Source organism: Mesorhizobium sp. M0088 (assembly GCF_040322895.1).
Classification (GTDB): Bacteria; Pseudomonadota; Alphaproteobacteria; order Rhizobiales; family Rhizobiaceae; genus Mesorhizobium.
The window spans coordinates 169,613-224,363 of record NZ_JAMYUI010000006.1; the positions used below are offsets into that span (position 1 = coordinate 169,613).

Sequence of the window (54,751 nt, forward strand, 5' to 3'; positions counted from 1 at the left end):
GGCCGTCGACCGCATCCATCTCGACGGCGAACCCGTCGCATAGCTTTCAATCTTCATTTCAAGGCAGGGTTTAACATGACCAAACTCAGAGATATCGACGCAGTTCGCAATCTGTCGGGGGACATCTGGAATGTCGCCGTCGACGAATATCAGGGCGGCTTTCTCAAGCGCCGCGATCTCCTGAAATACGCCGCACTGCTCGGCCTGACCGGCTTTGCCGCTTCCCAAGGGCTTGGAGGCGCGCGCGCCGCGACTGCTGCCGGCGGCACGGTTCGCGTCGGGCTCGGCCAGCCGACCAAGGCGATCGATCCGGTTTCGGTCACCGATCCGGCCAGCATCGGGGTGATCAGCCAGGTCGGCGAGTATCTGATCCTCGACGATCCGAAGGATGGTCTGCAGCCGAAGCTGGCTCTGTCCTGGGAAGCAAACGAGACGGCCAGTCGTTGGACCTTCAAATTGCGGCCAGGGGTGAAATTCCACGATGGCCGCGCGGTCACCGCTAGGGATATTGTGGCGAGCTTCGAGCGGCTGGTCGATCCGGCCAGCGGCTCGTCGGCGCTGTCCGCCTACAAGGGCATCCTGTCCAAGGGCGGCGCCAAGCTGGTCGACGACGAAACCGTCGCCTTCGATCTCGACGGCCCAAACAGCAACTTCCCCTTCTATGTCTCCTCAGACGTCTACAATGCCGTCATCCTGCCGGCCGACTATGCCGGCGATTTCGAGAAGAGTTTCAACGGCACCGGTCCGTTCAAGCTCGAATCCTTCCGTCCCAAGCAAGGCGCCAGCTTCGTTCGCAATGAAGACTACTGGGGCGACAAGGCGCTGCCCGACCGGGTCGAGATCAAGTTTTTCGACGACGAGCAGGCGCAGGTGCTGGCGCTGCAGGCCGGCCAGCTCGACGTCATCCCGAGCACGACGCGCCTGGAGCTGGCGATCGAGGGCAATCCCAATTTCAAGCTGCTGAGCGTGCAGGCAAGCTCGCATGACCAGGTGCATCTCAGAACCGACCAGGCGCCGTTCACCGACAAGCGCATCCGCCGCGCGCTGGCGCTCACCATCGACCGCGAGGCGGTGGTCAAGGGCCTGCTCAAGGGCCGCGCCATCGTCGGCAACGACACCCCGTTCGCGCCGATCTTCCCTTCCGCCGATCCGTCGGTGCCACAGCGCAAGCAGGACATTGCGGAAGCCAAGCGCCTGCTTGGTGAGGCGGGCGTGCCGAACGGCTTCGAGGTGACGCTGACCACCGAACGCGCCTATGACATTCCCGACTATGCGGTGATCATCCAGAACTTCGCCAGGAAGGCCGGCATCGACGTCAAGCTCAACGTCCTGCCGCAGGACGCCTATTACGGCTCGGCGACCTTCGGTAGCTCGCCCTGGCTGGATTCGGTGCTCGGCATCACCGACTACGGCCATCGCGGCACGCCCGACATCTTCCTCAACGCCACGCTGAAGAGTTCGGGAGCCTGGAACGCGGCGCATTTCAACAACCCGGCCTATGATGCGCTGCTGCTCGACTACTCGAAGGCGCGTGATCTGCAGGCACAGCGCCTCGTTGCCGGCAAGATCCAGACCTTGCTGCTCGACGAGACGCCGGCGATCATCAGCTACTTCTCGCAATACAGCCGGATCGTCAGCTCGAAGGTCGAGGGCGTCCGCTTCACCGCGATCTCGCATCTGCTGCTCGATCGCGTTTCCTTCGTCCAGGCATGATCGCGACATGCTGACCGGTCGCATTCTGTCAGCGCGTCTGGGCACACTTGTCCTCACGCTGTGGCTGGTCAGCATCCTGGTGTTCTTCGCCGGGCAGGTCCTGCCCGGCGATGTCGGCCGTGTGATGCTCGGGCCTTTTGCCGATGCGCAGGCGGTGGCGGAACTGAACAAGCGGCTGGGCGCCGATCAGCCGGTTCTCGTCCAGTACTGGCTCTGGTTCAGCAAGGCCGTCACCGGTGACTTCGGCACCTCGCTGTCGATGCGCGGGCCGGTGGCGCCCTTCGTGCTGGAAAGCCTCAAGCGCTCCGCCGCCCTTGCCGGCATTATTCTGATTTTTCTCATTCCGCTGGGCGTTGGTGCCGGCGTCGTTGCCGGTCTCAATGCGGGCCGCTTGATCGACCGGCTGATCGTGATGGCAGGCGTCTCCTTCGGCATTGTGCCTGATTTCGTTTCTGGCCTGATGCTGCTCATCGTTTTCGGCCTGTGGCTGAACTGGTTCCCGATCTCCGGTGTTGCGCCCGATGGCGCGGGCTTCTGGACGCATGGCTATTATCTGATCCTGCCGGCGCTGCCGCTGGTGCTGAACCTTGCCGGCTACATCGCCCGGATGACGCGGGCAGGGGTGATCGAGGCAATGGCCGCCGATTATACGCGCACCGCCGTCCTGAAAGGGCTCGAGCGGCGCGAGATCATCTTTCGGCACGTGCTGCGCAACGCGCTGACGCCGACCATCGCGGTGCTGGCGACGCAGACCGGCTACATGCTTGGCGGGCTGGTGGTGATCGAGGCGCTGTTCGGCATCCAGGGGCTTGGCAATCTGGTTCTGAATGCGGCCAAGGCACGCGATTTCCCGATGCTCGAGGCCGGCGTGCTGGTGATGGCGGCAATCTTCGTGCTGTCGGCGGCGGCCGGCGACCTCGTACTGGCGCTGCTCGATCCGCGGCAACGCCGCCGGACCTCGCCATGACAGATCTGGCGGAGTTTCCCGCACCACCGCGCTCCGTGGCCGGCTTTCCGGCAGTGCGCCGGATCCGCAGTGCTTTCGCCGGATTGCCGCCGTCGGTCGTGGTCGGATCGCTGCTGCTTCTGTTCTGGGTCGTGTGCGCCATAGCAGGCAACCTCTTCGTTCCCTACGATCCCTATGCCGAGGATTTCCTGGCGATGCTGACGCCGCCCGACGCGCTGCACTGGTTCGGGACCGATCAGCTCGGCCGCGACGTGCTGTCCCGCATAGTCGTCGGATCGCGCGACATCCTGCTGGTTGCGCCGCTGGCGACGCTGGCCGGTGTCGCCGCCGGCAGCATCATCGGGTTGGTGCTCGGCTATTTCGACGGCCTGGTCGATGCCATCGGCGCGCGGCTGCTCGATACGCTGATGGCGTTTCCGTTCATCGTTCTCGTCACCATGACGCTGGTGGCCATCGGCCCGTCCAATGTAACGGTCATCCTGGTGATCGGCATCGCCTACGCGCCGCTGGTGGCGCGCACCGTCCGCGCCGCCGTGCGCGAGCAGAAGGAGCGCGACTATGTCAGCGCTGCGCGGCTTGGCGGCGAGGGCCCGCTCGCCATCATGTTTCTGGAGATACTGCCCAACATCAGGGAAACGATCTTGATCGAGCTGGTCACAAGGCTGGGCTACGCGTTCTTTTCGATCGCGACGCTGAGCTTTCTCGGCCTCGGCATCCAGCCGCCATCGGCCGACTGGGGACTGGCTGTCGCCGACGGCTATGGCTTCCTGACCGGCGGCAAATGGTGGGTCGTCGTCTTCAATTCCGCGGCAATCGTCTCACTGGTCATGGCGACCAACCTGATCGCGCAAGGCATCGGCGCGTTTGAAAATAGCGATGCATGAGCCTGGATTGGGCGCGTCGAAAAATCTCTTTTGCATTGAAGCCTGACGCGCATCCTTATATCGCATGGCTATGAAGAAAATCGGTTTCCTGTCGTTCGGGCACTGGACGCCCTCGTCGCAATCGCAAGTGCGCTCGGCATCGGACGCGCTTTTGCAATCCATCGAGCTGGCGATCGCCGCCGAGCAACTGGGGGCGGATGGGGCCTATTTCCGCGTGCATCATTTCGCCCGCCAGCTCGCTTCGCCGTTCCCGCTGCTGGCAGCCGTCGGAGCCAAGACCAGCCGCATCGAGATCGGCACCGCCGTCATCGACATGCGCTACGAGAACCCGCTCTACATGGCCGAGGACGCCGGTGCTGCCGACATCATCGCCGGCGGCCGCCTGCAGCTCGGCATCAGCCGCGGCTCGCCCGAGCAGGTGATCGATGGCTGGCGCCATTTCGGCTATGCGCCGCCGGAAGGCCAGAGCGACGCCGACATGGCGCGGCATCATGCCGAGGTCTTCCTCGAGACGCTGCGGGGCGAGGGGTTCGCCCAGCCCAATCCACGTCCAATGTTCCCCAACCCGCCCGGCCTCTTGCGCCTCGAGCCGCATTCGGAGGGTTTACGCGAGCGGATCTGGTGGGGTGCTGCCACCAACGCCACGTCGGAATGGGCGGCCAAGCTCGGCATGAACCTGCAGAGCTCGACGCTCAAATTCGACGAGAGCGGCAAGCCGTTCCACATCCAGCAGGCCGAGCAGATCCGCATCTACCGCGAAGCCTGGAAAGCGGCCGGTCACAGTCGCGAGCCGCGCGTCTCGGTCAGCCGCAGCATCTTCGCGCTGGTCGACGATCGCGACCGTGCCTATTTCGGCCGCGGCAATGAGGGCCGCGACCAGATCGGCTTCATCGAGGAGAACACCAAGGCGATCTTCGGGCGCAGCTATGCGGCCGAGCCGGATGTGCTGATCAAGGAATTGGCGCAGGACGAGGCAATCGCCGAGGCCGACACGCTGCTGCTCACCGTTCCGAACCAGCTCGGCGTCGACTACAATGCGCATGTCATCGAGGCGATCCTGACCCATGTCGCGCCGGCGCTGGGCTGGCGCTGACGCCAGATAGATCGAAGCGGAGTGCTCCAAGGGAGGGACACCATGCCAAAGAAGGCCTTGATCGCTTGGGGCGGCTGGGAGGGCCATACGCCGGAGCAGAGCGCGAAGATCGTTCGCACCTTGCTTGAGCGAAACGGCTTCGACGTCACGCTGGGTGAGGGCACGGCGATGTTCGCCGATCCGGAGCTTGCTTCCTTCGATCTCATCGTGCCTGTCATCACCATGTCAAAGATCGAAAAGGCCGAGTTGCAGAACCTGACGCTTGCCGTTCGCGGGGGAAGCGGGCTCGGCGGTTTCCACGGCAGTATGGGCGACAGTTCTCGCAACGAGCCCGACTATCAGTTCATGACCGGCGGCCAATGGGTGGCGCATCCCGGCAACATCATCGACTATACTGTCGCGATCACCCGGCCGGACGATCCGATCACAAAAGGCATCAGCGATTTCGCCTACCGGTCGGAGCAATATTACATGCATGTCGACCCAAGCAATGAGGTGCTGGCGACCACCACCTTCACCGACGCGCATTTTCCGGGGATAGGCGGCGTCGTCATGCCGGTCGTCTGGAAACGGCGCTATGGGGCGGGGAAGGTTTTCTACAGTTCCCTTGGTCACACTGCGGATGAGTTCGCGGTGCCGGAAATGGCGCTGATGGTGGAGCGGGGTTTGCTTTGGGCGGCGCGGGGGTAGCCTCTGTCAGTCACCAATTGCGAAAGGCGAGCGGCGAACCGCGGAGGCAGCGAGGTCTGAATTCCTGCAATGGCTAGAAAGTCGGCCGCTGTCGAACTACCATCCGGTGAACAGCAAAGGGGGGTGGAATGGATCATCAGCGGACAGTATTCTTGGTCGGAGGGGGCACGGGCGGAGACGAGGAAGCCGTGTTTACGCTGCATGTAGAGGGCGCCGTCTGCAGCCTGACATGCGGCTACCGGGACAAGGTGATCAGGGCCGAAGAGGAAGATTTTTTCGAAGCTCTGTTCCAGATCCGTCAGGGGCTCGAAGCCGATGGTTTGCTGCCCTTCTGCTACGGGGCGAGTGCCAATGTTTATCCCGAAAATACCGTGATGGAGAAGAGTCGCGGATTGATGGCCTGCAAGGTGACGATGGGGCGATTTCCCCAAGAGACGGATCTGGTCGACATATTTGACGATGGCGTCGACGTGGTTCCGGTTTCGTCCACATTCAGCAGGAATTTTGGGAAGAATGGCTGGCCTCTCTGCCCTCCTAGTGCCCAGCACTCATTTTATCCCGCCGGTGACCGCAAAGGCGCCAGCGGTGCGCCCATCCTCCAGCCGCACCACCGCCGTCACGATCGAACCGTAGGAGCCACGCCAGACGCTGTGGAAGCGCTGATGCTCGGCGGCCGGAATGAGGGCATGCCCGCTGAGGCGCGCACCGCTTCGCTGCAGCACGACGACCTCTCCGTTGACATGCACCTGGATGTTGGCCGTTTCGGCGGCCTCGCCGGGCAGTTCGAGCGTGATGACGATCTCGTCCTGGTCGCCGGAAGGCCGCGTCTCGGCGGCAAGCGTGATCGCGAACGCTGGCACCTTGCTGTCGCCGGCTCGGGCAGGACGGCCTGAAAACACATCGTCGTCAAGTTCCGGCGTGCGCGGCGGGCGGGTGCGGCGCTGCGTGGAGCGTTCGAAGTCGCCGGCCATGCGCAGCAGTCTCTCATCATCATAGGCCTTGCCGGCGAAAGTCAGGCCGACCGGCATGCCGATATCGGCCATGGTTCCCATCGGCACGGTGACGGTGGGGATGCCGAAATGGCGCCAGACCAGATTGCCGTTGGCGACCCAGGTGCCATTGCGCCAGGCAAGGGCGGCGGACGCCTCGTCGATGTCTGCATCGGCCGGTCCGACATCGGCGGCGGCGGGCAGAACCACGGCGTCGATGCCTTGCGCGTCCAGCCAGTCCTCGAAATCGATCCGCCTTGTCGCTTCGAGGCCCTTCAGGCCATCTTCAATCGTCGGGATTTCCATGACGGGCGTGACGCCGGACCGCGCCCGCTCGACATATTCCCTCAGGTCGAAGCCGCCTTCATATCGGTCGGGCAGCGTGCCCGGCGGCTGCGGGAAGATCTTTGGGCCGTCGACCGAGATGAGATCGGGCAAAGCCGGGTCGGCATTGGCGCGCAAAAAGTCGTCCCAGCCCCAGATGCAGAGATCCCAGAGTTCGCGCTCGGCGAACTCTTGGGGCATCAGCCCGCGCTCGACCATGGTGCGCGTGCCGGGGCGGTCGCGCTCATAGTTGGAAACGACGGGAAAATCGACCTCGACCACCTCGGCGCCAAGCCGCGTGAGATCGGCCGCGGCCCGCTCCCACAGGGCAAGCACCGAGGCGCGGGTTTCGATCGGCGCATCGGCCTCGCTGTCGCGGCCGATATACATTCTGGGCACGCCCAGGCGCTTGCCTTTCAACGATCCCGCCAGTGCGAGATCGGTATAGCGGGGCGGCCGCATATCGGAGCTTTTCGGCAGCTTGACCCAGGGCTGCGCGCGCCAGAAATCGCCTCGCGTCTCGGGATCGTCGGCGACGATGATGTCAAGCAATTCGAGCATGTCGGGCATTGTCCGCGCGTGCGGCACCACGACATCCATGGTCGGCACCAGGGGCCAGTTGCCGCGTACCGAAATGACGCCGCGCGACGGGGTGTAGGCGACCAGCGCATTGTTGGTGGCCGGCGCGCGGCCGGACGACCAGGTTTCTTCGCCAAGCCCGAAGGCGCAGAAGCTGGCCGCCGTCGCCGTGCCGGAGCCATTGGACGAGCCCGACGCGAAGGCGGCGGTCAGATAGTCGCCATTGTAGGGGCTCTCGGCGCGACCGTAGACGCCGCGCTGCATGCCGCCATTGGCCATTGGCGGCATGTTGGTCAGCCCGATCAGCACGGCGCCGCCGGCGCGCAGCCGGGCGATGGTGAAGGCGTCCTCATTGGCGATGAGATGCTCGAAGGCGGGCGAACCGGCGGCCACTGTCAGGCCTGACACCTTGTAGCTGTCCTTGGCGGTGTAGGGGATGCCGTCGAGCGGTCCGAGCACGGCGCCGTTGCGGCGGCGCCGGTCGGAGGCTGCCGCCTCCTCGAACATATCAGGATTGAGCACTGGGACGGCATTGAGGCTGATGCCGTGGCGGTCGAAATGCCCGATGCGCCTGAGATAAGCCCCGACCAGTTCGACGCTGGTGACGGTGCCGTCATCGAGCGCGCGGCGCAGTTGGTCGATTGTCGCTTCGACGAGATGAAGGCTGGCATCGGTCATCACAGGTTCCACATTTCCACGCACCATGGATGAGCGAGGCAGCTGGCTTCGGCAAGAGCCTATCGCGGTCTTCTCCGGAACTTTTGTCCGGCTGGCGGTTTTGGATGTATGGTGTGATTCCGGAATGGCCAGGAGGGTATTGGCATGACCACCAAATGCGTTGCGATCCTAGCTCTCGCTGTCGCCATGGGCTCAAGCGCTTGCGCCCCGGCTTTCGCTGGCGACCGGCACCACGACCGTCGGGTCCAATCCGAACGCTACGTTCCCGCCGAAGGCGATCTCATCGACATCCTGTTCGGCGGCCCGCGCTACTACGATCAGCAGTTGGTGACGACGGCCGCCGGCGCGTGCTCCTATCATCGCGTCGGACCCGACGCGAATGCGGTGAACAAGATCAACGACCATCACTGTGGGAAGTAGGCGGCAGGCGGCGCCTCAGCGCCCGCCACTTTCTTTCATCCGCTCGATGATCTCGGCCATCAGCGCGAGGTCGCGGCGTGAATCGGCGAGGTCGGTCAGAGGCTTTGTGCCTTCGGTGATGTGGCGGTGGAAAATTTCCAGTTCATTCGAGAAGGCGTCGCCATAGAGCGGGCCGAAGGTCTTCGTCACCGGGCCGAGCGGGCCGGCATCGGTGACCTCCAGCCGCGTCGGCAGGCTTCGGATGTAGGGCGTGTCGTAGAGAATGCGCACACGCCTGGTGTTCGAGCGCACCTCGATCATGGCGTCGAACAGGCCGAGATCGTCGACCACCGCGTCGTAGAGACAAGCGAAATGGCCGTAGTCGAAGGTGACTGATGTGTTGGCGCCGCCATTGGTGCGGTGCGCGGCCAGCACGCGCGCCGGCTCGCCGATCAGCCCGCGCATCGCCGAAATGTGGTGCGAGGAAAGCGCCGTCAGCCCGCGATAGGCGCGCACCAGGTCGGCCGGCGCATCGGCGCCGACGACTTCGCGGATCAGTGCGTCGCGTTCGCTTGCGCCACGCGCCAGCAGGGTAGGGTCTATATCGTTGGGATAGAGGACGTTCTGGCTCTTCTTGAGAAAGTGCCGGCCTTCCGAGATCATGTCGAAGATTCGGACATGGGTGATGTCGGCGTATGCCGGCAGTTCGTCCCTGGCCGCCAGATAGGCCGGCGCGTAGCGGCGCATATAGCCGACGAACAGGGTCTTGTCGTAGCCCGGCATCAGCGCCAGCAGATCGTCGATTTCGCGCACCGTCAGGCAGGCGGGCTTTTCCAGCAGGATATGTTTGTTGGCAGCAATCGCCGCCCGCACGAAGCGGCTGTGGGTGTCGTCGGACGACAGCACGAACACCGCGTCGATGTCGGGCGAACTAATCAGCGCCTCGGCCGTGTCGAAGGCCTTTGCCGTCGTAAATTCAGAGGTGACGAGTGACACCAGGCTGGGCGACACGTCGTACACGCCCGCGATCACCCAGCGGTCGCGCTGATCGCCCAGCACAGGCAGATGGATCGACTGCGCGACCTCTCCAAGACCTATCAGTCCGACACGAATTGGTGCCACAGGCGAACTCCCTTTGATTTCAAGTCTGATGCTGCAGGACTATGCCGCGCCGGTTACCAGCGCGACGAGCTCGTTTCCGGACGTTTCGGAAGCGCGCACGGTCGCCGCCATCTTTCCCGCCCGCATCACCCAGATCTGGTCGGACAGGCGGCGGACCTGATCGAAATTGTGGCTGACCAGGATGACTGAGACCGACTGCTCGCGCAGACGCCGGATCAGAGCCTCGACATTGGCGGTCTCCTGCACGCCGAGTGCTGCCGTCGGTTCGTCCATCACCACCAGCTTGGCGCCGGAGCCGACAGCGCGGCAGATCGAGATCGCCTGCCGCTGGCCGCCCGACAAGCGCCGCACACGCTGGTTGATCGACGGCACGTTGATCGACAGCCGCGACAGCATGGAACGGGCCTCGCGCTTCATCGCCTTGCGATCGAGGAAAGCGAACGGCCCGATGCGGCGCACGATCTCGCGGTTGAGGAACAGGTTCTGCGCGACCGTCAATTCGTCGATCAGCGCCAGGTTCTGGTGCACGGTCTCGATGCCGGCCTTGCGTGCCTCGTCGGGGTTGGCGAAGGGCCGCGCCCGTCCGTCGAAGAACAAATTGCCGGTGTCCGGCTGATGCACGCCGACCAGGCTGCGGATCAGCGTCGACTTGCCGGCGCCATTGTCGCCGATGACGGCGGTGACCTCGCCGCGACGGGCCTGGAAGGCGACGTCGGTGAAGGCGCGGATGCCGCCGAAATGCTTGCTCAGCCCTTCGCAGGCGATAATCGCCTCAGCGGCGGGGATGTGATGGGGCGCGCTCATTTCTGATACCGCATGATCAGGGCCGCCAGCACCACGATGGCGCCCACGGCAAGCGGTTGGTAGAAAGCCGAGACGTTGAGCAAGGTCAGGCCGTTGACGAGTGCGGTGAGCATCAGCGCGCCGATCGCCGGTCCCAGAATGCTGGCGCGGCCGCCGAACAGGCTGACGCCGCCCAGCACCACCGCCGCCACCGAGTTCAAGAGCAGGCTGGTGTTGATCTGCGGTTCGGCCGAGCCGATGCGGGCGACCAGAAGAATGGCCGCGATGCCGGCGCAGAAGCCCGAGATTGTATAGGCGGCGATCTTGACCCGGTTGGTGCGGATGCCCAGCGCGCCGGCACTTTCGGTCTGGCCGCCGGTCGCCAGCAGATGCACGCCGAAGCGTGTGTGGTAGAGTGCGATATGCGCGACGATGACGGCTGCGATTGCTACCCAGACCGGATAACCGAACGGTCCGAGCGAGCCGGAAGCGAGCCTGAGCAGGAAGGTCGAGCCGACCATGGTCGGCTCGCCGCCCGACAGGATGAGGCCAAGGCCGGTGATGCCTGACAGCGTGCCGAGCGTCACCACGAAGTCGGGGATCTTGCCTGCGGTGATGATCAGCCCGTTGAGGAAGCCCACCGCGCTGGTGGCGAGAACCGCGAGCACGCAGGCGACGAAGATGCCGTAGCCGGCGGCGTTGACGAGGCCGAGGATGATGGCGCCGAGCATGACGGCTGCCGCTAGCGACAGGTCGATGCCCGAGGTGGCGATGACGAAGGTCTGGCCGATCGACAGCACGACCAGGATCGCAGCCGCCAGCAGCAGCGCCTGCAGATTGGCGACGCTGAGAAAGACCGGCTGGGCGATGCCGAAGACGATGACGAGGCCGACCAGGCCGACGACGGATGCCCAGTCGGCCCAGAAGGACGGATCGAGGAGGAGAGCCGCCAGGGAGGGGCGGCTCTCCTCCGCACCCGCCGAATGGGCGGCGGGTGCGTTGTCTGCAGGTGTGCTCACTTCAGCATCTCGCGGAAGGGATCGGGATAGTCGCCGCCGGGACGCGGGAAGTTCTTCAGCGAGGCTTCGGCATTGTCCTTGTTGATCAACAGCACCGGCGCCGGCACGTTGGCCGGCAGTTCCTTGCCCTTGGCCGCCACTGCACAGGCCTCGAGGCCCATGGCGCCGACGACATAGGGATATTGGGCGACGGTGGCGGTGAGTTCGCCTGCCGCAATCGACTTGAGCGCGTCGACGATGCCGTCGAGGCCGATCACCTTGACGTCCTTGCCCGAGGTTCGCACGGCGCGCTCGACGCCGAGCGCCATGATGTCGTTGGCGGCGAAGAAGCCGGCGAGGTCCGGATGGGCAGCGAGAATATCGGTGGCGGCGGTCAGCGCCTTTTCGCGATCCCAGTCGGCGCTGACCATCACCACGATGTCGAGTTTACCTTCCACCGCCTGCTTGAAGCCCTTGATGCGGGCGTTGGAGCCGACATCGCCGACTATGCCGGCGACCAGCGCGACCTTGGAGCCCTTCGGCACCAGCTTCAGCATCTCTTCGCCGGCCAGCGCGCCGGCGGCGACATTGTCGGTGCCGATATAGGTCGAGACGGCGAAGCCGGCGGCCTTGGCCTGTTCCGGGTCTATGGTCGAGTCGATGTTGACGATCGGCTTCTTCTTCTGGGCGACCGGCACCAGCGCCTGGACGAGATTGGAGACGCTGATCGGGTTGACCAGGTAGCAATCGAAATCCTGCATGGCCATGGCGGTCAGGCGGTCGGCCTGGCCGGTGGCGTCACCCATATTGGCGGCGGCCTGGACGCTGACATTCACGCCGTTTGCCTTGGCCTGTTCCTCGATGCCCTTCTGCATGGTCTGGAAGAACGGATTGTCGAGGCCTTTGACGATGGCCGCGACTTTCGCCGTATCCTCGGCATGGGCGGGCGCTGCGACGATGGCTGCAAGCATGCCTGCGCCAAGCAGGTTCGTGCCAAGCTTCAGGCAATTGAACATACGCATGGTTTTTCCTCCTCCTGATTGTTTTATGGGCTGCATCAATGTCGCTGTCCGGTGACTGCAATGTTAGACGGCGCGCAAGCGACCCCGGCGCCTGGCGCGATGGTTCGCCAACAGATTGCTGCCCGCTTTGGAATGTGCGGACTGCAGCCCAGGTCGGGCACTTTTCGATGTCAGGCATTGCTCCTCCCAGAGCGCCGGCCGATGCCAATCCGGCATTTGCGCATGTTTTATAAAAAATTGACACGCGTCAAGATTTAAAAGTGGTGCGTAGCGATTTTGGCTATGCACCCTGGGGCATGACTGCCCTGCCGGCATGCGCTACAACCAAGGCGCGAAAAAATGTGCCGGCCTGGGGAACCACTTGGGGATAGCGGCGTTAGTCGCTACTTTTGCGCAAGAGGGAGGTTTCGGGTGAGGCGTTTCGAGATCCTGGAAGAACCAACGGGTACATTTCCGATTTTCGACGCGATAACGGAATTGCTGGCAATGGTTGAAGGGGGCGTATGCACCCAGCTTTATCGGCACGAAGTGCCGCAGGAACTGCTTGCAGCGGTTGAAACGGTCCAACCCGCCCATTTTTCGCCGCTGCCTTCATTGGCGGCTTTGAACGACTGGCAGGTCGATAAAGACGATCTGCTGGCGTGAGCAAAGCCGCCGGGATCGCATCAAAAAACATACCGTATGGGAAATCACACCCTGTTGTCGAAAGCGGTGGTGAGGCATGGAAAGCAAGGGGAGGTTGCAGTGCGTCGGGAGGTGAAGCATGTCTGATCAGGACGAGCTGATCCGGGCTGCCATCGGACGGCTGCTCGCCGAGAAGACAGGCGCCGCCGTCATATCGATGAGAGAGAGCATCACCGAGCTTCTGGCGCTGACCGGTGCCGCGCTGGACGACAGACTGCAGGACCTGCTGCTGGAAATGGCCGAAGTCCGTGGCATGATGGTTGCTCTCGACTTCTGAGCAATATCGGCTGAGGTCGATGCGCATCAGTCCGCTACGCCCGCAACGCCTTCACCGGCAGTTCAACACTTACTGCGCCGGCTTCAATGCTGAACCAAGCACCCGGGGTTAAAGATCGAGCGAAACCGCGCCCTGAGGGTGGCTGCAGCATGCCAGGACATAGCCGGCCGACTTCTCTTCAGGGGCCAGCCCGCCGAGATCCTCCATGGCGACTTCGCCGGACAGCTTGGCGATGCGGCATGTGCCGCAAACTCCCTGCTGGCAGGCGGTTGGGACGTAGACGCCACATTGGCGCGCCGCCTCCAGCAGCGTCTCTCCGGGCAAGCAGTTATGCACGATCCCGGAGCGGACGAAACGGACCGAAGATGGTATTGTCGGGGCCGGTTCCAACTGGGGGCTGCTGCCGCCGCCGAAGCTCTCCTGGTGGTACCGTGACGGAGCCACGCCAATCGCATCCAGGCAGGCACGTGCGGCTTTCATGTACGCTTCAGGGCCACAGGCAAAGATAGTGCGGTTGTGGAGATCGGGAACGAGGGTCAGCAGCATCTGACTGTCTATTCTGCCAGTCGGCCCACTCCAGGTGGGATCTTCCTGGCTACAAACGCACGTTACTTTTACGTTGGGAAAGCGAGAGGCAAGTGCGTCCAATTCCCGTCGAAAGACTATATCACCAGGCGTTCTGGCACTATGAACGAATGAGATATCCTGGTCGGCCGCGCGGTCGGTAAGCGCACGCAGCATGGACATCACCGGCGTTATCCCGCTGCCGCCCGAAAGGAAGAGCGGCTTTTCATAGGGTAGGTCATCGAGATTGAATGAGCCGAGCGGCCCTTCGATCTCGATCTCGTCGCCCGCCCCCAAATTGTCGTGGAGCCAATTCGAAACCAGGCCGCCCGGTGTTCGCTTCACCGTGATCTGCAGGTCGAGCGGTCGCGTCGGTGGTGACGAAACAGAGTAGGAGCGCGTCACCGCGGCACCCTCGATCTTGAGGTGCACGAGTACATACTGGCCCGCGCTGAAGCAGAACATCCGATCCGTCGGGGATGTGAAAACGAAAGTTTTCACATCGGGCGTTTCCTCGATTACACGACGGCAGAGTACAAGCTGCGATGTGGTTTGTGCCCATTGCCGATGATGCCTCATCGGCAGGAGGTCGGGGGCCCCCAAGGAAACGTGTGCGTTCATCATTCATCTCGGTTCGAAGTCGAACCCAAGATGCCAGTTCCAGGCCCCCCGCAACAGAAGCATCCCTCCCGAGTTATGATCGATTATTTCGATTACATATCCAGTGACATCACGGCAACGTGAAGGGCGCGGATTCCCTTGCGGATGATCGGTTCGTGTTTGCGGCGCGCCAGGATGGCCGTGTGGACCGGCTGATGCAGCGTCGGAGCGCCTTCGACGATGAACGATGGGCGTTCGAGGGCGAACCTGCGCGCATCGTCACTTCTCATATAGCAGGTGCCGCCCGTGCGCCGTAGCATCATCTCCGCCAAGGTTTCCGATCCCATGGAAAGGCGACAGATCGCCAACTCGCCGAGCAATTCGGCATGGGCCTTCTCCAGCAGGACCGTATAGCCCGGACGAATGTAGGTTTCGGGATCGACCTCGGAGAGGGTTCTGGCCACCGTGGAAACCATCACATATTCCTCAACCATCAAATGCTCATAGGAGATTTCGGGTAGGTATCGCGGGGCATAAAGCACTGCAATATCGAGATTTCCCATGCTCAGGTCGCTGACCATCTGGTTTGAATAATCCGACTCGACATGGATCGACGATTTGGGAAGAGCCTGACACAGCGTCTCCACCCAACCCGGCAAAACCGAGCGGGTCATCCCGACCTGCGCGGCGACGCGCAAGGTGCCTTCGAAACGATTGAACGCCCGGACATCGTGGCGAGCCTGCGACCATGTGGACAGCAAGGATCTTGCATAAGCTTCGAACCGGCGCCCTGCGGCGGTCGGCTCCGCCCCGGCGCGTCCGCGCTGGAACAGTTCGGACCCGATTGCGCTCTCGAGGTTCTTGATGCGGGTGCTGATCGTCGACTGGGTCAATCCTAGCCGATCCGCGGTGCGATTGAAGTTTCTCGATTCGATGATGTCGAGAAAGGTCTCGATGTGATCAAGTTGCATGAAATCTCCAATCGAAAAACTCGATCATATTCCACGTATCATAAGCTTGATCAAACAATACTCAAGGCGGAAGCTGCAGCAGATCAACGGCCGGCAGCGCCGCCGGGACGAGATACGGATACGGAGCGGAAGAAGTGTTCATAGTCGACTGCGACTGTCATAATTACTGGTCAAGCGCCACCGTGTTGGAGCCCTATCTCTCCGGCTTGTGGAAAGACATGTTCATCGAGGGCGAGAAAACAGGTCCCGTTGGCGCCTTTCCGCATGGCCATCGGCCCTGGTTCCACCCGCAGGACTTCTCTCGCAAGGACATCCGTCCGAAAACGGAAGCCGACAACTATCTCATCATGAAAGAGAAGCACCTCGACAAATACAAAGTCGACGTGGCGATCCTGACCGGCGATGAGCCTATCGAGGCGTCGACCCTGGCTAACCCTTACTATGCCAGCGCTCTGGTAAGCGCTTACAACGATTATCAGATCGATCAGTGGTTGCCGAAAGACGATCGTTTCATGGGCTCGATCATCATCGCGCCACAGGATCCGAAGCTCGCTGCCGCCGAGATACGCCGTCTTGGCAGTCATCCGCGCATGGTCCAGGTTCTCGCCTCCCAGGGGTCCGTCAAGCCGTATGGCGACCCGTTTTACCATCCGATCTACGAAGCCTGCGCGGAAGTGGGGTTGCCATTCGCCATTCATCTGGGCGGGCATGGCGGCGTGAATTCAACTGCCATTGCTCCCGCCCCGACAACATTCTTCTGGGAAACGCATGCCATTCTGCACATGTCGGCGATGTCGCACGTGGCAAGCATGATCGCCCATGGCGTCTTCGAGAAATGGCCGGACCTCTACTTCGTGATCATCGAATGCGGCGTCGCCTGGGTTCCGTCGGTCCTTTGGCGCCTGGACGCTGATTACAAAGCGCTGCGCAAGGAGACGCCATGGCTGAAGATGCTGCCGTCTGAATATTGCCGGCGCAACATCCGCTTTTCCACGCAGCCGCTGGAGCAGCCTGCAAACATCCAACATCTCTGGTCCACGCTCGAAGCGATGGACGGAGAAAACACGCTGATGTTTGCATCGGATTATCCGCACTGGGATTACGACGATGCCAACACGCTGCAAATCCCTCCTGCCTGGAGGAGCAAGATCATGGGACTGAACGCGCTGGAAGTCTACAAACGCATCCCCCGCGCGCAAGCCGCGAATGCCGCCTGAGGAAGCATACGATGCCCGAGAAGACATATATCTGCCGCGTCGACGAGATCGAAACAGGGTCTCCGTTCATCGCCAAGATCCGCAGCCTTTCGGTCGGGATTTTCCGCATCGGAGATTCATTCCACGCGCTGCTGAATGTCTGTCCGCACCGCGGCGCTCCGCTTTGCGAGGGGCCGCAATGCGGCACAACCGCGCCCGTTGAACAGGCGCAATTCATCTATCATCGCGAAAACGAGATCGTTCGATGCGCCTGGCACGGCTGGGAGTTCGACATCAAGTCAGGCGCGGCCTTGGTCGATCCGTCCGTTCGCGCGCGCACATTTCCAGTCACCGTCGAAGCCGGCGGCATCTACGTGACGGCCTGATTGGCGCAAGCCGATTGGGATTGGAAAAATTCGAAGGAAAGGTGGCGGGAGCCGATAAGCAGATTTGTTCGCCGGTGCTTGACGAGAAATAACGCGGAGAACTCCGCAATGGGAGAGTCAAATGTCAGAATCTGAATACAAGCTTGGTATCGCGCAAAGCCTGATCGGAGGCGGCAAGGTTTCCCGCCGCGACTTCATTCATCTTGGGCTGGCCGCGGGCCTGACCGTTGCCGCCGCCGACCGGCTGTTCGTGAGCACGGCGCGGGCCGAACCAATGCAGGGCGGCTTCGCCAAGCTCGGCATGGCTCATGGCGCGACGACGGATTCGATCGATCCGGCCGGCTACCCCGACACGTTCACACAAACCGCATTTTCGGGCTCGCTGTCCAACAGCCTCACTGAGGTCGACGCCAAAGGCAATGTCCAACCGGACCTCGCCGAGAGCTTTGAAACTTCGGATGGAGCCAAAACCTGGGCCTTCAAGCTGCGCAAAGGCGCAACCTTTCACAACGGCAAGACCGTGACGGCGGATGACGTCGTGACCTCCTTGCAATATCACATGGGCAAGGACACCAAATCGGCGGCGAAATCGCTGTTGGACTCCGTCGCCGACATCAAGGCGGATGGCCCGCAAACGGTGGTTTTCACCCTCAAGAGCGGCAACGCCGATTTCCCTTACATTATGAGTGACTACCATCTGGTCATCATGCCGGCCAAGGATGGCAAGGCGGATTGGGCTTCAGGCGTTCGCACCGGTGCTTTCGTCGTCGAGAATTTCCAGCCCGGCGTTTCGGCCAAGCTCAAGCGCAATCCAAACTACTTCAAGAACGGCAAGCCCTATCTCGATGAGGTGGAGTTCATCGCCATCACGGATCTTGCCGCTCGCATGGCGGCGCTGTCCACGGGGGAGGTGGACTATATCGGCCGCGCCGACCTGAAGACCCTCGGCATGTTGAAACGCAATCCCAAGGTGGAAATCGTCGAGGTCACTGGCTACGGGCACTATACCTTGCCGATGAATGTCACGATGGCGCCATTTGATAATCCGGACGTGCGAATGGCATTGAAATGGGCGATCAATCGCCAAGAAATCGTCGACAAGATCTTTCTTGGCCACGCCACTGTGGCCAACGACAACCCGATCGCGCCGGCCATCAAATTCGCCAAGGATCCGCAACCGCAACACAGCTTCGATCCGGAAAAAGCCAAGCACTACCTGAAAAAGGCCGGAATGGAGAACCTGAAGGTGGACCTCTCGGTCGCCGATGCCGCTTTTGCCGGCGCCGTGGACGCGGCTTCGCTCATTCGCGAAACGGCAGCCCAATGCGGCATCGACGTCAATGTCGTGCGTGAGGCCGAGGACGCTTATTGGGACAATGTCTGGCTGAAGAAACCCTGGTGCGCTTCCTATTGGAGCGGTCGGGCCACGGCCGACTGGATGTTCACGCAAGCCTTCGCCGCCGACTCCAGTTGGAATGAGTCCTTCTGGAAAAATCCCCATTTCAACGAATTGCTTGTCCAGGCGCGCGCCGAGACGGACGAGGCCAAGCGAGCGGCGATGTATGCCGAGATGCAGCAGTTAACCCACGATGACGGCGGCAGCATCGTGCTGGTCTTCAACAATTTCGTCAGCGCCCAATCCAAAAAGCTCGCACACGGTGATGTGGCGCCCAACTGGGAGAACGATGGACTGAAAATGGCCGAACGCTGGTGGATCGCCACGGCATGAGATGGCGGGCCGGAGCCGCGATGGTTTTGAGGCTCCGGTCAGCTGGCTCCGAGTGCAGGGCTGCCGCCCAATGGGAAACGCCACGCACATGAACCCCGTCGCAAGAACGGTCCTGCAGCGCCTTGGCCTCGGCCTGGTCACTTTGTTCATCGTGTCCATCATTATCTTCTCTGCGATCGCAATGCTTCCAGGCGACTTCGCCAAGGCCACGCTAGGGCAATCGGCGACGCCCGAAACGGTCGCCGCGTTCCAGCGGGAAATCGGCATCGATCGTCCGCCTGTCGAGCGCTACTTCGTTTGGGTCGCCCAGATGCTCCACGGCGATTTCGGCTCTTCGTTTGCGAGCCGCACCGGATATCGGCGTACCGTGGCCGAGATCATCGCACCACGCCTCTACAACACGATGTTCCTTGCAGCGGTGACTGCGCTGATAGCTGTTCCTCTGGCCTTGGGGCTTGGCATTCTGGCTGCGCTGTACCGCAACGGCTGGTTCGACCGGCTGGTGAATGTCGCGACACTGACAACCATTTCATTCCCGGAATTTTTCGTCGCCTATATGCTCGCCTACCTGGTGATCTCGCGCGACACGTTCATCGGATCCGATTTCGCTCAAACGCTGCCTCATTGGCTCACTGTCTTGCTGAATTGGGCGCTCAATGCGGTTCCCAAATTTCCGACATTGTCGAATGTGAACGATCAGACGCCATTTTGGGAGCATCTCTGGAAAGTGGCCCTGCCGGCAATCACCCTTACGCTCGTAATCGTGGCCCACATGATGCGCATGACTCGAGCGGCCATCATCAACATGCTGGCAAGCCCCTACATCGATATGGCGCGCCTCAAGGGAATGTCCCCGATGGTGATCGTGCTGAGGCATGCCCTGCCCAATGCCTGGGCTCCGATCGTCACTGTGGTGGCGTTCAACCTGGCGTATCTCATCGTCGGAGTGGTCGTGGTCGAGGTCGTGTTCGTCTACCCCGGCATCGGCCAGCTGATGGTTGACGCGGTGAAATCCAGGGATGTTCCGGTTGTCCAGGCCTGCGCCCTGATTTTCGCCGCGACTTACATCCTTCTCAACCTGCTAGCCGACATTATTTCCGTCGCCACCAATCCCAGGCTCTTGCACCCGCGATGACCAGATCCGAATCTGTCGCGGCGGTTCAAAGGCTGAGGCGCTCGCGTGCCACCCGGGCGAAAACTGCGCTGAAGAAGGCACCGTTCAGCGCATGGTTCGGCATCGTCGTGATCCTCGGCTACGTCTTTGTTGCGGTCTTCGCGCACTGGATAGCCCCATATGGCGAGACGCAGGTTTTCAGCGAAGCCTTCGCGCCGTGGAGCCAGGAGTTCAAATTGGGAACCGATCAGCTCGGCCGCGACATGCTCACCCGCTTGATCTACGGTGCGCGCAACACCATCGCTATCGCGGTCGCGACCACGTTGCTGTCCTTCGCGGTCGGCGTCTCGCTCGGCCTTCTTGCCGCATTGTACAGGGGGTGGCTCGACCAGATATTGTCGCGTGCGGTGGACGTGCTGATGTCAATCCCGAGTCTGATCTTCGCGCTGGTGCTGCTGACGATCTTCGGCTCGTCGATCACGAGCCTGATTGTCATCATTGCGCTTCTGGATTCCACCCGGGTCTTTCGGCTTTCTCGCGCCGTCGGGCTTAACGTGGCGGTGATGGAATATGTCGAGGTGGCACGATTACGCGGCGAGGGACCGAAATGGATCATCGCCAAGGAAATCCTTCCCAATGTCATGCCGCCACTGGTCGCCGAGTTCGGCTTGCGATTCTGCTTCGTGTTCCTGACAGTCGCGGCGCTGTCGTTTCTCGGCGTCGGTATTCAGCCGCCGACGGCCGATTGGGGATCAATGGTGCGCGAGAACGCGACCCTGATCACCTATGGCGATGTCACCCCGCTACTTCCGGCCGGCGCGATTGCTCTCCTTACCGTGTCCGTGAATTTCGTGGTGGACTGGTTCCTGCAAGCAACAAGCGGGTTGCGGGATGAAAAGTAGCGGCCCAGGCCCACGCGAAAAAGGAAAGGATCTGCTTCAAATCCGCAATCTGCATGTGGAGGGGTTCTCGGATGAGCGGTGGCATCCCATTGTCCACGGGGTCGATCTGACGCTGAAGCGGGGCCAGGTTCTTGGGCTGATCGGAGAGTCAGGCGCCGGCAAGTCCACCATTGGCCTTGCCGCAATGGGTTATGCCAAGCCGGGCTGCCGGATCATGCAAGGCTCGGTCCTGTTCGACGGGATTGATCTTCTGGCAGTCAATGAAAAAGGGCGCCGTCGCCTCAGGGGCTCCCGCATTGCCTATGTCGCGCAAAGCGCGGCTGCCTCTTTCAATCCGGCACATCGGCTCTTGGAACAAACCGTCGAAACCGCGGTGGCGCATGGAATTGCCGGCCGGGAAGAGGCGAACCGGAGCGCCGTCGATCTTTATCGACGCCTTCAACTCCCAGAACCGGAGACCATAGGCTTTCGTTATCCTCATCAGGTCTCCGGCGGGCAGTTGCAACGGGCAATGACAGCGATGGCAATGGCTTGTCGTCCGGACCTCATAATATTCGACGAGCCAACAACGGCGCTCGACGTGACCACGCAGGTTGAAGTTCTAGCTTCCATTCGCAACATCGTGGAGGAACTCAGCACCGCTGCAATCTATGTGACGCATGACCTGGCGGTGGTGGCGCAAATGGCGGATCGTATCATGGTTCTGCGCCACGGACGTACCGTGGAGGAGGCAGACACACGCCAGATGCTGGCCTCGCCCAGCCAGGAATATACAAAAACGCTCTGGGCCGTACGCAAGCTCGCCAAGCCCGAAGTTCCAGCCGATGACTATCTGCTGACGATAGACAACGTTACCGCGGCCTATGCAGGAAAGGTCAAGGTGCTCCAGGATGTCTCCATCAAGGTTCCGCGCGGAAGAACCGTGGCTGTGGTCGGCGAATCCGGTTCGGGGAAATCGACGCTCGCTCGAGTCGTCACCGGCCTTTTGCCGCCAATTTCAGGCTCGATTTCTTTTGCCGGCCAGCTTCTTTCCACGGGCCTGAAGACGCGGCCGAAAGAGGTCCTGCGCCGCATACAGATGATTTATCAGATGCCCGACAACGCCCTGAATCCGCGCCAAACGGTCGAAGAAGTCATAGCTCGGCCGCTCGAATTCTACCTCGGCCTTAAGGGTGCGCGGAGGGATCGCCGGATCGGCGAACTTATGCACATGGTCGAGATGAGCGAAGATTTTCTGGAACGCCTGCCTGGCGAGCTGTCGGGTGGCCAAAAACAGCGCGTCTGCATTGCCCGGGCGTTGGCTGCCGATCCGGAGCTTATCATCTGCGACGAGATCACGTCCGCGCTCGACCAGATCGTCCAAGAGGAAATTCTCAAGCTTCTCATACGTCTCCAACGTGAACTCGGAATGAGCTACATCTTCATTACCCATGACATTGCTACGGTGCGCGCGATAGCCGACGAAATCGTCGTCATGCACCGCGGCAAAGTCGTCGAGCAGGGATTGAAGAGCGAAGTTCTCACGCCACCGCACGCGGCCTATACCGAACGGCTTTTGTCCTCTGTTCCGGAAATGAATCCGGACTGGCTGACAAGGCTGCTGGCCAGCCGGAAGATCTGACGGATCGGCTATCCGCGCCCGGCATGTTCCTCACTGTCAGCTTCCTGGAGCGCTAACGCTGCTCGATCAGCGTCTTCGCCGCATCTTTCCCCACCGAGAGGATGCGATCGGACAATTCCGTTCCGCCCACGGCGCGGGCCATTTGCAGCGTGCCGAGGAGCGTTGCGAAGACAGCCAGCGCCACGCCCTCCGGATCCTTGGCCTGCGGTAGCGCTTGCGCCAACTGGCGCACCAAAGCCAGCAGGTGGTCTGTATAGGCTTCACGCGTCTCAGGCGGCTGACGGGCGAGCTCCGGCAGCAGCGCGGCTGACGCGCAGCCCTTTCCGGGATTGTCCCGGTGCTCGGCCGACAGATACGTGCCGATGGCCATCTCCACGCCCGAAGCTAATGCTTCTGCCAGTTGCTGCGCCTGAAGCTCCATCGCCGCCGCCACGCTTTCGCGGACAAGCTGCGCCTTGGATTGAAAGTGCGGATAGAAGGCGCCGTTCGTCAGCCCGGCGTCGCTCATGATGGTCGCCAGTCCGGACGCGGCGATGCCGTCGCCGCGAAAGCGTTCTGCCGCGACCTCCAGGATCCGTCCGCGCGAGGCGTCCTTCCGGCCCTTTTCGTAGCGCATGGCTGCTATTCCTTTCTGCTATTGAATTATGAGTGTAATCTGATATTACGACTGTAATTCAACGGGCGCAAAAAAGCTAGCCCTCATGATTTGGAGCACGAAATGAATGCGAATTCCGGAAAAACCGCTGTTGTGACGGGAGCCTCTTCGGGCATTGGCCGCGCCAGTGCCGAGGCTCTGGCAAAGGCGGGGTTCACTGTCTTCGGAACCAGCCGGCGCAAGGCCGACAACGGCCCGGACGGGGTGACCATGCTGGTTTGCGACGTGACCGACGGTGAGGCCGTTGCCGCACTCGTTTCGACGGTGCTGTCGCAGACCGGCCGGATCGACCTCTTGGTCAACAATGCCGGCGTCGGCCAGCTTGGAGGCGCCGAGGAATTCTCGATTGCACAGGTGCAGGCCTTGTTCGACGTCAATCTGTTCGGCGTCATCCGCATGACCAATGCGGTGCTGCCGTCGATGCGGCGGCGTGGCGAGGGGCGCATCGTCAATATCGGCTCTGTGCTGGGACTGGTGCCGGCGCCGTATTCAGCGCATTATTCGGCGGTCAAGCACGCGCTCGAGGGCTATTCGGAATCGCTCGACCACGAGGTTCGTGCCTTCAATATCCGCGTCTCGGTCATCGAGCCGGCATTCGTTCGCACTGTCTTCGACCAGAACGGGATCCAACCGGATTCGCCGTTGCAGGAATACGATCAGGCTCGAGCTACGCTGGAAGCGCTGCTTCGCGATGTGATGCCCGTAGCCGATCGGCCGGAAGTGGTGGCGCAGGTGGTCGTCAAAGCAGCGACCGATGCCCGTCCGCAACGGCGCTACACCGCCGGCAGGGCAGCGCACCAAGTCAGCCTGCTGCGTCGCTTTGCTCCCCCGGGGATATTCGACAAGAGCCTGCGCAAACAGTTCCGCCTGCCGGTTTGAACAACAGCGAGCAGAGGGTTTTACGCACATGCGACTGGCAACGACAACACGATTGGCCAGCCCCCGCAAGGCGGAGGTGCCAAGCATGACGCATGGGTTCAGGCGGTCGCCCCACTCACGGGCATCATTCCAGGACACGCCAACGCATTCCGTCGATGTCGGCGGCACGGCATTCGTCTATCGGCAGCTCGGACCAAGGACGGGCGTGCCGGTAATCCTGCTGAACCATCTCGGCGCTCAACTGGACAATTTCGATCCACGCATCGTCGATGGCCTCGCCGCGACCCGGTGGGTGATTGCCTTCGACAACAGGGGCGTTGGTGCTTCAGGCGGCAAAACGCCGTCACGCATCGCCGGGATGGCACGGGATGCGGTCGCCTTTGTCCGGGCGCTGGGGTTCGATCAAGTCGATCTCTTCGGTTTCTCACTCGGCGGCTTCGTGGCGCAGGAGATCGTGCTGACCGAACCGAGGCTCGTGCGCAAGCTCATCCTGGCCGGCACCGGGCCGGCCGGCGGCCAAGGCATCGACAAGATGACGCCACTGACGATCGTGGACATGATCAAGGGTGCGCTGACTTTTCGGGATCCGAAATACTATCTGTTTTTCACCAGAACGGTGAATGGGCGCCGCGCCGCGAAGGCGTTCCTGCAGCGGCTGACAGAGCGCAAGGCCGACCGCGACAGGCCGATATCGCTTAGCGCGTTCGGCGCGCAACTCCGGGCGGTGAAGGCTTATGGACTACAGGCGCCGCAAGACTTGAGCGCCATCCGCATCCCTGCGCTGATCGCAAATGGCGATCACGACAGGATGGTGCCGAGCGTCAATACCCACGATCTCGCCCGCCGCATTCCGGGCGCGCAATTGGTGATCTATGCGGATGCCGGCCATGGCGGGGTGTTCCAGAACCACGCGGATTTCGTTCCGAAAGCATTGGCCTTTCTCGAGGCCTGACACCTCTCACCGGGCGGCTTTCGTCCCGAACATCAACAATCTCTCAGAAAGTCACTGCCATGAAGGCATTCGTCGTCGACAAGTATAGTAAGAACGGCACGCTGCGGCTGGCCGAAATGCCGGAGCCGAAACTCGGGGACAGCGATGTCCTTGTCGAGGTCCACGCCGCGGCGGTGAACCTGCTGGATTCCAAGGTCAAAACCGGAGAGTTCAAGCTGATCCTGCCCTATCGCCGACCATTCATCCTGGGTCACGACGTGGCCGGGAGGGTTGTCCGCGTGGGATCGAAAGTCCGCAAGTTCAAACTCGGCGACGACGTCTATGCGCGGCCGCGCGATGGCCGGATCGGGACATTTGCCGAGTTCATAGCCATGGATGAGGCGGATGTGGCGCTGAAGCCCGGGAACCTCAGCATGGAAGAGGCGGCCTCGATCCCGCTGGTCGGCCTGACCGCCTGGCAGGCGCTCATCGAAAGGGCCAACCTGAAGAGGGGACAGAAGGTCTTCATTCAAGCCGGATCCGGCGGCGTGGGGACATTCGCCATCCAACTGGCAAAGCATCTCGGCGCGACCGTTGCGACCACCGCCAGCGCGGCGAGTGCCGGTCTGGTCAAGGGGCTCGGCGCCGATGTCGTCGTCGACTACAAGAAAGACGATTTCGAAAAAGTGCTGTCGGGCTACGACGTCGTCTTGAACAGCCAGGACACAAAGACACTTGAAAAGTCACTGAATGTGCTGAAACCGGGAGGCAAGCTCATCTCCATCTCCGGCCCACCGGATCCCGACTTCGCCAGGGAAAAGGGACTGAACATGGTGCTGAAGCTGGTGCTTCGCCTGCTGAGCCGCGGTATTCGAGCGAGAGCCAAGCGCCGTGGCGTGACGTTCTCGTTTCTCTTCATGTGGGCGCAGGGCGAGCAATTGAGCAAGATCGCATCGCTCATCGAAGCTGGTGCGATCCGCCCGGTTGTCGACCGGGTCTTTCCCTTCGAAGCCGCCAACGAGGCGCTGGCCTATGTCGAAACAGGACGCGCCAAGGGCAAGGTCGTCATCAAGGTCAGATAGCAACTCAGCTGCGATCGAGGTCAGCCGCGCCGGGCTGCATCGATCGCCGCGACGTCGATCTTCGTCATCTCCATCATCGCATCAAAGGCGCGTTTGGCTTCCTCGCCGCCGGCCGCCATGGCCTCGGTCAACGTGCGCGGCGTGATTTGCCAGGACATGCCCCATTTGTCCTTGCACCAGCCGCACGCGCTCTCCTGGCCGCCATTGCCGACGATGGCATTCCAGTAGCGGTCGGTTTCCTGCTGATCGTCGGTGGCGATCTGGAACGAGAAGGCCTCGCTCTGCTTGAATGTGGAGCCGCCGTTCAATCCGATGCAGGGAATGCCGGCAACGGTAAATTCGACCGTCAACACGTCGCCTTTCTTGCCGGACGGAAAGTCGCTCGGCGCACGGTGAACGGCGCCCACCCTGGTGTCGGGAAAGGTCTCCGCGTAGAAGCGAGCCGCAGCCTCGGCGTCCTTGTCGAACCAGAGGCAAATCGTGTTCTTTGGCATCGTTGGCATTGCGTGTTCCTTTCGGTGTTAGAGTTGGCGGAGGTCAGCCCAGCAAATTACGTGCCGTGCGCATGAAGATCCTTGACCCGATCGGGATCAGGTCGTCGGGAAAGTCATAGTCGGGATTGTGCAAGGCAGGGTGCCGCTCGCCTGCACCGAGGAAGAACATCGCAGACTTGGCACTATGGCCGAACAGGCCGAAATCTTCAGAGGCGCGCATCGGCAGGGCTTCTTCGCCGTGCGCGACGCCCTCTTCATCGAGCGCGCGCCGCAGATGCTCCACCGCGTCCGGCGCGTTGACGCTGGCGACGAAGATCTCGTGATAGTCCCAGCGGACGGAAAGGCGATGCTCGCCCGCGATCCTGGCGACCAGTGCTTCGGCAGCAGCGCACAGGTTTGCCATGCGCTCGTCACGCCGGGTGCGCAGCGTTGCCCACACCTCGGCGTGAGCCGGCGCGATGCCGAACACGGCTTCGCCCATCGCGGCATGGGTGACCGTCAGCATGGAGAAGTCGTTATCGGCGAAGGTCCCGCGCCCGAGCGCCGGCAGCGCCGGCATCAGCTCACTGATCGCCAGCATCGGCGAGATGCCGGTCTCCGGCATGGACGAATGGGCGGTCTTGCCTTCCAGCACGATGCGCATGCCGCGTGATGCACAGTTGACCACGCCGGCTTTGAGCCGCACCTCGCCGAACGGCACGCCGGGCAGGTTGTGCAATGAGAAAGCGAAATCCGGCACGATCTCGCCGAAGCGCGGATCGGCGACGACGCCGGCCGCGCCATTGCCGGTTTCCTCCGCCGGCTGGAACATCAGCACGACGCGGCCGCTTGCAGGCCTCTCGCGCCCCAACTGACGGCCAAGGGATGCCAGGATCGCGGTGTGTCCGTCATGGCCGCACATATGCGACTTGCCCGGTACGCGCGACGAATGCGGCACGCCTGAAAGTTCTTCGATAGGCAAGGCATCGAGTTCCGAACGGAACAGCACCGTCGGCCCCGCTTTGCCGCTGTCATATATGGCCGCGACGCCGTGCCCGCCGAGCTGTGTCAGCACCTTGTCCGGCCCCGTATCGGCGAGGAAAGCGACGACCTCTTTTGCGGTCTTCTCCTCTTCATTCGAGATTTCCGGTTGCTGATGCAGCTTGCGCCGCCATTCGGTTAGTTCGACAATGTCTCGATTGGTCAAAGTCATGCTTTTTCAGCCTCCGCTGCACTCTTCATTTCATTGACACGTCCAGTCACAGGGGGTGTCAAACGCAATGATGAATTGCTAGCGATAAAGGGCAGTTCCCGCCACAGTCCAAGTTCGGGCTTCGGCAGGCCAGAAACGACCGTTCTCCCAGCCACTCTCAGCCTATTGATTGATCTCGGGCTCGACGAGCTTTGCCAGATTTCTGAGCGACTCCTGCCAGCCGAGATAGCAGGCCTCGACCGGAATGACGTCCGGAATGCCCGCCTGGGTGATGTCGATTTCAGTGCCGACCGACACTTTTTTCAAGACCACGGTCACTCGTATCTCGCCGGGCAGGTTGGGATCGTCGAACCTGTCGGTGTAAAGCAGGCGCTCGCCCGGAACGAGTTCGAGATACTCGCCGCCGAAGGAGTGGCTGTCGCCGGTGGTGAAATTGCGGAACGACATCTTGAACGTGCCTCCGACCTTTGCCTCGAAATTATGGACCGTGCAGGTGAAGCCGTTTGGCGGAAGCCACTTGGCCAGCGCGTCCGCTTCAACGAAGGCGCGATAGACCTTTTCCGGGCTGGTCGTCAGAACGCGGTGCAAACGTACGGTGCCGGGCATTGCTGGATCCTTTCATGAATGCCTGTTCGATACCCCAAGGACGGACGAAGGCTAGCCAGTCCGACATTGGTTTGCGAATTTTTTGGGTTTGCGAATTTTTTGAGGGCGCACGGCCTGCGTCACCCACAGGCATGCCGTTCGACCCCGCGCCTGTCGGGCGAGGCGGCGGACGAACTGCACCGGCTCTGGAGCTGGCGTTCACCTGCTAAATCGGGTTCCTGAGCCATCTTGTTGTTCAGGCGCGGTTTTACCGATTGACGCGAACGGCCGCGCGTCGCGGCCAATGCTTCGAACGGGCTAAATAGGGCAGCGCGTCTTTGCCGTCCAAGTGCCGATCATTAGAATTTGCCTCTGATCAGAGTTGATTTCCTATCAGGCCGTTAATGCGGCCATGCTTTTAATAAGCATTTGCTAATAAATCCTCCGAACCTGAGGCAAGCAATGACCAAGAATCTCGGCAATGCACGTCATACGCCAGCGAAGGACCAGCAGGTCTCCCTTCTTGGCAAAGCCGCGCCGGCACTTTTTCCGCTGGTCGTGGCGGCACTGGGCTACATGATTGGCAAGCAGTTCTTCGGCATCTAGCCGCGAAGACAGGGTCTTCCGTTCCCCAAACGTCCCGGCGGATGTCAACGCCGCGGGGCGCCGTTGACATTGCAGCGGCGTGTCGCCGGACATCAACGTCAAACATGGACGTCGCCAAAGGACAGTTCGCCGTCGTCATCGGCCGTGAAAAAGACGATGGCAAGCAACCCGACATAGAATGCGGCCACAACAACCACGATCGCCACACCGGGAACGGGGCCAAGGGCGGCGCTGTCTAGGGCCTCGCGAAGCGAGCCGGCAAAGCCGGCCCTGACACCCACGGTTTGAAGGCTGGGTGTGGATATCTTGAGCACCCAGGCCAGCAACAGGATCAGAAACAGATAGATGTAATTTCGCCGCAGCCGACGGGCTAGCGCGACGCGCTGCGACAGCAGGAATTTCGGCGCGCGCAGGCCTTCGCCGACGATGAGCACCCAGTCCGAGGCGAAGTCGGGCTGTGGGGAAAAGATCTGGGCGAAATAGTGGCGTTCGAACTGGCGTACGCGCGCCCGATAGAAATCGAAGAACCGATAGCGGCGCGCCTCGATCCACAGCAGCAGCAGGATCAGCAGCATGGCGAACAGCAGCACGCCGTGATGCGCACTGGCCGTCGACAGCGATACCGAAAGCAGCGCCGCCACCACCGTGATTGCCCAGTTGGTTGTCCTGTCCAGCCGGTCGCGCCATCCTGCCATGCGAGCGATCTCGGCGCGGTGGAAATGGGACAGCGTGTTGACGCGCTCCGCCGATGAAAGGACGGGGCCAGCGGGCTTTGCCGACGCGTCGTTCATGGCATCCTCCGGCAAGGAACAGAACAGTTTGCCGGCAACATCGTTCCAAGACGGCTGCACGGCCCTTGAGAATCCTTCAGCCTTCGGCAACATGGCGGTAGGGCTGGGAGCGCGAAGATGAGCAAGGCTATTTCCACCGCATCATCGAGGGTCCCGCGCAACACGCCGATGGCGCTGACCGAGGATCTCATCGCGCGCACCATACGTGCTGTCGAGGATGCCGGGCCGACGCCGGGCATGGTTCACATGACCGATGCCGACTATGCGCGCATCCGCGACGAGGTGCTGGCCGGCGCTCCGGCCGGGCCGCTGAAACTATTTGCCTATGGCTCGCTGTTGTGGAAGCCCGCCGGCGAGGTGAGGGGCGGAGAACGCGCGGTGGCCAGCGGCTGGCATCGTTCGTTCTGCTTCACGGTGCAGCGTTTTCGCGGCACGGTCGAGCAGCCCGGCCTGATGATGGCGCTCGATCGCGGCGGCCAGTGCCAGGGCATGGTGTTCGAGATCGCGGAGCCGGTGGCGGCTAACCTCGAAGCGCTGCTGCGCCGCGAAATGACCATCCTGCCCGCCGTCAACGTGCCGCGCTGGCTGCAGGTCAGGACCGAAGGCGGCCCATGTCGCGCGCTTGGCTTCGTCGTCGATCCCGCCAATCCGCGTTATGCCGGCAAGCTCGACAAGCAGGCGATCGCGGCGACGCTGGTGACAGCCGCCGGTCATTGGGGCTCGGGTGCGGAATATCTGTTCGAGACCATCCGCCACCTCGAAGCCTGCGGTATCCGCGACCGCAATCTTTGGGCGTTGCAGGAATTGGTGGCCGTGGAGATCGGGCTGACCGTCGCCCAGAAGTGATCCGCCCAGAAGTGATCCGCTCAGACGCGGCACGCTTCAGTCGTGTTTGGCCCCGGATGTTTGCAGGCCACAGCACTTTTCGAAGCAAATCTCTGATTTCGGAAGTCTCCGCAATGAGGGTTTAATGAATTGAAAACAGTTCTGGCCCAACGATGACCTGAACACCGGCGCAGGAAACGGTGCGCGTGGGCAAATCATGAAATCCTCGACCGGAGAGCATTACCCAGCGCTGGATCATGTTCGTGGCCTGGCGGCCTTTCTTGTCTTTTCCTGGCATTTCCTTCATGCGTCTCCTGAAGGCCCGGTGCCTTATGACTTCGTGCCGGCTCTTCCCCTCTTCAGCGTTCTGGATGAAGGGCATACTGGCGTTTCCCTGTTCATGGCGCTTTCCGGGTACCTGTTCGCCAAGCTGCTCGATGGAAAGCAGATCAACTATCTGCCCTTCTTTGCCAACAGGGCCCTCAGGCTGCTTCCGCTTCTGCTGGTCGTGATATGTATCGAGGCTTGCCGCAGGTACCTGGCCGGACAGTCCCTCGACGGGTATTTCACGGGCGTCGGATTGGGGTTTCTTTTTCCCACCCTCCCGAATGGCGGCTGGTCGGTAACGATCGAAGCGCACTTCTACCTGTTGCTGCCGTTCTTGCTGATGGCATCCAGGCGGTTTGTGTTCGCGCCCTTGCTGTTCATCGCGGCAGCCATTGTGCTGAGGTCCGTCCTGTATGTGCAGATCGGCGAAGTGCAGTCGGCGGCGTCCGTAACCATCATAGGCCATGCGGATCAGTTCCTGGCCGGCATTCTTGCCTTCCACCTGCGTGCCCACGCGAAGAACCAACACTGGCTGGCGCTGGCCGTTCTCATGGCTTTTTCGGGGTTCTTCTGGTGGTTCGATGCAGCCGGCGGATTTTACCAACTGGGCCGCTATCCGTCGCCTCATTGGATATGGATCATCCTGCCGACCCTGGAGGCGGCAGCCTATTCATTCGGCATCGCCTACTACGACACGAGCTTTTCGAAAAAGCGAACAAGCCCGCCGTTCAGGATACTGGAGAAGGCGGGGGCCTACAGCTATTCGATCTATCTTCTGCACCTGTTCTTCGTCATGCAATTGGCGGCGTTCATAGACACGAATGTCATGAGCATCAGCAATTTCTACGTCGCATGCCTCTGGTCCGCATTGTGCTTCGTGGCGACGATCCCGATCGGCTATCTCAGCTACACCTGCGTCGAGGCGCCATTCCTGCGCCTGCGTCTGCGCTATATGGACCGAAAGCCCGAAACTGCGGCATCGACCGCGGCTGAGCTTGGATCGGTCATCGCCCATAGACCGACCTCGTTCAGCCGTCCCTGAGCCACACCAGCATTTCGCCGGGCTCGCGGTTGTCCCAGGCGAAATAGGGAATGGCGGTCAGGCGCGTCTCGGCGGTGGTCGGCGGCTCGGGCCTGTAGAGCCCGTCCTGCCAGCCGTCGGGGACATCGGCAAGTGCCGCGGTCGACAGCGTCACCACACCGCCGAGAAGTTCCGGCCGGTGCTGCGCTTCGATGGTGGCCGTCCGCGGCAGCGTCAGGCGATGCGGCTGGCTGTCATTGTCTGATGCCTCGACGCAATAAATCAGCGGACCGCGCGACAGCGCGACGCGGCCCGCATCCTGGCGCACCTGCGGGTTGGCATAGAGCCGCTCGATCGGCATTTCGAGATCGAGCCGGACATCATCGCCCTTCGTCCATGTTCGCTTGATCGCGGCGTAGCCGTCGCTGGTGATCTCAGCCGGCTTGATGGCCTCGCCGTTCACCTTCAACTGGGCACTGGCGCTCCAGGCGGGAATGCGCAGGTGCAAGGTAAATTCGACCGGCGCCTGCGGCTCGAGCGTGATCTCGACGGCGCCGTCCCAGGGATAGCGGCTTGCCTGCGTCAAGCTCACCGGTGTGCCTGATATGTCGAAGCGAGCTGTCGAGTCGCCATAGAGGTGGATGGCCAACGCATCGTCGGCCAGGCTGTAGAAATAGCTGCCGATCGAGGCGACCATGCGCCCGATATTGGGTGGGCAGCACGGGCAGCGGTGCCATTTCCACCTGTTGTGCTTGCCCCGGCTTTCCAATGGATTCTCGTAGAAAAACAGCGAGCCGTCGAGCGACAGGCCCGAGATCGAACCGTTGTAGAGGGCGCGTTCCATCATGTCGGCGTAGCGCGCGTTCGGCCCCATGCCGAGCATGCGGCTGGCCCAGAACACCAGGCCCACCGCTGCACAGGTCTCGGCATAGGCGCTCTCGTTGGGCAGGTCGTAGTCGCTGGTGAACCCCTCATTGTGCGCCGATGGTCCCAGTCCGCCGGTGATATAGAGGCTCTTGGTGGTGAGATCGTCCCACAGAAGGTCGAGTGCCGACCGCAGCGTGTCGTCGCCATATTCAGTGGCGATGTCGGCCATGCCCGAATAGAGGTACATCGCTCTGACCGCATGGCCGACGACCTTGTGCTGTTCGCGCACCGGGATGTGCGACTGGCTGTATTCATAGGTCTTGAAATGATAGGCCTTCGGGTCGGCGCCGCGGGCGCGGGCCTCCTCGTCGAAATAATGTGGCTGCTGCCCGCGCTGGTCGATGAAGTATTTGGCCAGCTCCATGTATTTCCGCTCGCCGGTCACCCGCGCCAGCTTGACCAGTGCCAGCTCGATCTCCTCATGACCGCAATAGCCCTTCTTCTTGCCGGGCTCGGGGCCGAGCACCGACGCGATATGGTCGGCATAGCGGCACATGATATCGAGCAGCTTGCGTTTTCCCGTCGCCTGGTAATAGGCGACCGCGCCCTCGATCAGGTGGCCGGCGCAATAGAGCTCGTGGCAGTCGCGCAGATTGGTCCAGCGCTTGCCGGGCTGGATGCGCTGATACCAGCTCGAGAGATAGCCGTCCTCCTGCTGCAGCTTGCCATACATTTCGATGACGGCATCGATCTTCTTCTCCAGTTCGGGGTTTTTGCGCCGGTAAAGCGAATAGGCCGCGGTCTCGATCGTCTTGCCGAGATCGGAATCCCAGAACATCTGCGTGGTCACCGTCGATCCGGTGAATTCCGCGCCCTGGCGATCGGCTTCGTCGGGAGAGGGCGAGTGAAAGGGGATGACTATGCCGGGCGAGGGGCGGTCCGGATCGATCTGCTCCAGCATGCGGGCCTCGACGCAGCGCTCGTAGAGGATGTCGGCGGTGCGTGTGGCGACAGCGTCGGCGCGGTCGCCCCAGAAGCCGTGCACGTCGACCTGCGGCACCGGCAGAGGGCGGAAGGCGAGCTTTGGGTTTCCGGTTTTTGCGGATGGCGATGCGGTCATGAACTCACTCCATTCGGTCTGTCTATTTGACGGCCCCGGCCATCAGGCCGCGGATGTAGAAGCGCTGCAGCGCCAGGAACAGGACCAGGCAAGGCACCATCATCACGGTGACGCCAGCCTGCACCGCGCCCCAGTCGATGGCGCCGAAGCGGCCCGACTGCAGTGCGGTCATCATCACCGGCAGCGTGAACTTGGATTGGTCGGTCATCAGCACGAGGGCGGCGAGGAATTCGTTCCAGGCGCCGAGGAAGGCAAACAGGGCGATGGTGACGACGCCCGGCCAGACCAGCGGCAGCATCACCTTCAAAAGCATTGTGAGATTGCTGGCACCGTCCATGCGGGCGGCCTCCTCGATTTCGCGCGGCACGGCGTCGAAGGCGTTGCGCATCATGAAGATCGAGAACGGCAGTTGCAGCGTCACATAGACGCCGACCAGGCCGGTCAGGGTGTTGTGCAGGCCAAGCTTGGTCAGCACCAGGAAGATCGGCGTCAGGATCGACTGGAACGGGATCATGATCGTCGACAGGATGAGGATGAAGAACAGGTTCTTGAACGGAAACCGGAAGCGCGAAAAACCGTAGCCGGCCAGCACGCTGACGGTGACCGACAGCACGACCGTCATCACCGAGACATAGATGCTGTTTTGCGCAGAGGCCCACAGCCCGTCGCCGAAGCGGTTGAGCGTGGCATAGTTCTCCAGCGAGAACCCCGACGTCGGCCAGGGCGGCAGCGGCGGCAGGCGTGCTTCGGCCGCCGGCTTGAACGCCGACAGCACCGCCCAGACGATCGGCGCCGCAAACAACACCGAGGCGATGATGCCTGTCGAATGCTCGCCGATGCGGGTCAGGAGCCGGCGGTTGCGGGAGGCGGCCTGCGCCATCAGTCGAGCCCCTCGGGTTTGCGCAGCAGCCACAGCTGGACGAGGCTGAGCGCCACCAGGACGACGAGCAGCACCATCGACAGGGCCGCGCCATAGCCGAGCTTGAACGACACGAAGGACTGGTTGAAGATCCAGTAGACCGCCGTCAGCGTCTGGTTGCGCGGGCCGCCGCGCAGGATGATGTAGAACTGGTCGAAGGCGAGGATCGAGCCGGCGACCGACAGGATCAGCGCCAGTGCCAGCGTGCGGCGCATCAGCGGCAGGGTGATCGCCCTGAACCGGGCGAACGGCCCGGCACCGTCGATGACGGCCGCCTCCTGCAGGTCCTGCGGGATCGATTGCAGGCCGGCCATCAGGATGATCATGGTGAAGCCGGCGACCTTCCAGACGACCATGGCGATGATCGACCAGAAGGCCGGCTGGAAGGTGGCCAGAAGGTTGAACTTCCTGTCGATCAGTCCGAGGTCGTAAGCGGCCGGGCTGAACAGGCCGGAATCGACATTCAGCAACCACGACCAGAGCAGGCTGGCCGAGGCGAAACCGACAACCGCCGGCATGAAGAACATGGTGCGGTAGAGATTGGTCAGCGGCCGCGGCCGTTCGACGAACAGCGCCAGCGGAAAGGCCACCACGAAGATCGCGATGGTGACGATCACCGTGTAGAAGGCGGTGAAGCGCAGCGCGTTCCAGAACCTGGTGTCGCGCAGGATGGCGACGTAATTGCCGAGGCCGATAAAGCTGTGCTCGCCCATCAGCGGCCAGTTGTGCAGCGACATCCACGCCGTCATGCCGAGCGGGATCAGGAAGAAGACGACGACCAGCGCGACAGCCGGCGCGACATAGAGCAGGCCGATCCATTGTTGGCGGCTGGCGACCCTGCGGGCGCGGGGCGGGGCAGGGGTTGCTGCGGTTGTGATAGAGCTCATGCCGTGCCTGTTCTTCCGTCGGATACAGTTGGCCGCCCCACCTCCCCCTTGTGGGGAGGTCGGACCGAAGGTCCGGGTGGGGGTACTGGCGCTGCCCCCACCCCGCTGCTTTGCAGCGACCCTCGCCACAAGAGGGAGGGTAAAGAACGCGCCGGCCCCCCCCCCAGGGAGACGGGCGGGTGGCCGGGTAGGCCGCCGCTATTTTTGCGGCGCCTGGTCGATGATCGACTGCATCGTCTCTTGTGCGTTGGCTATGGCGCCATCGACATCGTCGCCGAAGAAGACCTCGTTGATCATCTGCGTCCACGGCCCGTTGGCGGAGTTGATCAGGTCGTTGAACACCACCGAATAGGGTGTCTTGCCCTTGGCCATAGCCTCGGCGGCGATCTGATAGCGTGGATCGAGGTCCTTCAGTGCCTCCTTGGCGATGTCGCCGCGCACCGGCAGGCTGCCGTATTTGGCGAGGATGGTCTGGCCCTCGAGCGAATAGGCGAAATCGAGGAACTCCTTCACCACGGGCAGTTTCGTGGTGCCCTTGGTGACGACGAAATTGTCGCCGCCGGCAAAGGACGACCAGCCGCTGTCCTTGCCCGGCAGGAAGGTGACGCCGTAGTCGACATCGGGATACTGGGTGTTGAGCGCGCCGATGGCGAAGGCGCCGGACGGCGAGATGCCGATATTGCCGGCGGCGAAGGCGGCAAAGAAGTTGGCGCCGGTGTCGGTCTGCGCACCTGCCGGGACCAGGTCTTTCTTGACCATCGAGCGGTAGAGATCGATGGCGCCGCGCAGCTGCGGGCTGTCCAGCGTCGCTTTCGAGCCGTCCTCCGAGAGGATGTCGCCACCCGACGCCCAGATCAGCGGCGTGAAGGTGAAGATGTTGCAGCCGCCGCAATTGCCGGAGAAGTAGAAGCCCTTGATGTTGCCGCCGAGCGCGTTGACTTTCTCGGCGTCGGTCGCGATCTCGGCCCAGTTGGCAGGGCCTTTTTCAGGGTCGAGGCCAGCCTGCTTGAACAGTTTCTTGTTCCAGATCAGCACCGAGGCGTCGGCGGAGAACGGCAGCCCGTAAATGTGGTCCTTGTAGGTGCCGGTCTTCACATGCGCAGGCGACAGGCTCGAGAAATAGGGCAGGGACTTGGCCCAGTCGGTGATGTCCTCCAGCTGGCCGGCGGCGGCGAAGGAGGGCGTGTAGATCAGGTCGAGCGACAGCGCGTCGGGCGCGGTGCCGCCGGCCGCGGAGGCACCATATTTCGGGATGATCTCGGCATTGGGGATGATGTCGAGCTTGACCTGGTTGGTGTGCGCTTTGTTGTAGGCGTCGACGATCCTCGGCATGAAATTCGAGCCGTCGGCGCGCACCCAGATGTTGGCCGTCTCGGCGGCCGCGGCACCGATGCCGCCACCCAGAACGGCAGCGGCCAGGGCCAGTTTGGCAATAAGGTTCCTCATGTTCTCCTCCTCCAGGGTTGGCCGCGCTCCGCGGCTTGGCGCCGATTGCGCGGCGCTTGGTTTCAGCCATCCAGCGGATGGCCGCATGACTGCCGCACCACCAGCCGGCACGGCAGTTTTCGAATGCCCGGCGCGGCGGGCTTGCCGCCGACCAGCGAAAGCAGGGTCAGCCCGGCCTCGCGCCCGAGAGCAACCAGGTTCATGTCGATGGAGGTCAGCGGCGGGCGCGTCGCCTCGGCCACGATCTCCCAATTGTCGAAACCGATGACGCCGACATCCCTGGGGACGTCGAGCCCGCGTTCGCGCAGAGCATCGATGACGCCGCGCGCGATCTGGTCGTTGCCGCAGAAAACCGCGTCCGGCCTTTCGCTTTTGCCGTCAAACAGTTGCGCAACCGCCTGGTGACCCCAGGCTTCCGACCAGGAGCCGAGCAGCGGCTCGCTGACCGTCAGGCCGTTTTCGACGAGCACGTCGCGGTAAGCCTGGACGCGCGCGTGCACCACGGCAAAGCTCGCCGGCCCGGTGACGTGGGCGATGCGCTTGCGGCCCAGCCGGCAGAAATGCTCGACGGCCAGCCGGGCGCCGCCAACATCGTCCGAGACGAAAGCGACGGCGTCGGGATCTGGCTGCGTGAAAGCATAGATCACCGGGACGCGCAGATTGGAGAGGTCGACGGGGAGATGGCGATCGATGCGCTTGCCGGTGGCGATGATGCCGTCCACGCGCTTGTCGAGCATGGCGTCGACATGCATCTGGCCCAGCCGCGGATCCTCCTCGACATTGCACAGGAACACCGAGACGCCATTGTCGACCAGCGCGTCCGAAATGCCCGACATCAGCGGCAGCGAGAAGCGGCCATAGGTATCGTTGGTGAGCAGGCCGACGGTGAAGCTGCGGCGCCGGAGCAGGCTTTGCGCCAGGCTGTTGGGCCGGAAGCCAAGCCGCCGGGCGGTCTCGCGAATGCGTTCGCGCGTCTCGGCTGTCATCCGGCCCTGGCCGTTGAGCGCCTTGGATGCGGTGGCGACGCTGACTCCGGCCTGGGCGGCCACGTCACGCAAGGTGACTGGCTTGGAAAAGACCGGAACAGGCAGATCGTCCGATGGCATCGCGCCGAGATCCTTGGTTGGGAAAAGGTTTTCTCTTACCGAGCCGGATGAGGCCCGGCAGGTGGCCGAGCCCGACGACGATTGTTTGGGAAAACCTTTTCTCAGAAGAAGCTAAGCCAGATCGAATCGCTGTTCAAGGGGAAAAGTTGGTTGGCCTCCGCTCCTCTCCTCCAAAATGCAACGCGGGGTAAAAGCAGCCTCGGAAGCGCGTAGCTCTGGGGAAGAACGTCAGTCGCAGTGCTGAAGGCCCTCGGTCGAGACGGGGCGGGCTGCCGCTTGGGGCGTGAAGGATCGCAACTCTGCGCCGGAAGCGAGACCCGGCAAGGTTGGCTGGCGAACGCTCTGAAACTCGATCCGAAAATTCTGAACAATCCCTCGGGAGACGGCAAATCTCTGAAGCCTCGGTTCGATCCCGAGGCGAGGCCCCCAAAATTTGGCGTCCCAATCTGCCCCGGGCGCAGTCAGTTCCCACGAATAGATTGTGTGTTGCGAAGGCAGTACGGACTGGCCGTCAAAGCAATCCTGTCTTGAATTTGGCATGCAGGCGCTCGCGAAAAGAGTGCTATGGAAGGGGTGCGAGCGTAGTTGCTTCGCTTTTCCCTGACATTCGAGGCCTTTCGTGCGTGAACCGTCGCTGCTGCCCGTCTTTGGAAAACTTGGCCTCAAGGCCCCTGTCGCCTTGGCGGCGGCACCGGTCTCGTCGGCAGGTGTGCCGCACCTGCGGAAGCTTCTGGCCGTGCATGGCGGCATGGTGCTGAAACTGTCGGTCGTCGCCTGGACGGTGCTGATCCTGGGCGCCGTGTTTTTCACGATGCAAGGCTGACCGCCATGGCCAACCGCTACACGCTGCGCATGGAGCTTCCCCAGAGCTGGAGCATCATCGATGTCTTCACCGGCCAGCCTGCGGTTGTCCGGCAAAAAGTGATGGTCGGGATGGGGCCGCGCGAGGCCGAGGACATGGTCGTGCAGATGAATGTCCGCGACGTCAGACGCCGCGAAAGGGCCGAGCGCAAGACCTGATCGCGGTCAGCGCCAACTCGCCGCCATTTCAGCCGAAATCGGCCGCCGTCAGCACATACATGCTCTTGCGGGTGCGGTCATAGGCCTTCGACGCCACCTCGCGGATGGCGCTGCTCTCGGTGTCGAATGTCTGGAGATAACCGGCTTCGTCGGCAGCTGTGCCCGGCCGCATCTTGGCCATGGCGTCGGCAGCGACGGAAAACGAGATCTGGAACATGCCGTCATGGCCAACGAAACGAATGCGCTGGCCCGCTTCGTCATAGCTGCGGCTGCGGTTGGGAAAGGTGAGGCTCATGTCTTGGCCTCCGTGGCTTTCTTGGTCACCCGCTTCTTCTTCGGCGTCGGATTGAGGGCCTCGGCGACACGATCGGCCTCTTCCTTGGCCAGCCGAAGCTCCCTCAGCCTTGCCGTCTTGATTTCCCTGGCTCTTGCCTCGGACATATATTCGGCGGTCGCCTTGTTTTTCTCCGCTGTCTTCTTCTGCTTGTCGACAAAGCGGGCTTCAGCTTTTTCCATGATCGTCTGATTGCCTTCGGCCATCGAAGAAATCTCCCTTGTGCATGAAATCGTGAAAGTGAACTTGTCCGATAAATAGGCGCTCGATCGGCAAAATTCAATCTTTTGAATTATTTGACATTCTGCGGATACCACGAAACGGCCAGCCGAAATAATACTTTTGAATATTTAATATGGTCCGCGAATAATTTTTGGCACTCCTATCTATCGAGTGCCAACGCGTCTATAGAGGAGGGGCGTGGCCGCCTGTGCCGGCCCCAGAAAGAAAGTTCCCATGAAATTTCGGCCACTCCACGACCGCGTCGTCATTCGTCGCGCCGAAGGCGATATCAAATCCAAGGGCGGGATCATCATCCCCGACACTGCCAAGGAAAAGCCGCAGGAGGGCGAAGTCATCGCCGTCGGGCCTGGCGCACGCGACGAAAACGGCGCGCTTGTTCCGCTCGACGTCAAAGCCGGCGACTTCATCCTGTTCGGCAAATGGTCGGGCACCGAGGTCAAGATCGACGGCGAGGACCTTCTGATCATGAAGGAAGCCGACATCATGGGCGTCATCGACAAGAGCGAGACCGGGATCATCGACAAGGGCGAGACGGCTGCAACCGACAAGACCGTGGCCGCCAAGAAAGCTGCCTGACCTCATTTTCTCCGAACGAACTGGATAAAAATCATGTCTGCCAAGGAAATCAAATTCTCCACCGATGCGCGCGACCGCATGCTACGCGGCGTCGAGATCCTCACCAATGCGGTGAAGGTCACGCTCGGCCCCAAGGGCCGCAACGTCATCATCGACAAGGCCTATGGCGCGCCGCGCATCACCAAGGACGGCGTCACCGTCGCCAAGGAAATCGAGCTTGCCGACAAGTTCGAGAACATGGGCGCCCAGATGGTGCGCGAAGTGGCCTCGAAGACCAACGACCTCGCCGGTGACGGCACCACCACCGCCACGGTGCTGGCCGCCTCGATCCTGCGCGAAGGCGCCAAGCTGGTCGCCGCCGGCATGAACCCCATGGATTTGAAGCGCGGCATCGACCAGGCGGTTTCCGCCGTGGTCAAGGAAATCCAGGCGCGCGCCAAGAAGGTCAAGTCGTCGGCCGAGATCGCACAGGTCGGCACCATCGCCGCCAATGGCGATGCCAGCGTCGGCGAGATGATCGCCAAGGCGATGGACAAGGTCGGCAATGACGGCGTCATCACAGTCGAGGAAGCCAAGACCGCAGAGACCGAACTCGACGTCGTCGAAGGCATGCAGTTCGACCGCGGCTATCTCTCGCCCTATTTCGTCACCAATGCCGACAAGATGCGCGTCGAGCTGGAAGAGCCCTACATCCTCATCCACGAGAAGAAGCTCGGCAATCTGCAGGCGATGCTGCCGATCCTCGAAGCGGTGGTGCAGAGCGGCAGGCCGCTGCTGATCATCTCCGAGGACGTCGAGGGCGAGGCTCTGGCGACGCTGGTCGTCAACAAGCTGCGCGGCGGCCTCAAGGTCGCGGCCGTCAAGGCGCCGGGCTTCGGCGATCGCCGCAAGGCGATGCTGGAAGACATCGCCGTGCTGACATCAGGCCAGATGATCTCCGAGGACCTCGGCATCAAGCTTGAAAACGTCACCATCGAGATGCTCGGCCGCGCCAAGCGTGTGCTGATCGAGAAAGACACCACCACGATCATCGACGGTGCCGGCACCAAGGCGACGATCCAGGCGCGTGTCGCCCAGATCAAGGGCCAGATCGAAGAGACGACCTCCGACTACGACAAGGAGAAGCTGCAGGAGCGACTGGCCAAGCTCGCCGGCGGCGTTGCCGTCATCCGCGTCGGCGGCGTCACCGAGTCGGAAGTCAAGGAAAAGAAGGACCGCATCGACGATGCGCTGAACGCCACCCGCGCGGCGGTTGAAGAAGGCATCGTGCCCGGCGGCGGCGTGGCTCTGCTGCGTGCCCGCTCGGTGCTTGGCGGCCTGACCGGCGCCAATGCCGATGTCACGGCCGGTATCACGATCGTGCTTAGGGCGCTTGAAGCGCCGATCCGCCAGATCGCCGAGAATTCCGGCGTCGAGGGCTCCATCGTCGTCGGCAAGCTCACCGACAGCAAGGACCACAATCAGGGTTTTGACGCCCAGAACGAGGTCTATGTCGACATGATCAAGGCAGGCATCGTGGATCCGGCGAAAGTGGTGCGCACCGCACTGCAGGATGCCGGTTCGATCGCAGCCCTCCTGATCACCGCCGAAGCGATGATCACCGACATCCCGGCCAAGGATGCCGCGCCTGCGGGTGGCGGCGGTGGCGGCATGGGCGGCTACTAAAACCCAGGACTTGTTCGACCTGTTTGAGATGTGAATGGCGGCCCCCGATCGGGGCCGTCATGATTCTCAAGATGATCCATCGCAAAGTTTACGCATAGCTGCCTTGCCGACCGGCTCAGCGCCGGGAGGCAATCCTGATCTTGCGGCTTTCGGAGGGGACGCAATCCACGCTAGACTGTCCAGGCGGCCGTCTGGTTGCGGAGCTCGCCGGACTTTGGCAAGCGATCGGACGAACCGCCATCCCCTATACGGAGACACGTTCATGTTTGCGGCCAAGGCCATCGACACCTCAGACAAGGCCGCGTTCTACCGCGACCTCGCCACTCAGCTTAAGGCGCTGCTCGACGGCGAGCGCGATTCGATCGCCAACGCCGCCAACACCGCAGCACTCATCTTCCAGATGGTGCCGGACCTCAACTGGGCCGGGTTCTATTTCCTGCAATCGGACGAGGAAATGGTGCTCGGGCCGTTCCAGGGCAAGCCGGCCTGCGTGCGCATCGCCGTCGGCAAGGGCGTGTGCGGAACGGCGGTCGAACTCGGCACCTCGATGCTGATCAAGGACGTGCATGATTTTCCCGGCCACATCGCCTGCGATGCGGACTCGCGCTCGGAACTGGTGGTGCTGCTCGAGGACGATGAAGGCGTCTTCGGCGTGCTCGATCTCGACAGCCCGCTGCCCGGCCGCTTCGACAAGGCCGACCAGGCCGGCATCGAGACGCTGGCGGCGATCTATGCCGCGTCGAGTTCGTTCGAGGACTGAGGCCCGGTTTAGACTAGGTGAATTTCACCAGCATCAGGCTGAAGCAGCCGATGAACAGGAAGGCCGAGAAGGCGAGCGCCAGCGGGCGCAGGCCGCGCGAGCGCAGCTGCGAGATGTCGGCCTGCAGGCCCATGGCGGCCAGCCCCATGGTCAGCATGATGGTGGTGGCGAGCGCCATTGCCGACTTCACCTCGGCTGGCACCGTGACGAGGCTGTTCAGCGCCACGATGGCGACAAAGGCGGCGACGAACCACGGCATGGGCGGCCGCGCCGCTACCTCACTGCTGCTCCTGCGGCGCGCCATCAGGCCGAGCGCGACGACCATCGGCGCCAGCATGGCGACGCTGGTCAGCTTGGCGACGGTAGCGATCTCGCCGGACTGGGTGCCGTTCTGGAAGCCAGCGCCGATGACTTGCGCCACTTCATGGATCGAGGCGCCGGCCCACAGGCCGAAAGCGTGCTGGTCGAGGCCGAGCAGGGGCACCATGAGCGGGAAGCCGAGCATGGCGACGGTGCCGAACAAGGTGATCGAGGCGACGGCGTAGGTGACGTCCTCGTCGCGCGCATCGGTGACGATGTTGGTGGCGACGATGGCCGAGGCGCCGCAGATCGAGGTGCCGGCGGCGATCAGCTGCGCCAGCTTGGCGTCGACGCCGATCAGCCGACCGAGCGTGGTGGTGAAAACGAAGGTGGCGCCAAGCGTCGCCGCGACAATGCCGACGCCGCCGGCGCCGATCGAGACGACTTGGCCGAGCGTCAGCTGGAAGCCGAGCAGAACAATGGCGAAGCGCAGCAGGCGCTTTTGCGAGAATGCGATGCCGGCCTTGGCGTGCACCGGTGTGCCCAGCACGTTGGAGTAGATCATGCCGGCGACGACGGCGAGGATCATCGGGCTGAACAGCGCGAAGCCCGAAACATTGCGGGCCGAGAAGGCGACGGCAGTAATCATCGTGACAAGGACGATGCCGGGCACGATGCCATTCCAGTTGAGGGATTTCCGCCCTCGTGTCAGATCGGCAGGAAAAGCGCTTTTCGGAATATCGTTCGCGAAGTGGGAAACGTAGACAAAGCAATGCTCCAGACGGGTGTGCCGGAGGAATGCCATTCCTCAAATAATCTTTCCAACGAATTATTTTCGTCATAATGATCGATTTTTACGAACGATCGGCGTCATCTTCTGGCCGGCCTGAATTAAAGCTGCGCTTCGATGGCCGCCTTGTCGATCACCGACCAGACGTTCCTGATCCTGTCGTCGAGGAATTCATAGAAGACGTTCTCGCTGAAGGACACCTTCCTGCCGTTGATGGGCAGGCCGAAGAAGGTTCCCTTCGGCGTGCAGTTGAACTGGAGCCGGCTGGCTATGAACGGCGGTTCGGCGATCAGCAGTTGGATGTCGAAATAGAGGTCTGGGATCTCCCGAAAATCGCGCTCCAGCATTTCTTGATATCCCGACAGCCCGACGCGGTCGCCATTGTAGTGCACCTCGTCATGAACGAAGCGACTCAGCTTCTGCCAGTCCTGATTGTTGAGGCAGGCGATGTAGCCTCGATAAAGGTCGGTCACGGTCACGGCGATAGCTCCGGATTTCGTCAGATCTGCTCGATCCGGAAGATAGAACGACGGCGGGCACAGTCCAGATGGAGAGCCTGTTCCCGAATCGGGATGGGGCTCTATCTGCTCGTTTTGAGCATGTCTCCTCCGGAAACCCGGTTTCCTGTTCTAGCCTCGGTAGCGTAGCGCGTCGACCAGCAGCGAGAAGGCCGGCGTCGCTTGCCGGCGGCTGGGGTAATAGAGGTGGTACCCGGGGAAAGGCGCGCACCAGTCGGCGAGCACCCGCACCAGTCGGCCGTCGGCCAGTAGAGCCGTCACCTGTTCCTCCGGCAGATAGGCAACGCCGAGGCCGGCGAGCACCGCGTTCATGCGCAGCGCGGCCGTATTGAACACCAATTGGCCCTCGACCCGCACCTTCAGCTCGCGCCCGGCCTTCTCGAACTCCCAGGCGTAGAGCCCGCCATAGGTGGGCAGCCGCAGATTGATGCAATTGTGGGTGGTCAGGTCCTGTGGCGTGCGCGGTTTCGGCCATTTGGCGAAATAGGCCGGCGATCCGACCACCGCCATGCGCATGTCGGGGCCGATGCGCACCGCGATCATGTCGCGCGCCACCTGTTCGCCCAGCCGCACGCCGGCGTCGAAGCGCTCGGCAACGATGTCGGTCAGGCTGTAGTCGACGATGATCTCGACTTTGATGTCGGGATAGTCGGGCAGGAATTTCGCCAGGGCAGGCCACAGGATCGCATCGGCGGCATGCTCACCGGCGGTGATGCGGATGGTGCCGGCGGGTTTTTCGCGCAAGGCGCTGAGTGCCGCGATCTCGGCTTCGATCTCATCGAGCCGCGGCCCCACGGTGCGAGCCAGCCGCTCGCCGGCCTCGGTGGGCGACACGCTGCGCGTGGTGCGGGTCAGGAGCCGCACGCCCAGCCGCTCCTCCAGCGCCCGCACCGTATGGCTGAGCGCCGATTGGGAAACCCCGAGCTTGGCCGCCGCCCTGGTGAAGCTTTCCTCGCGCGCGACGGCGAGGAATGCGGTTAGCTCATTCAGATTGTCTCGCGGCATTCATGAGCCCCTTTCATAAGATCATGCTGGATATAGCACCTAATCGGCACCAATCGCAGACCCTAGATAGGCGTCATCACACCGGGCGCCTCTACCGGCAGCCTCTGAAGACCGGCGGTCGTGTCACGCCTGTTGCCAGGAAGGGACAAAACCATGGACATCACGCGAAACGGCTCTCAAGCCTCGGCCAGGGGATCGGCCGATTATTTCACCGGCGCGGTGCGCATCGACGCGCCGTTCAAGGGCAGCGAGCCCGCCCGCGTCGGCGGCGCCACCGTGACTTTCGAGCCCGGTGCGCGCACCGCCTGGCACACGCATCCGCTTGGCCAGACGCTGATCGTCCTCTCGGGCGCCGGCCTGGTGCAGCGCGAGGGCGGCCCGATCGAACCGATCCTGCCCGGCGACATCGTCTGGTTCGCGCCCGGAGAGAAGCATTGGCATGGCGCCGCGCCGACCACCGCGATGAGCCACATCGCTATCGCCGAAGCGCTCGACGGCAAGGTCGTCGACTGGCTGGAGCATGTCAGCGACGAACAATACGGGGTTTGACCAAGTATCGGCGCGTGGCGCCGAGTTCAACGCCCGAACTCTTCGAAGGAGACCACCATGACAGATGTTCCAAGGCTGAAAAGCCCATTCTCCGATATCGCTCCCGCGCTTGGCAGATACACCGACGAGGTGTTGTTCGGCGACGTTTGGGAGCGCCCCGGCCTGTCGCCGCGGGACCGCAGCCTTGTCACCGTTACCAGCCTGATTTCGGGCTACCGGATCAATGAAATGCCTTTTCACATGAAGCGCGCGCTCGACAATGGCGTCACCCGCGACGAACTCATCGAAACCATTACACATCTCGCCTTCTACGCCGGATGGCCCGTTGCAAGCACTGCGATCGGCATTGCCCGCAAGGTCTTCGAACAAGCCGACGCCGAGAAGAAGGGATAACGACAATGCAGATGCGCACACTTGGAAACAGCGGTCTCGACGTTTCGGCCATCGGGCTCGGCTGCATGGGAATGAGCCAGTCATACGGGCAGCCGATGGAGACGGCGGATGCAGTCCACCTGATCAGGGCGGCGTTCGACCGTGGCATCACCTTCTTCGACACCGCGGAGGTCTATGGACCGTTCACGAACGAGGAGGTCGTCGGCGAGGCGCTGCAGCCGATCCGCGACCAGGTGGTGATCGCCACCAAATTCGGCATCGACATCGCCGGGACAGCCGGACATGATGGCATGGACAGCCGGCCGCAGCATATTCGTGACGTCGTCGAGGCCTCGCTCAGGCGGCTGAGGACCGACCACATAGACCTCCTATACCAGCACCGCGTCGATCCGGTCGTGCCGATCGAGAGGTGGCGGGCGCTGTGAAGGACTTGATCAGCCAAGGCAAGGTGAAGCATTTCGGTCTCTCCGAGGCGGGCGTACGCACGATCCGGCGCGCGCATGCGGTACAGCCGGTCGCCGCGGTCCAGAGCGAATATTCGCTCTGGTGGCGTGAACCGGAAGAGGCGATCCTGCCGGTGCTTGAAGAACTGGGGATCGGCTTCGTGCCCTTCAGCCCGCTGGGCAAGGGGTTCCTCACCGGCGCCATCGATGCCAGCACGACGTTCGACAGCAGCGACTTCCGCAACACCGTGCCGCGTTTTGCGGAAGACGCCCGCAAGGCGAACCAGGCGCTGGTCGACGCGATCGGCGTGATCGCTGCCGAGAAGAAGGCGACATCAGCACAGGTCGCTCTCGCCTGGCTGCTGGCGCAGAAGCCCTGGATCGTTCCGATCCCCGGCACCACCAAGCTCAATCGCCTCGAAGAGAACATCGCGTCGGCCACCATCGCGCTGACGGCGGACGATCTTGCCAACATCGAGAATGCGGTCTCGGCGATCGCGGTGAAGGGAGCGCGCTATTCTCCGCAACAGGAAGCAAGGATCGATCGTTAGCCACCTGGGAGAGCGTGATGAGCCAACCAGTCTCAAGACGAGGTGCGCTGATGACCATGCTTGCACTGCCTCTGGGCGCCGGATTGAGTCCCGGATCGAGCCGGCCCGCCAGTGCGTCGAGCGCGCGGCGAACGGGCGGCGCCAAAGTGCTGGTGGCCTACTACACCCGCACCGGCAACACGCGGGTCATCGCGCGCCAGATCAGCAGGACTCTGCGAGCGGATATTTTCGAGATCGCGACCGTCGATCCCTACCCGGAAGACTACAAGCAGCAGGTTGCGGTGGCGGAGCAGCAGCGGGAGTCCGGTTTCGAACCGGCGCTGGCCGCCACGGTGCCTGATATCGAATCCTACGAGACGGTGTTCCTCGGATTTCCGATCTGGGGCATGACCGCGCCTTCGGTGATCCGCTCCTTCCTGTCGAAACACGATCTGTCCGGCAAGACCTTGGTGCCGTTCATCACCCATGGCGGCTACGGAACAGGGCAGAGCCTGAAAGTCCTCGCAGATCATGCACCAGGGGCTCGGCTCATCGAGGGTTTTTCCAAGCAGTGCGACCAGGAACGCCAGACGCTTGAAGAGGTCACCGGCTGGCTCGGTCGGGTCGAATTGCCCGGCTGAGCCGCCAACGCGACCGCCCAGGCTGCCGGGGGCAGCGAAGCCAAAGATCAGAAAAGGAAAAGAATCATGGCCGAGAACATCAGGGACAAAGTCGTCGTCATCACTGGCGCCAGCAGCGGGCTGGGCGAAGCCGCCGCACGGCTTCTGGCCAGGGAGGGTGCGAAACTGGTCCTGGGGGCGCGCCGCCTTGACCGGTTGCAGGCGCTGGCCGGCGCGCTTTCACTTGGCGAGGGCGCCATCCTTCAGACCGACGTTACCGATGTCGGCCAGGTCCGGCATCTGGTCGACCATGCGGTCGAGACGCACGGCCGCGTCGACGTCATGATCAACAATGCCGGCCTGATGCCGCATTCCCCGCTGGAGCGCGGCAAGGTCGAGGACTGGGACCGCATGATCGACGTCAACATCAAGGGCGTGCTCTACGGCATTGCCGCGGCACTGCCGCACATGAAGACGCAGAAAAGCGGCCACATCATCAACGTGTCGTCGGTCGCCGGCCACAAGGTCGGGCCGGGCGGAGCGGTCTATGCCGCGACCAAGCACGCGGTGCGCATCATCTCGGAAGGTCTGCGCCAGGAAGTGAAACCCTACAACGTCCGCACCACCATCATCTCGCCCGGTGCCGTGGCGACCGAACTGCCCGGCAGCGTCACCGAGGCCGATGTCGCCGAGGGCGTACGCGCACTCTACGACCGGGTGGCCATTCCGGCCGATTCCTTCGCCAGGACGGTGGTGTTCGCCATGAGCCAGCCCGAGGAGGTCGACATCAACGAAATCCTGTTCAGACCGACGGCGCAGGAATACTGAAGCCGTTGTAGGTGTCTTGACGCGCCGCGCTTCCTGTTCCAGCTTGGCGCCATGTTCTTCCTCGCGCCCACCAACACCAAGCGACGTCGCCCCTGCACAATGCGGAGCGGCAGACTGATTGCGCGACGACAAAGATCGGCAGGATAGACCCGGTTCGTTCGTTTCCAGCCCCGCCCGCGACACCGCCGGCGGGGTTTTTCATGTCTGGAGCACTTTGATGACCAACAATTCTTCCATCCGGCTTCGGCCGGCCGTGCCTGCTGACGCCGCCGCGATCCGGGATATCGTTCGTGCCGCCTATGTCAAATGGGTGCCGGTGATCGGCCGCGAGCCGCTGCCGATGCGCACCGACTACGACAAGGCCGTTGCCGAGCATCCGTTCGATCTCGCCGTCGAGGATGATCGGATCGTCGGGATGATCGAAACCGTGCTGGCTGACGGTCACCTGTGGATCGAGAATGTCTGTGTGGCACCGGATGCGCAGGGCAGGGGGATCGGCCGGCTGTTGCTGGAACTGGCCGAGCGCAAGGCGGTCGAAGCGGGCCGCCTCGAGCTTCGCCTGCTGACCAATGGCGCCTTCGAGGCGAATGTGTCGCTGTACAAAAGGTATGGCTATGTCATCGATAGGGAAGAGCCTTTCATGAACGGTATGACGGTCCACATGAGCAAGAAGCTGGCGGGATCACCGGCGATCTGAGGGAGGGGTTCGACAATGGCCATCTGCGTCAGGCTCAAACAACTCCCAGGGTTTCACGCGGTTGCCCGGCTGGCGGCGGGGGAGACCATCCCCGGTTGGGCGGACGGGCCAGGCTTCGTCAGCATCACAAGGACTGACGACGAGCTTTCGATCGTTTGCCTGCAGGATCGTGTGCCGGATAGTGTCAGGCAGGACGGTGACTGGGTGGCCTTCAAGCTCCAGGGGCCGTTTGCCTTCGACGAAACCGGTATCGTGCTGTCGGTCATCAGGCCGTTGTCGGAAAACGGGCTGGGCATCTTCGTGGTGTCCACTTTCGATGGCGACCATCTGTTGGTGAAAGCGACGGATCAGGCTGCGGCGAGGCGATTTCTGGTCGAGGCCGGGCATATCTTGCTGTAGTCCATCCTCACCAAGCCGGTTGCTGACCCGAACGCTCTGGCTCAATCACTGCCGCACTGGCTCAACCACTTCGGGGGTTGCGTTTGACAGCGGCGTTTGTGCATCGTTATCTCCAGTCAGATATGACGGCCCGGCGCGACGATGCGGCCAAGGAGAAAACCATGTCACACAATCTGCAGTTCTATATCGATGGCGCGTGGGTCGATCCTGTTGTGCCCAACACATTCGACGTCATCGATCCCTCGAATGAGGATGCCTTCGCGCAGATTTCGCTCGGCTCCAAGGCCGATGTCGACAAGGCGGTCGCCGCCGCCAGGCACGCCTTCGACAGCTTTGGTTTCACCGAGGTTGGCGAGCGGCTCAACCTGTTGAACCGCATCATCGCGGTCTACAAGAAGCGCAGTGGCGATCTTGCCGTCGCTGTGTCACGCGAGATGGGCGCGCCGCGCCAGATGGCGTTGGACAGCCAGGTCGGCATCGGTCTTGCGCATCTGCAGAAGATGGCCGACGTGCTGAAGAGTTTCGAATTCCGCCACGTCAAGGGCAACCATCTGGTGGTCAAGGAGCCGATCGGCGTCGTCGGGCTGATCACGCCGTGGAACTGGCCGCTCAACCAGATCACCTGCAAGGTCGGCCCGGCGCTTGCTGCCGGCTGCACCATGGTGCTGAAGCCCTCCGAGATCGCGCCGCTCGACGCCATCATCTTCGCCGAAATCCTCGACGAGGCCGGCGTGCCGAAGGGCGTCTTCAACCTCGTCAATGGCGACGGACCGGGCGTCGGCCAGGCGCTGTCCAGTCATCCCGACATCGACATGATGTCGTTCACCGGCTCGACCCGCGCCGGCATCCTGGTGGCCAAGGCCGCCGCCGACACGGTCAAGCGCGTGCATCAGGAGCTTGGCGGCAAGTCGGCCAACATCCTGTTCGGGGATGTCGACCTCGCAAGCGCCGTCAGCAAGGGCGTCGCCGGCTGCTTCAGCAACAGCGGCCAGTCCTGCAACGCGCCGACGCGCATGTTCGTGCCGCGCGACCGCCATGACGAGGCAGCCGGCTATGCCAAAGCGGCTGCGGAAAAGTTCACCGTCGGCCCCGCCGACGCCGCCGGCACCAAGCTTGGCCCGGTCGTCAGCCAGATCCAGTTCGACAAGATCCAGGACCTGATCCAGGCCGGCATCGATGAAGGTGCGACTCTGGTCGCCGGCGGCCCCGGCCGTCCGGCCGAACTCAACCGCGGCTATTACGTCAGGCCGACGGTGTTCGCCGATGTCACCCACGACATGCGCATCGCGCGCGAGGAGATCTTTGGGCCGGTGCTGGCGATCATGCCCTACGACAGCGTCGACGAGGTGGTCGAGACCGCCAACGACACCGTCTATGGCCTCGCCTCCTACATCCAGGCCAAGGACATGAACAAGGCGCGCGAAGTGGCGGCGCGCATGCGCACCGGCAATGTCTACATCAATTATCCCCAGTGGGACGCCGGCCTGCCGTTCGGCGGCTACAAGCAGTCGGGCAATGGCCGCGAATATGCCGAATACGGGCTCGAGGATTTTTTGGAGATCAAGGGCATCGCGGGGTATGAGGCGGCGGAGTAAAATTGGTCAGGGCGCGCCACGATATGTGGCGCGCTGTCCGTCCGGTATCGCCGAGGTCAGCGCCGCCTCTCATTGCCCTGCCGGGCATTTCTCCCCGTATAGTGACGGGGAGAAAGACGCCGTCATGGACGGTTTCGCCAATCTCCAATGTTGCAGAATAGGCGCCAGCGATGCGGCCAGCTCCCTTCTCCCTGTCACTATACGGGGAGAAGGTGCCGGCAGGCGGATGAGGGGCGGCGCCGACTTTGGCGATTGGTGGCCTTCACAAGACGGAAGCCGTCATTGGCCTGAAAGCGATTGGCCCTGCCTTGCTGATCTCCTTGCCAATTGGCAAATGCATGCTATATATCTGCCAATAGCGAGGCAACAAAATGCAGCTTCAATCCATAGTCACCACGCCGGCCACGTTCGGAGCCGCTATCTCGGATGAAGAAGCGGGCGCGCTGGCGCGCACCACGGTCAACCTGTTCAAGGCCTGGAATCTTAGCGACGTCGAGGCCTGTATCCTGCTCGGCGGCATATCGGCGCGGACCTGGGCACGTTGGAAGGAAGGCGGCATCGGCAGGATCGACCGCGACCTGCGCACCCGCATGGCGCACCTGATGGGCATCCATAAGGGCCTGCGCTATCTGTTCACGGAGCCGGCACGCGGCTACGCCTGGATCCGCAAGCCCAATGCCACCTTTGGCGGCCAGTCGGCCCTCGACCTGATGCTGCGCGGCGAAATCTCCGATCTCTCGGCGATGCGCGAATGGCTTGATGCGGAGCGTGGTGCATGGTGAGTGGGCTTGCGGTCCGTCGCCGCGTCGACTGGCACCAGACCTTCCGTATCATCCGCTCCATCCATCCGCCCATCGACCTCTTCGAGGACATTGCCGACCCGCGCGACTGGGAGGCGCTGGCCGCCGTCGAGGCGAAGACGAACCCGCGCATAAGGTTCGAGATCGGCGACCTCGGCAAGGTGTCGGCCGCAAGGCGGGTCTCGGGTCCCGGCGCCAGCTTCGTGATGGCGCCCTTCGTGCATTGCTCGACGCTCAGGCCAGGCCGCTTCTCGGATGGCAGCTACGGGATCTACTATGCCGGCGACAGCGAGGAGGTGGCGCTGGCCGAGACCATCCACCATCATCAGAAATTCATGCGCGCCACCAACGAGGGGCCGGGCTGGACGGCGGATTTCCGCGTGCTGATCGGCAGCGTCGACCGCGACCTCGATGACGTGAACGCCGTGCCCGGCGTGCTCGACCCGGACGACTACACCGCCTCGCAGGCGGAAGGGCGGGCGTTGCGGGCCGAAGGCAGCGACGGGCTGGTGTGGAACAGCGTGCGCATGCCGGGCGGCGGCTGCATCGGCATCTTCTGGCCCGACGCGATCACCATTCCCGTCCAGGGCCGCCACTACAGCTACCACTGGGATGGCGCCAGCGTCGATTTCGTGCGTCAGCACGATACGGGAAAGGTGCTGGCCGTCACCTGATGGCGAGCGGACACGCTTTACAGATCGCGGGGAAACCGATATCCATAAATCCAAGGATTTGGATATATGGATAAGACAGATAGTTTGAACGCGCTGGCGGCCCTTGGCCAGGAGACGCGGCTGGATGTTTTCCGGCTGCTCGTGCGCGCCGGACCGGAAGGCATTCCGGCGGGCGAGATCGCGACGAGGCTGGACACGGTCCAGAACACCATGTCGGCGCATCTGAAGGTGCTCGCCCATGCCGGGCTGATCCGCCCCGAACGCGACGGCCGGACCGTGCGCTACGTCGCCGACATGACCGGCTTTCGCGACCTGCTGGCCTATCTGATGGAAGATTGCTGCAATGGCGCGCCGGAGCTCTGCCAGCCCGTGATCCAGGCGGTAACCTGCAAATGCTAGAAGGGAGGCATGCACCATGAGCGAACCGTACAACGTTCTTTTCCTCTGCACCGGCAATTCGGCGAGGTCGATCATCGCAGAGGCGATTCTCAATCGTATTGGCGCCGGCAAGTTCAAGGCCTATTCGGCCGGATCGCATCCCAAAGGGGCGGTGCATCCCTACACGCTCCAGCTTCTGAAGAACCTCAATTACGACACGTCCTTTGCCCGTTCGAAGGACTGGGAAGAATTCGCGGTTCCCGGTGCGCCGGAGATGAATTTCGTTTTCACGGTCTGCGACAATGCTGCCAATGAATCGTGCCCCGTCTGGCCCGGGCAGCCGATGACCGCACATTGGGGCGTGCCTGATCCGGCTGACGCGGAGGGCACCGATGCCGAAAAACATCTGGCCTTTGCCGAAGCCTATCGGATGCTCAACAACCGGATTTCGATCTTCATCAGCCTGCCGATGAGCATGGTCGACAAGCTTGCGCTGCAGAAACGGCTGGATGAAATCGGCCGCAACCTGCCGAAGGCCGGCTGAAGCTCGTGGCGAACGACCTGCCACGCCGCATCGTAGCGGAAGCCTTGGGAACCGCGCTGCTGGTCGCGACCGTGGTCGGCTCCGGCATCATGGCCGCCCGGCTGACACACGACGTCGCCGTTTCACTGCTCGGCAACACGCTGCCGACCGGGGCGATCCTCGTCGTGCTGATCACGATACTGGGACCGATCTCGGGGGCGCACTTTAATCCCGTCGTCACGCTGGTATTCGCGCTCCGCCGCGAGATCGAGGCGAACGCGGCGCTCGCCTATGTCGTCGCCCAGGTCGCGGGCGGCATCGCCGGGACGTTTCTGGCCCACGCCATGTTCGAACTGCCGATCCTGCAGGCCTCAGCGACGGTGCGGACCGGAACCGGGCAATGGCTCGCGGAGGCAGTCGCCGCCTTCGGCCTTGTGTTCACCATCCTGGCAGGCCTGCGCTTCCGCTCCGACGCCATCCCGTGGCTCGTCGGGCTTTATATCACTGCCGCCTACTGGTTCACCGCCTCGACCTCCTTCGCCAACCCGGCTGTCGCGATCGCCCGCGCCTTTTCCGATACGTTTTCTGGCATCCGCCCGGTCGACCTGCCGGGCTTCATTGCCGCCGAATTACTGGGGGCCCTGCTGGCCATGGCCCTGGCGGGCTGGCTGCTTGCCGAAGCGAAACCAATCAGACAGATGAAGGTTGCCGAATGACCGTCACCATCTACCACAACCCCGATTGCGGCACCTCGCGCAACACGCTGGCCATGATCCGCCAGTCCGGCGAAGAGCCGGAGGTGATCGAGTATCTGAAGAACCCGCCATCACGCGAAAAGCTCATCGAACTGATTGCCGCGATGGGAAAGAAACCGCGCGATCTGCTGCGCGAGAAGGGCACGCCTTACGCCGAACTCGATCTCGGCAATCCCAAATGGACCGACGATGAAATTCTGGATTTCATGATGGCGCATCCGATCCTGATCAATCGGCCGATCGTGGTCACGCGTCTCGGCGTCGTTCTCGCCCGGCCTTCGGAAGCGGTTCTCGACATCCTGCCCAACCCCAATATCGGGCCGTTCGTTAAAGAGGAT

The 54,751-nt window shown here is 62.4% G+C and carries 61 protein-coding genes and 1 pseudogene (2 of these 62 cut by a window edge); 40 read left to right on the forward strand and 22 right to left on the reverse strand.

Going from position 1 to position 54,751, the window contains the following annotated elements:
* The 6 genes from NKJ67_RS09530 to NKJ67_RS09555 form a co-directional block, all read left to right on the forward strand.
* Window positions 1-43, forward strand: the final stretch of a protein-coding gene (locus NKJ67_RS09530) for a DUF427 domain-containing protein (protein ID WP_127320795.1). Its footprint begins 734 nt before the window's first position; only the last 43 of its 777 coding nucleotides appear in the window; its start codon lies beyond the left edge, outside the window; its stop codon occupies window positions 41-43.
* Between the two features lie 32 nt (window positions 44-75).
* The gene (locus tag NKJ67_RS09535) at window positions 76-1,713 is read left to right on the forward strand and encodes an ABC transporter substrate-binding protein (protein ID WP_352581185.1); all 1,638 of its coding nucleotides are present in this window, start codon (window positions 76-78) and stop codon (window positions 1,711-1,713) included.
* Window positions 1,714-1,720: 7 nt separating this feature from the next.
* On the forward strand, window positions 1,721-2,680 hold the full coding sequence (locus tag NKJ67_RS09540; RefSeq protein ID WP_127269148.1) for an ABC transporter permease: 960 nt from the start codon (window positions 1,721-1,723) through the stop codon (window positions 2,678-2,680).
* A complete protein-coding gene (locus NKJ67_RS09545; RefSeq protein ID WP_127269149.1) occupies window positions 2,677-3,564 on the forward strand; it encodes an ABC transporter permease in 888 nt (295 codons plus the stop codon). Before NKJ67_RS09540 ends, NKJ67_RS09545 begins: the two co-directional genes overlap by 4 nt.
* Window positions 3,565-3,634: 70 nt before the next feature.
* Complete coding sequence (locus NKJ67_RS09550) at window positions 3,635-4,657, forward strand: LLM class flavin-dependent oxidoreductase (protein WP_189367394.1); 1,023 nt, start codon at window positions 3,635-3,637, stop codon at window positions 4,655-4,657.
* Window positions 4,658-4,699: 42 nt separating this feature from the next.
* The gene (locus NKJ67_RS09555) at window positions 4,700-5,347 is read left to right on the forward strand and encodes a ThuA domain-containing protein (RefSeq protein ID WP_352581187.1); all 648 of its coding nucleotides are present in this window, start codon (window positions 4,700-4,702) and stop codon (window positions 5,345-5,347) included.
* 548 nt (window positions 5,348-5,895) lie between these two features.
* On the opposite strand, the gene NKJ67_RS09560 is transcribed toward NKJ67_RS09555, so the two are convergent.
* On the reverse strand, window positions 5,896-7,917 hold the full coding sequence (locus tag NKJ67_RS09560; RefSeq protein ID WP_352581189.1) for an amidase: 2,022 nt from the start codon (window positions 7,915-7,917) through the stop codon (window positions 5,896-5,898).
* Window positions 7,918-8,061: 144 nt separating this feature from the next.
* Here NKJ67_RS09560 and NKJ67_RS09565 point away from each other — a divergent pair, with 144 nt between their 5' ends.
* Window positions 8,062-8,337 (forward strand): hypothetical protein, encoded by a 276-nt coding sequence (locus tag NKJ67_RS09565; protein WP_127269574.1) that lies wholly within the window; start codon window positions 8,062-8,064, stop codon window positions 8,335-8,337.
* Between the two features lie 15 nt (window positions 8,338-8,352).
* Here the strand turns inward: NKJ67_RS09565 and NKJ67_RS09570 are convergent, their stop codons facing one another.
* From NKJ67_RS09570 to NKJ67_RS09585, 4 genes are read right to left on the reverse strand one after another with little or no spacing between them, the layout of a single operon-like run.
* The gene (locus NKJ67_RS09570; RefSeq protein WP_352581190.1) at window positions 8,353-9,438 is read right to left on the reverse strand and encodes a Gfo/Idh/MocA family protein; all 1,086 of its coding nucleotides are present in this window, start codon (window positions 9,436-9,438) and stop codon (window positions 8,353-8,355) included.
* Between the two features lie 39 nt (window positions 9,439-9,477).
* The gene (locus NKJ67_RS09575) at window positions 9,478-10,242 is read right to left on the reverse strand and encodes an ATP-binding cassette domain-containing protein (protein ID WP_127396575.1); all 765 of its coding nucleotides are present in this window, start codon (window positions 10,240-10,242) and stop codon (window positions 9,478-9,480) included.
* Complete coding sequence (locus NKJ67_RS09580; protein ID WP_127319368.1) at window positions 10,239-11,240, reverse strand: ABC transporter permease; 1,002 nt, start codon at window positions 11,238-11,240, stop codon at window positions 10,239-10,241. Before NKJ67_RS09580 ends, NKJ67_RS09575 begins: the two co-directional genes overlap by 4 nt.
* The gene (locus tag NKJ67_RS09585) at window positions 11,237-12,241 is read right to left on the reverse strand and encodes a sugar ABC transporter substrate-binding protein (protein WP_127271023.1); all 1,005 of its coding nucleotides are present in this window, start codon (window positions 12,239-12,241) and stop codon (window positions 11,237-11,239) included. The genes NKJ67_RS09580 and NKJ67_RS09585 overlap by 4 nt, the downstream gene beginning before the upstream one ends.
* Window positions 12,242-12,652: 411 nt before the next feature.
* Here NKJ67_RS09585 and NKJ67_RS09590 point away from each other — a divergent pair, with 411 nt between their 5' ends.
* Window positions 12,653-12,886 carry a hypothetical protein gene (locus NKJ67_RS09590; RefSeq protein WP_352581191.1) on the forward strand — a complete coding sequence of 78 codons (234 nt, stop codon included), beginning with the start codon at window positions 12,653-12,655 and terminating at the stop codon, window positions 12,884-12,886.
* Between the two features lie 118 nt (window positions 12,887-13,004).
* On the forward strand, window positions 13,005-13,202 hold the full coding sequence (locus tag NKJ67_RS09595) for a hypothetical protein (RefSeq protein WP_127270219.1): 198 nt from the start codon (window positions 13,005-13,007) through the stop codon (window positions 13,200-13,202).
* 108 nt (window positions 13,203-13,310) lie between these two features.
* Here the strand turns inward: NKJ67_RS09595 and NKJ67_RS09600 are convergent, their stop codons facing one another.
* Both NKJ67_RS09600 and NKJ67_RS09605 read right to left on the reverse strand, forming a co-directional pair.
* Window positions 13,311-14,267 (reverse strand): FAD-binding oxidoreductase, encoded by a 957-nt coding sequence (locus NKJ67_RS09600; protein WP_352581193.1) that lies wholly within the window; start codon window positions 14,265-14,267, stop codon window positions 13,311-13,313.
* 212 nt (window positions 14,268-14,479) lie between these two features.
* The gene (locus NKJ67_RS09605; protein WP_023809366.1) at window positions 14,480-15,337 is read right to left on the reverse strand and encodes a LysR family transcriptional regulator; all 858 of its coding nucleotides are present in this window, start codon (window positions 15,335-15,337) and stop codon (window positions 14,480-14,482) included.
* A gap of 134 nt (window positions 15,338-15,471) precedes the next feature.
* Between NKJ67_RS09605 and NKJ67_RS09610 the strand changes: the two genes are divergently transcribed.
* The 6 genes from NKJ67_RS09610 (at window position 15,472) to NKJ67_RS09635 (ending at window position 22,285) form a co-directional block, all read left to right on the forward strand.
* Window positions 15,472-16,554, forward strand: coding sequence for an amidohydrolase family protein (locus tag NKJ67_RS09610; protein ID WP_127381872.1), 1,083 nt, complete (start codon window positions 15,472-15,474; stop codon window positions 16,552-16,554).
* A gap of 11 nt (window positions 16,555-16,565) precedes the next feature.
* Window positions 16,566-16,919, forward strand: coding sequence for a Rieske (2Fe-2S) protein (locus NKJ67_RS09615; protein WP_023809364.1), 354 nt, complete (start codon window positions 16,566-16,568; stop codon window positions 16,917-16,919).
* Window positions 16,920-17,040: 121 nt separating this feature from the next.
* Window positions 17,041-18,648, forward strand: a complete 1,608-nt coding sequence (locus tag NKJ67_RS09620; RefSeq protein ID WP_352581194.1) for an ABC transporter substrate-binding protein — start codon at window positions 17,041-17,043, stop codon at window positions 18,646-18,648.
* A gap of 88 nt (window positions 18,649-18,736) precedes the next feature.
* On the forward strand, window positions 18,737-19,783 hold the full coding sequence (locus tag NKJ67_RS09625; protein ID WP_352581195.1) for an ABC transporter permease: 1,047 nt from the start codon (window positions 18,737-18,739) through the stop codon (window positions 19,781-19,783).
* A complete protein-coding gene (locus tag NKJ67_RS09630; protein WP_127268722.1) occupies window positions 19,780-20,664 on the forward strand; it encodes an ABC transporter permease in 885 nt (294 codons plus the stop codon). The genes NKJ67_RS09625 and NKJ67_RS09630 overlap by 4 nt, the downstream gene beginning before the upstream one ends.
* Window positions 20,654-22,285, forward strand: coding sequence for an ABC transporter ATP-binding protein (locus tag NKJ67_RS09635; protein ID WP_352581196.1), 1,632 nt, complete (start codon window positions 20,654-20,656; stop codon window positions 22,283-22,285). The genes NKJ67_RS09630 and NKJ67_RS09635 overlap by 11 nt, the downstream gene beginning before the upstream one ends.
* A gap of 52 nt (window positions 22,286-22,337) precedes the next feature.
* On the opposite strand, the gene NKJ67_RS09640 is transcribed toward NKJ67_RS09635, so the two are convergent.
* On the reverse strand, window positions 22,338-22,901 hold the full coding sequence (locus NKJ67_RS09640; protein ID WP_127268724.1) for a TetR/AcrR family transcriptional regulator: 564 nt from the start codon (window positions 22,899-22,901) through the stop codon (window positions 22,338-22,340).
* Between the two features lie 102 nt (window positions 22,902-23,003).
* Between NKJ67_RS09640 and NKJ67_RS09645 the strand changes: the two genes are divergently transcribed.
* The 3 genes from NKJ67_RS09645 to NKJ67_RS09655 all read left to right on the forward strand — a co-directional run bounded on the left by NKJ67_RS09645 (window position 23,004) and on the right by NKJ67_RS09655 (window position 25,832).
* A complete protein-coding gene (locus NKJ67_RS09645; protein WP_352581197.1) occupies window positions 23,004-23,819 on the forward strand; it encodes an oxidoreductase in 816 nt (271 codons plus the stop codon).
* Between the two features lie 85 nt (window positions 23,820-23,904).
* Complete coding sequence (locus tag NKJ67_RS09650; RefSeq protein ID WP_352581199.1) at window positions 23,905-24,771, forward strand: alpha/beta fold hydrolase; 867 nt, start codon at window positions 23,905-23,907, stop codon at window positions 24,769-24,771.
* A gap of 59 nt (window positions 24,772-24,830) precedes the next feature.
* Entirely contained in the window at window positions 24,831-25,832 is a 1,002-nt protein-coding gene (locus NKJ67_RS09655) for an NADP-dependent oxidoreductase (RefSeq protein ID WP_023809356.1), read from the forward strand.
* A gap of 20 nt (window positions 25,833-25,852) precedes the next feature.
* Here NKJ67_RS09655 and NKJ67_RS09660 read toward each other — a convergent pair whose 3' ends face one another.
* From NKJ67_RS09660 to NKJ67_RS09670, 3 genes are all read right to left on the reverse strand, one after another.
* Complete coding sequence (locus tag NKJ67_RS09660) at window positions 25,853-26,326, reverse strand: VOC family protein (protein WP_352581246.1); 474 nt, start codon at window positions 26,324-26,326, stop codon at window positions 25,853-25,855.
* Window positions 26,327-26,369: 43 nt separating this feature from the next.
* Window positions 26,370-27,518 carry an amidohydrolase gene (locus NKJ67_RS09665; protein ID WP_128305578.1) on the reverse strand — a complete coding sequence of 383 codons (1,149 nt, stop codon included), beginning with the start codon at window positions 27,516-27,518 and terminating at the stop codon, window positions 26,370-26,372.
* 162 nt (window positions 27,519-27,680) lie between these two features.
* On the reverse strand, window positions 27,681-28,124 hold the full coding sequence (locus NKJ67_RS09670; RefSeq protein ID WP_023809353.1) for an SRPBCC family protein: 444 nt from the start codon (window positions 28,122-28,124) through the stop codon (window positions 27,681-27,683).
* 441 nt (window positions 28,125-28,565) lie between these two features.
* Here NKJ67_RS09670 and NKJ67_RS09675 point away from each other — a divergent pair, with 441 nt between their 5' ends.
* Complete coding sequence (locus tag NKJ67_RS09675) at window positions 28,566-28,709, forward strand: hypothetical protein (protein WP_023809352.1); 144 nt, start codon at window positions 28,566-28,568, stop codon at window positions 28,707-28,709.
* Between the two features lie 98 nt (window positions 28,710-28,807).
* Here the strand turns inward: NKJ67_RS09675 and NKJ67_RS09680 are convergent, their stop codons facing one another.
* A complete protein-coding gene (locus NKJ67_RS09680) occupies window positions 28,808-29,500 on the reverse strand; it encodes a DUF2270 domain-containing protein (protein ID WP_352581201.1) in 693 nt (230 codons plus the stop codon).
* Window positions 29,501-29,617: 117 nt separating this feature from the next.
* Here NKJ67_RS09680 and NKJ67_RS09685 point away from each other — a divergent pair, with 117 nt between their 5' ends.
* Both NKJ67_RS09685 and NKJ67_RS09690 read left to right on the forward strand, forming a co-directional pair.
* The gene (locus NKJ67_RS09685) at window positions 29,618-30,346 is read left to right on the forward strand and encodes a gamma-glutamylcyclotransferase (protein WP_352581202.1); all 729 of its coding nucleotides are present in this window, start codon (window positions 29,618-29,620) and stop codon (window positions 30,344-30,346) included.
* Window positions 30,347-30,542: 196 nt separating this feature from the next.
* Entirely contained in the window at window positions 30,543-31,694 is a 1,152-nt protein-coding gene (locus tag NKJ67_RS09690) for an acyltransferase family protein (RefSeq protein ID WP_023809349.1), read from the forward strand.
* Here the strand turns inward: NKJ67_RS09690 and NKJ67_RS09695 are convergent.
* The 5 genes from NKJ67_RS09695 to NKJ67_RS09715 form a co-directional block, all read right to left on the reverse strand.
* Window positions 31,681-33,660, reverse strand: a complete 1,980-nt coding sequence (locus tag NKJ67_RS09695; RefSeq protein WP_352581203.1) for a glycoside hydrolase family 127 protein — start codon at window positions 33,658-33,660, stop codon at window positions 31,681-31,683. The two genes, NKJ67_RS09690 and NKJ67_RS09695, sit on opposite strands and share 14 nt — an antisense overlap.
* Window positions 33,661-33,682: 22 nt before the next feature.
* Window positions 33,683-34,540, reverse strand: coding sequence for a carbohydrate ABC transporter permease (locus NKJ67_RS09700; RefSeq protein WP_352581204.1), 858 nt, complete (start codon window positions 34,538-34,540; stop codon window positions 33,683-33,685).
* Window positions 34,540-35,466 carry a carbohydrate ABC transporter permease gene (locus tag NKJ67_RS09705; RefSeq protein ID WP_128305583.1) on the reverse strand — a complete coding sequence of 309 codons (927 nt, stop codon included), beginning with the start codon at window positions 35,464-35,466 and terminating at the stop codon, window positions 34,540-34,542. Before NKJ67_RS09705 ends, NKJ67_RS09700 begins: the two co-directional genes overlap by 1 nt.
* A gap of 198 nt (window positions 35,467-35,664) precedes the next feature.
* Window positions 35,665-36,912, reverse strand: coding sequence for an ABC transporter substrate-binding protein (locus NKJ67_RS09710; RefSeq protein WP_023809345.1), 1,248 nt, complete (start codon window positions 36,910-36,912; stop codon window positions 35,665-35,667).
* A gap of 62 nt (window positions 36,913-36,974) precedes the next feature.
* Window positions 36,975-38,018 carry a LacI family DNA-binding transcriptional regulator gene (locus NKJ67_RS09715; RefSeq protein WP_352581205.1) on the reverse strand — a complete coding sequence of 348 codons (1,044 nt, stop codon included), beginning with the start codon at window positions 38,016-38,018 and terminating at the stop codon, window positions 36,975-36,977.
* A 619-nt stretch (window positions 38,019-38,637) separates the two neighbouring features.
* On the opposite strand from NKJ67_RS09715, the gene NKJ67_RS09720 reads away from it, so the two are divergent.
* Both NKJ67_RS09720 and NKJ67_RS09725 read left to right on the forward strand, forming a co-directional pair.
* On the forward strand, window positions 38,638-38,841 hold the full coding sequence (locus tag NKJ67_RS09720) for a hypothetical protein (protein WP_023809343.1): 204 nt from the start codon (window positions 38,638-38,640) through the stop codon (window positions 38,839-38,841).
* 5 nt (window positions 38,842-38,846) lie between these two features.
* Complete coding sequence (locus NKJ67_RS09725; protein WP_023809342.1) at window positions 38,847-39,038, forward strand: hypothetical protein; 192 nt, start codon at window positions 38,847-38,849, stop codon at window positions 39,036-39,038.
* Window positions 39,039-39,066: 28 nt separating this feature from the next.
* Here NKJ67_RS09725 and NKJ67_RS09730 read toward each other — a convergent pair whose 3' ends face one another.
* Both NKJ67_RS09730 and NKJ67_RS09735 read right to left on the reverse strand, forming a co-directional pair.
* Window positions 39,067-39,333 carry a DUF1488 family protein gene (locus NKJ67_RS09730; protein ID WP_023809341.1) on the reverse strand — a complete coding sequence of 89 codons (267 nt, stop codon included), beginning with the start codon at window positions 39,331-39,333 and terminating at the stop codon, window positions 39,067-39,069.
* A complete protein-coding gene (locus tag NKJ67_RS09735; RefSeq protein WP_023760015.1) occupies window positions 39,330-39,578 on the reverse strand; it encodes a hypothetical protein in 249 nt (82 codons plus the stop codon). The genes NKJ67_RS09730 and NKJ67_RS09735 overlap by 4 nt, the downstream gene beginning before the upstream one ends.
* A 250-nt stretch (window positions 39,579-39,828) precedes the next feature.
* On the opposite strand from NKJ67_RS09735, the gene NKJ67_RS09740 reads away from it, so the two are divergent.
* From NKJ67_RS09740 to msrC, 3 genes are all read left to right on the forward strand, one after another.
* A complete protein-coding gene (locus NKJ67_RS09740; RefSeq protein WP_023809340.1) occupies window positions 39,829-40,191 on the forward strand; it encodes a co-chaperone GroES in 363 nt (120 codons plus the stop codon).
* A gap of 33 nt (window positions 40,192-40,224) precedes the next feature.
* A complete protein-coding gene (gene groL, locus NKJ67_RS09745; RefSeq protein WP_352581206.1) occupies window positions 40,225-41,856 on the forward strand; it encodes a chaperonin GroEL in 1,632 nt (543 codons plus the stop codon).
* A 262-nt stretch (window positions 41,857-42,118) separates the two neighbouring features.
* Window positions 42,119-42,616, forward strand: coding sequence for a free L-methionine (R)-S-oxide reductase MsrC (gene msrC, locus NKJ67_RS09750; RefSeq protein ID WP_127271638.1), 498 nt, complete (start codon window positions 42,119-42,121; stop codon window positions 42,614-42,616).
* A gap of 13 nt (window positions 42,617-42,629) precedes the next feature.
* Here msrC and NKJ67_RS09755 read toward each other — a convergent pair whose 3' ends face one another.
* From NKJ67_RS09755 to NKJ67_RS09765, 3 genes are all read right to left on the reverse strand, one after another.
* Window positions 42,630-43,721 (reverse strand): YeiH family protein, encoded by a 1,092-nt coding sequence (locus NKJ67_RS09755; protein WP_352581207.1) that lies wholly within the window; start codon window positions 43,719-43,721, stop codon window positions 42,630-42,632.
* A gap of 86 nt (window positions 43,722-43,807) precedes the next feature.
* The gene (locus NKJ67_RS09760) at window positions 43,808-44,185 is read right to left on the reverse strand and encodes an ester cyclase (RefSeq protein WP_352581208.1); all 378 of its coding nucleotides are present in this window, start codon (window positions 44,183-44,185) and stop codon (window positions 43,808-43,810) included.
* A gap of 150 nt (window positions 44,186-44,335) precedes the next feature.
* Window positions 44,336-45,229 carry a LysR family transcriptional regulator gene (locus NKJ67_RS09765; RefSeq protein ID WP_352581209.1) on the reverse strand — a complete coding sequence of 298 codons (894 nt, stop codon included), beginning with the start codon at window positions 45,227-45,229 and terminating at the stop codon, window positions 44,336-44,338.
* A 153-nt stretch (window positions 45,230-45,382) separates the two neighbouring features.
* Here NKJ67_RS09765 and NKJ67_RS09770 point away from each other — a divergent pair, with 153 nt between their 5' ends.
* From NKJ67_RS09770 to arsC, 14 genes and pseudogenes are all read left to right on the forward strand, one after another.
* Window positions 45,383-45,778 carry a (R)-mandelonitrile lyase gene (locus tag NKJ67_RS09770; RefSeq protein WP_128309461.1) on the forward strand — a complete coding sequence of 132 codons (396 nt, stop codon included), beginning with the start codon at window positions 45,383-45,385 and terminating at the stop codon, window positions 45,776-45,778.
* Window positions 45,779-45,835: 57 nt separating this feature from the next.
* Window positions 45,836-46,171, forward strand: coding sequence for a carboxymuconolactone decarboxylase family protein (locus tag NKJ67_RS09775; RefSeq protein WP_127294898.1), 336 nt, complete (start codon window positions 45,836-45,838; stop codon window positions 46,169-46,171).
* Between the two features lie 95 nt (window positions 46,172-46,266).
* A pseudogene (locus NKJ67_RS09780) lies at window positions 46,267-47,165 on the forward strand (aldo/keto reductase).
* A 17-nt stretch (window positions 47,166-47,182) separates the two neighbouring features.
* A complete protein-coding gene (locus NKJ67_RS09785; protein ID WP_352581211.1) occupies window positions 47,183-47,785 on the forward strand; it encodes a flavodoxin in 603 nt (200 codons plus the stop codon).
* Between the two features lie 66 nt (window positions 47,786-47,851).
* A complete protein-coding gene (locus NKJ67_RS09790; protein ID WP_352581212.1) occupies window positions 47,852-48,592 on the forward strand; it encodes an SDR family oxidoreductase in 741 nt (246 codons plus the stop codon).
* Between the two features lie 217 nt (window positions 48,593-48,809).
* Window positions 48,810-49,289 (forward strand): GNAT family N-acetyltransferase, encoded by a 480-nt coding sequence (locus NKJ67_RS09795; RefSeq protein WP_127268887.1) that lies wholly within the window; start codon window positions 48,810-48,812, stop codon window positions 49,287-49,289.
* A gap of 15 nt (window positions 49,290-49,304) precedes the next feature.
* Window positions 49,305-49,688: an ACT domain-containing protein gene (locus NKJ67_RS09800; RefSeq protein ID WP_127268885.1), complete on the forward strand. Its 384-nt coding sequence runs from the start codon at window positions 49,305-49,307 to the stop codon at window positions 49,686-49,688.
* 161 nt (window positions 49,689-49,849) lie between these two features.
* Window positions 49,850-51,283 carry an aldehyde dehydrogenase family protein gene (locus tag NKJ67_RS09805; RefSeq protein ID WP_352581213.1) on the forward strand — a complete coding sequence of 478 codons (1,434 nt, stop codon included), beginning with the start codon at window positions 49,850-49,852 and terminating at the stop codon, window positions 51,281-51,283.
* 371 nt (window positions 51,284-51,654) lie between these two features.
* Window positions 51,655-52,065: an antitoxin Xre-like helix-turn-helix domain-containing protein gene (locus NKJ67_RS09810; RefSeq protein ID WP_352581214.1), complete on the forward strand. Its 411-nt coding sequence runs from the start codon at window positions 51,655-51,657 to the stop codon at window positions 52,063-52,065.
* Window positions 52,059-52,757, forward strand: coding sequence for an RES family NAD+ phosphorylase (locus NKJ67_RS09815; protein ID WP_352581215.1), 699 nt, complete (start codon window positions 52,059-52,061; stop codon window positions 52,755-52,757). The genes NKJ67_RS09810 and NKJ67_RS09815 overlap by 7 nt, the downstream gene beginning before the upstream one ends.
* 66 nt (window positions 52,758-52,823) lie before the next feature.
* Window positions 52,824-53,156 carry an ArsR/SmtB family transcription factor gene (locus NKJ67_RS09820; protein ID WP_352581216.1) on the forward strand — a complete coding sequence of 111 codons (333 nt, stop codon included), beginning with the start codon at window positions 52,824-52,826 and terminating at the stop codon, window positions 53,154-53,156.
* 16 nt (window positions 53,157-53,172) lie between these two features.
* A complete protein-coding gene (locus NKJ67_RS09825) occupies window positions 53,173-53,679 on the forward strand; it encodes an arsenate reductase ArsC (protein ID WP_127270862.1) in 507 nt (168 codons plus the stop codon).
* A 5-nt stretch (window positions 53,680-53,684) separates the two neighbouring features.
* Complete coding sequence (locus NKJ67_RS09830; RefSeq protein ID WP_352581217.1) at window positions 53,685-54,374, forward strand: aquaporin; 690 nt, start codon at window positions 53,685-53,687, stop codon at window positions 54,372-54,374.
* Window positions 54,371-54,751, forward strand: the 5' portion of a protein-coding gene (arsC, locus tag NKJ67_RS09835) for an arsenate reductase (glutaredoxin) (protein ID WP_352581218.1). The gene runs 42 nt beyond the window's last position; the window shows 381 of its 423 coding nt (coding positions 1-381); its start codon is at window positions 54,371-54,373; its stop codon lies beyond the right edge, outside the window. The genes NKJ67_RS09830 and arsC overlap by 4 nt, the downstream gene beginning before the upstream one ends.

Coding starts and splice junctions, on each gene's coding strand:
- NKJ67_RS09535 (WP_352581185.1), top strand. CDS start 76: ATGACCAAACTCAGAGATATCGACGCAGTTCGCAATCTGTCGGGGGAC.
- NKJ67_RS09540 (WP_127269148.1), top strand. CDS start 1,721: ATGCTGACCGGTCGCATTCTGTCAGCGCGTCTGGGCACACTTGTCCTC.
- NKJ67_RS09545 (WP_127269149.1), top strand. CDS start 2,677: ATGACAGATCTGGCGGAGTTTCCCGCACCACCGCGCTCCGTGGCCGGC.
- NKJ67_RS09550 (WP_189367394.1), top strand. CDS start 3,635: ATGAAGAAAATCGGTTTCCTGTCGTTCGGGCACTGGACGCCCTCGTCG.
- NKJ67_RS09555 (WP_352581187.1), top strand. CDS start 4,700: ATGCCAAAGAAGGCCTTGATCGCTTGGGGCGGCTGGGAGGGCCATACG.
- NKJ67_RS09560 (WP_352581189.1), bottom strand. CDS start 7,917: ATGACCGATGCCAGCCTTCATCTCGTCGAAGCGACAATCGACCAACTG.
- NKJ67_RS09565 (WP_127269574.1), top strand. CDS start 8,062: ATGACCACCAAATGCGTTGCGATCCTAGCTCTCGCTGTCGCCATGGGC.
- NKJ67_RS09575 (WP_127396575.1), bottom strand. CDS start 10,242: ATGAGCGCGCCCCATCACATCCCCGCCGCTGAGGCGATTATCGCCTGC.
- NKJ67_RS09585 (WP_127271023.1), bottom strand. CDS start 12,241: ATGCGTATGTTCAATTGCCTGAAGCTTGGCACGAACCTGCTTGGCGCA.
- NKJ67_RS09595 (WP_127270219.1), top strand. CDS start 13,005: ATGTCTGATCAGGACGAGCTGATCCGGGCTGCCATCGGACGGCTGCTC.
- NKJ67_RS09605 (WP_023809366.1), bottom strand. CDS start 15,337: ATGCAACTTGATCACATCGAGACCTTTCTCGACATCATCGAATCGAGA.
- NKJ67_RS09615 (WP_023809364.1), top strand. CDS start 16,566: ATGCCCGAGAAGACATATATCTGCCGCGTCGACGAGATCGAAACAGGG.
- NKJ67_RS09620 (WP_352581194.1), top strand. CDS start 17,041: ATGTCAGAATCTGAATACAAGCTTGGTATCGCGCAAAGCCTGATCGGA.
- NKJ67_RS09625 (WP_352581195.1), top strand. CDS start 18,737: ATGAACCCCGTCGCAAGAACGGTCCTGCAGCGCCTTGGCCTCGGCCTG.
- NKJ67_RS09630 (WP_127268722.1), top strand. CDS start 19,780: ATGACCAGATCCGAATCTGTCGCGGCGGTTCAAAGGCTGAGGCGCTCG.
- NKJ67_RS09635 (WP_352581196.1), top strand. CDS start 20,654: ATGAAAAGTAGCGGCCCAGGCCCACGCGAAAAAGGAAAGGATCTGCTT.
- NKJ67_RS09640 (WP_127268724.1), bottom strand. CDS start 22,901: ATGCGCTACGAAAAGGGCCGGAAGGACGCCTCGCGCGGACGGATCCTG.
- NKJ67_RS09645 (WP_352581197.1), top strand. CDS start 23,004: ATGAATGCGAATTCCGGAAAAACCGCTGTTGTGACGGGAGCCTCTTCG.
- NKJ67_RS09650 (WP_352581199.1), top strand. CDS start 23,905: ATGACGCATGGGTTCAGGCGGTCGCCCCACTCACGGGCATCATTCCAG.
- NKJ67_RS09655 (WP_023809356.1), top strand. CDS start 24,831: ATGAAGGCATTCGTCGTCGACAAGTATAGTAAGAACGGCACGCTGCGG.
- NKJ67_RS09660 (WP_352581246.1), bottom strand. CDS start 26,326: ATGCCAAAGAACACGATTTGCCTCTGGTTCGACAAGGACGCCGAGGCT.
- NKJ67_RS09665 (WP_128305578.1), bottom strand. CDS start 27,518: ATGACTTTGACCAATCGAGACATTGTCGAACTAACCGAATGGCGGCGC.
- NKJ67_RS09670 (WP_023809353.1), bottom strand. CDS start 28,124: ATGCCCGGCACCGTACGTTTGCACCGCGTTCTGACGACCAGCCCGGAA.
- NKJ67_RS09675 (WP_023809352.1), top strand. CDS start 28,566: ATGACCAAGAATCTCGGCAATGCACGTCATACGCCAGCGAAGGACCAG.
- NKJ67_RS09680 (WP_352581201.1), bottom strand. CDS start 29,500: ATGAACGACGCGTCGGCAAAGCCCGCTGGCCCCGTCCTTTCATCGGCG.
- NKJ67_RS09685 (WP_352581202.1), top strand. CDS start 29,618: ATGAGCAAGGCTATTTCCACCGCATCATCGAGGGTCCCGCGCAACACG.
- NKJ67_RS09690 (WP_023809349.1), top strand. CDS start 30,543: ATGAAATCCTCGACCGGAGAGCATTACCCAGCGCTGGATCATGTTCGT.
- NKJ67_RS09695 (WP_352581203.1), bottom strand. CDS start 33,660: ATGACCGCATCGCCATCCGCAAAAACCGGAAACCCAAAGCTCGCCTTC.
- NKJ67_RS09700 (WP_352581204.1), bottom strand. CDS start 34,540: ATGGCGCAGGCCGCCTCCCGCAACCGCCGGCTCCTGACCCGCATCGGC.
- NKJ67_RS09705 (WP_128305583.1), bottom strand. CDS start 35,466: ATGAGCTCTATCACAACCGCAGCAACCCCTGCCCCGCCCCGCGCCCGC.
- NKJ67_RS09710 (WP_023809345.1), bottom strand. CDS start 36,912: ATGAGGAACCTTATTGCCAAACTGGCCCTGGCCGCTGCCGTTCTGGGT.
- NKJ67_RS09715 (WP_352581205.1), bottom strand. CDS start 38,018: ATGCCATCGGACGATCTGCCTGTTCCGGTCTTTTCCAAGCCAGTCACC.
- NKJ67_RS09725 (WP_023809342.1), top strand. CDS start 38,847: ATGGCCAACCGCTACACGCTGCGCATGGAGCTTCCCCAGAGCTGGAGC.
- NKJ67_RS09730 (WP_023809341.1), bottom strand. CDS start 39,333: ATGAGCCTCACCTTTCCCAACCGCAGCCGCAGCTATGACGAAGCGGGC.
- NKJ67_RS09735 (WP_023760015.1), bottom strand. CDS start 39,578: ATGGCCGAAGGCAATCAGACGATCATGGAAAAAGCTGAAGCCCGCTTT.
- NKJ67_RS09740 (WP_023809340.1), top strand. CDS start 39,829: ATGAAATTTCGGCCACTCCACGACCGCGTCGTCATTCGTCGCGCCGAA.
- groL (WP_352581206.1), top strand. CDS start 40,225: ATGTCTGCCAAGGAAATCAAATTCTCCACCGATGCGCGCGACCGCATG.
- msrC (WP_127271638.1), top strand. CDS start 42,119: ATGTTTGCGGCCAAGGCCATCGACACCTCAGACAAGGCCGCGTTCTAC.
- NKJ67_RS09755 (WP_352581207.1), bottom strand. CDS start 43,721: ATGGCATTCCTCCGGCACACCCGTCTGGAGCATTGCTTTGTCTACGTT.
- NKJ67_RS09765 (WP_352581209.1), bottom strand. CDS start 45,229: ATGCCGCGAGACAATCTGAATGAGCTAACCGCATTCCTCGCCGTCGCG.
- NKJ67_RS09770 (WP_128309461.1), top strand. CDS start 45,383: ATGGACATCACGCGAAACGGCTCTCAAGCCTCGGCCAGGGGATCGGCC.
- NKJ67_RS09775 (WP_127294898.1), top strand. CDS start 45,836: ATGACAGATGTTCCAAGGCTGAAAAGCCCATTCTCCGATATCGCTCCC.
- NKJ67_RS09785 (WP_352581211.1), top strand. CDS start 47,183: ATGAGCCAACCAGTCTCAAGACGAGGTGCGCTGATGACCATGCTTGCA.
- NKJ67_RS09790 (WP_352581212.1), top strand. CDS start 47,852: ATGGCCGAGAACATCAGGGACAAAGTCGTCGTCATCACTGGCGCCAGC.
- NKJ67_RS09795 (WP_127268887.1), top strand. CDS start 48,810: ATGACCAACAATTCTTCCATCCGGCTTCGGCCGGCCGTGCCTGCTGAC.
- NKJ67_RS09800 (WP_127268885.1), top strand. CDS start 49,305: ATGGCCATCTGCGTCAGGCTCAAACAACTCCCAGGGTTTCACGCGGTT.
- NKJ67_RS09805 (WP_352581213.1), top strand. CDS start 49,850: ATGTCACACAATCTGCAGTTCTATATCGATGGCGCGTGGGTCGATCCT.
- NKJ67_RS09810 (WP_352581214.1), top strand. CDS start 51,655: ATGCAGCTTCAATCCATAGTCACCACGCCGGCCACGTTCGGAGCCGCT.
- NKJ67_RS09815 (WP_352581215.1), top strand. CDS start 52,059: ATGGTGAGTGGGCTTGCGGTCCGTCGCCGCGTCGACTGGCACCAGACC.
- NKJ67_RS09820 (WP_352581216.1), top strand. CDS start 52,824: ATGGATAAGACAGATAGTTTGAACGCGCTGGCGGCCCTTGGCCAGGAG.
- NKJ67_RS09825 (WP_127270862.1), top strand. CDS start 53,173: ATGAGCGAACCGTACAACGTTCTTTTCCTCTGCACCGGCAATTCGGCG.